Annotated in this window: 59 protein-coding genes and 1 pseudogene (1 of these 60 running past the window's edge); 29 read left to right on the forward strand and 31 right to left on the reverse strand. The window is 70.5% G+C overall.

Annotation, left to right across the window (positions count from 1 at the left end):
* The 9 genes from Q7A36_RS18440 to cynS form a co-directional block, all read left to right on the forward strand.
* Positions 1 to 1024: the final stretch of an FAD-dependent oxidoreductase gene (locus Q7A36_RS18440; RefSeq protein WP_305105204.1), read on the forward strand. The gene continues 1910 nt to the left of window position 1, outside the view; only the last 1024 of its 2934 coding nucleotides appear in the window; its start codon lies beyond the left edge, outside the window; it ends in the stop codon at positions 1022 to 1024.
* Positions 1025 to 1183: 159 nt separating this feature from the next.
* Positions 1184 to 2161, forward strand: coding sequence for a phosphogluconate dehydrogenase (NAD(+)-dependent, decarboxylating) (gene gnd, locus Q7A36_RS18445; protein WP_305105205.1), 978 nt, complete (start codon positions 1184 to 1186; stop codon positions 2159 to 2161).
* Positions 2158 to 2661, forward strand: a complete 504-nt coding sequence (locus Q7A36_RS18450) for a gluconokinase (RefSeq protein WP_305105206.1) — start codon at positions 2158 to 2160, stop codon at positions 2659 to 2661. Before gnd ends, Q7A36_RS18450 begins: the two co-directional genes overlap by 4 nt.
* A gap of 69 nt (positions 2662 to 2730) precedes the next feature.
* On the forward strand, positions 2731 to 3438 hold the full coding sequence (locus Q7A36_RS18455; protein WP_305105207.1) for a ribonuclease activity regulator RraA: 708 nt from the start codon (positions 2731 to 2733) through the stop codon (positions 3436 to 3438).
* A 66-nt stretch (positions 3439 to 3504) separates the two neighbouring features.
* The gene (locus tag Q7A36_RS18460) at positions 3505 to 3936 is read left to right on the forward strand and encodes an acyl-CoA thioesterase (protein WP_305105208.1); all 432 of its coding nucleotides are present in this window, start codon (positions 3505 to 3507) and stop codon (positions 3934 to 3936) included.
* 189 nt (positions 3937 to 4125) lie between these two features.
* Entirely contained in the window at positions 4126 to 5487 is a 1362-nt protein-coding gene (locus Q7A36_RS18465) for a CmpA/NrtA family ABC transporter substrate-binding protein (RefSeq protein ID WP_305105209.1), read from the forward strand.
* A gap of 4 nt (positions 5488 to 5491) precedes the next feature.
* Positions 5492 to 6340, forward strand: a complete 849-nt coding sequence (gene ntrB / locus Q7A36_RS18470) for a nitrate ABC transporter permease (RefSeq protein ID WP_305105210.1) — start codon at positions 5492 to 5494, stop codon at positions 6338 to 6340.
* On the forward strand, positions 6328 to 7203 hold the full coding sequence (locus Q7A36_RS18475) for an ABC transporter ATP-binding protein (RefSeq protein ID WP_305105211.1): 876 nt from the start codon (positions 6328 to 6330) through the stop codon (positions 7201 to 7203). Before ntrB ends, Q7A36_RS18475 begins: the two co-directional genes overlap by 13 nt.
* Before the next feature lie 28 nt (positions 7204 to 7231).
* Positions 7232 to 7714, forward strand: a complete 483-nt coding sequence (gene cynS, locus Q7A36_RS18480) for a cyanase (RefSeq protein WP_305105212.1) — start codon at positions 7232 to 7234, stop codon at positions 7712 to 7714.
* Positions 7715 to 7753: 39 nt separating this feature from the next.
* Here cynS and Q7A36_RS18485 read toward each other — a convergent pair whose 3' ends face one another.
* The 8 genes from Q7A36_RS18485 to Q7A36_RS18520 are packed head-to-tail and all read right to left on the reverse strand — an operon-like array spanning position 7754 to position 13347.
* Entirely contained in the window at positions 7754 to 8281 is a 528-nt protein-coding gene (locus Q7A36_RS18485; protein ID WP_305105213.1) for a HupE/UreJ family protein, read from the reverse strand.
* Positions 8281 to 8928, reverse strand: a complete 648-nt coding sequence (gene ureG / locus Q7A36_RS18490) for an urease accessory protein UreG (protein ID WP_305105214.1) — start codon at positions 8926 to 8928, stop codon at positions 8281 to 8283. The genes Q7A36_RS18485 and ureG overlap by 1 nt, the downstream gene beginning before the upstream one ends.
* A complete protein-coding gene (locus Q7A36_RS18495; RefSeq protein WP_456306813.1) occupies positions 8925 to 9704 on the reverse strand; it encodes an urease accessory protein UreF in 780 nt (259 codons plus the stop codon). The genes ureG and Q7A36_RS18495 overlap by 4 nt, the downstream gene beginning before the upstream one ends.
* A complete protein-coding gene (gene ureE, locus Q7A36_RS18500; RefSeq protein WP_305105215.1) occupies positions 9601 to 10143 on the reverse strand; it encodes an urease accessory protein UreE in 543 nt (180 codons plus the stop codon). Before ureE ends, Q7A36_RS18495 begins: the two co-directional genes overlap by 104 nt.
* Positions 10143 to 11855: an urease subunit alpha gene (gene ureC, locus Q7A36_RS18505; RefSeq protein ID WP_305105216.1), complete on the reverse strand. Its 1713-nt coding sequence runs from the start codon at positions 11853 to 11855 to the stop codon at positions 10143 to 10145. Before ureC ends, ureE begins: the two co-directional genes overlap by 1 nt.
* Entirely contained in the window at positions 11855 to 12160 is a 306-nt protein-coding gene (locus Q7A36_RS18510) for an urease subunit beta (protein ID WP_305105217.1), read from the reverse strand. Before Q7A36_RS18510 ends, ureC begins: the two co-directional genes overlap by 1 nt.
* Entirely contained in the window at positions 12157 to 12459 is a 303-nt protein-coding gene (locus Q7A36_RS18515) for an urease subunit gamma (RefSeq protein WP_305105218.1), read from the reverse strand. Before Q7A36_RS18515 ends, Q7A36_RS18510 begins: the two co-directional genes overlap by 4 nt.
* 42 nt (positions 12460 to 12501) lie before the next feature.
* On the reverse strand, positions 12502 to 13347 hold the full coding sequence (locus tag Q7A36_RS18520) for an urease accessory protein UreD (protein ID WP_305105219.1): 846 nt from the start codon (positions 13345 to 13347) through the stop codon (positions 12502 to 12504).
* Between the two features lie 174 nt (positions 13348 to 13521).
* Between Q7A36_RS18520 and Q7A36_RS18525 the strand changes: the two genes are divergently transcribed.
* From Q7A36_RS18525 to Q7A36_RS18590, 14 genes are all read left to right on the forward strand, one after another.
* Positions 13522 to 14637: an ABC transporter ATP-binding protein gene (locus Q7A36_RS18525; protein ID WP_305105220.1), complete on the forward strand. Its 1116-nt coding sequence runs from the start codon at positions 13522 to 13524 to the stop codon at positions 14635 to 14637.
* Positions 14638 to 14639: 2 nt separating this feature from the next.
* Positions 14640 to 15662: an extracellular solute-binding protein gene (locus Q7A36_RS18530; protein WP_305105221.1), complete on the forward strand. Its 1023-nt coding sequence runs from the start codon at positions 14640 to 14642 to the stop codon at positions 15660 to 15662.
* A complete protein-coding gene (locus Q7A36_RS18535) occupies positions 15659 to 16546 on the forward strand; it encodes an ABC transporter permease (protein ID WP_305105222.1) in 888 nt (295 codons plus the stop codon). Before Q7A36_RS18530 ends, Q7A36_RS18535 begins: the two co-directional genes overlap by 4 nt.
* Before the next feature lie 15 nt (positions 16547 to 16561).
* The gene (locus Q7A36_RS18540) at positions 16562 to 17383 is read left to right on the forward strand and encodes an ABC transporter permease (protein WP_305105223.1); all 822 of its coding nucleotides are present in this window, start codon (positions 16562 to 16564) and stop codon (positions 17381 to 17383) included.
* 4 nt (positions 17384 to 17387) lie between these two features.
* Complete coding sequence (locus Q7A36_RS18545) at positions 17388 to 17894, forward strand: ureidoglycolate lyase (protein ID WP_305105224.1); 507 nt, start codon at positions 17388 to 17390, stop codon at positions 17892 to 17894.
* The gene (locus Q7A36_RS18550) at positions 17884 to 18807 is read left to right on the forward strand and encodes an allantoinase PuuE (RefSeq protein WP_305105225.1); all 924 of its coding nucleotides are present in this window, start codon (positions 17884 to 17886) and stop codon (positions 18805 to 18807) included. Before Q7A36_RS18545 ends, Q7A36_RS18550 begins: the two co-directional genes overlap by 11 nt.
* A gap of 50 nt (positions 18808 to 18857) precedes the next feature.
* The gene (locus Q7A36_RS18555) at positions 18858 to 19496 is read left to right on the forward strand and encodes a histidine phosphatase family protein (protein WP_305105226.1); all 639 of its coding nucleotides are present in this window, start codon (positions 18858 to 18860) and stop codon (positions 19494 to 19496) included.
* A gap of 211 nt (positions 19497 to 19707) precedes the next feature.
* Positions 19708 to 20520 carry a lipid-binding SYLF domain-containing protein gene (locus Q7A36_RS18560; RefSeq protein WP_305105227.1) on the forward strand — a complete coding sequence of 271 codons (813 nt, stop codon included), beginning with the start codon at positions 19708 to 19710 and terminating at the stop codon, positions 20518 to 20520.
* Complete coding sequence (locus tag Q7A36_RS18565) at positions 20520 to 21200, forward strand: lipid-binding SYLF domain-containing protein (protein WP_305105228.1); 681 nt, start codon at positions 20520 to 20522, stop codon at positions 21198 to 21200. Before Q7A36_RS18560 ends, Q7A36_RS18565 begins: the two co-directional genes overlap by 1 nt.
* A gap of 121 nt (positions 21201 to 21321) precedes the next feature.
* Positions 21322 to 21825 (forward strand): YcgN family cysteine cluster protein, encoded by a 504-nt coding sequence (locus Q7A36_RS18570; RefSeq protein WP_305105229.1) that lies wholly within the window; start codon positions 21322 to 21324, stop codon positions 21823 to 21825.
* Positions 21822 to 22760: a dihydrodipicolinate synthase family protein gene (locus Q7A36_RS18575; protein ID WP_305105230.1), complete on the forward strand. Its 939-nt coding sequence runs from the start codon at positions 21822 to 21824 to the stop codon at positions 22758 to 22760. Before Q7A36_RS18570 ends, Q7A36_RS18575 begins: the two co-directional genes overlap by 4 nt.
* The gene (locus tag Q7A36_RS18580) at positions 22757 to 23071 is read left to right on the forward strand and encodes a cupin domain-containing protein (RefSeq protein ID WP_305105231.1); all 315 of its coding nucleotides are present in this window, start codon (positions 22757 to 22759) and stop codon (positions 23069 to 23071) included. Before Q7A36_RS18575 ends, Q7A36_RS18580 begins: the two co-directional genes overlap by 4 nt.
* 177 nt (positions 23072 to 23248) lie before the next feature.
* On the forward strand, positions 23249 to 23980 hold the full coding sequence (locus Q7A36_RS18585) for a M48 family metallopeptidase (protein WP_305105232.1): 732 nt from the start codon (positions 23249 to 23251) through the stop codon (positions 23978 to 23980).
* Between the two features lie 166 nt (positions 23981 to 24146).
* Positions 24147 to 25493, forward strand: coding sequence for a globin-coupled sensor protein (locus Q7A36_RS18590; RefSeq protein WP_305105233.1), 1347 nt, complete (start codon positions 24147 to 24149; stop codon positions 25491 to 25493).
* 143 nt (positions 25494 to 25636) lie between these two features.
* Here the strand turns inward: Q7A36_RS18590 and trpS are convergent, their stop codons facing one another.
* Complete coding sequence (gene trpS / locus Q7A36_RS18595; protein ID WP_305105234.1) at positions 25637 to 26638, reverse strand: tryptophan--tRNA ligase; 1002 nt, start codon at positions 26636 to 26638, stop codon at positions 25637 to 25639.
* Between the two features lie 60 nt (positions 26639 to 26698).
* Positions 26699 to 28252, reverse strand: a complete 1554-nt coding sequence (murJ, locus tag Q7A36_RS18600) for a murein biosynthesis integral membrane protein MurJ (RefSeq protein ID WP_305105235.1) — start codon at positions 28250 to 28252, stop codon at positions 26699 to 26701.
* Between the two features lie 329 nt (positions 28253 to 28581).
* On the opposite strand from murJ, the gene Q7A36_RS18605 reads away from it, so the two are divergent.
* Together Q7A36_RS18605 and Q7A36_RS18610 are read left to right on the forward strand one after the other, a co-directional pair.
* Positions 28582 to 28995, forward strand: a complete 414-nt coding sequence (locus Q7A36_RS18605) for a hypothetical protein (protein WP_305105236.1) — start codon at positions 28582 to 28584, stop codon at positions 28993 to 28995.
* Between the two features lie 151 nt (positions 28996 to 29146).
* Positions 29147 to 30769, forward strand: coding sequence for an ABC-F family ATP-binding cassette domain-containing protein (locus Q7A36_RS18610; protein WP_305105237.1), 1623 nt, complete (start codon positions 29147 to 29149; stop codon positions 30767 to 30769).
* 18 nt (positions 30770 to 30787) lie between these two features.
* Here Q7A36_RS18610 and Q7A36_RS18615 read toward each other — a convergent pair whose 3' ends face one another.
* Together Q7A36_RS18615 and Q7A36_RS18620 are read right to left on the reverse strand one after the other, a co-directional pair.
* Complete coding sequence (locus Q7A36_RS18615) at positions 30788 to 31399, reverse strand: hypothetical protein (RefSeq protein ID WP_305105238.1); 612 nt, start codon at positions 31397 to 31399, stop codon at positions 30788 to 30790.
* Positions 31396 to 31620 (reverse strand): hypothetical protein, encoded by a 225-nt coding sequence (locus tag Q7A36_RS18620; protein WP_305105239.1) that lies wholly within the window; start codon positions 31618 to 31620, stop codon positions 31396 to 31398. Before Q7A36_RS18620 ends, Q7A36_RS18615 begins: the two co-directional genes overlap by 4 nt.
* 155 nt (positions 31621 to 31775) lie before the next feature.
* Between Q7A36_RS18620 and Q7A36_RS18625 the strand changes: the two genes are divergently transcribed.
* On the forward strand, positions 31776 to 32855 hold the full coding sequence (locus Q7A36_RS18625) for a transposase (protein ID WP_305105240.1): 1080 nt from the start codon (positions 31776 to 31778) through the stop codon (positions 32853 to 32855).
* A gap of 212 nt (positions 32856 to 33067) precedes the next feature.
* Here the strand turns inward: Q7A36_RS18625 and Q7A36_RS18630 are convergent, their stop codons facing one another.
* Both Q7A36_RS18630 and Q7A36_RS18635 read right to left on the reverse strand, forming a co-directional pair.
* Positions 33068 to 35248, reverse strand: coding sequence for a carboxypeptidase-like regulatory domain-containing protein (locus tag Q7A36_RS18630; protein ID WP_305105241.1), 2181 nt, complete (start codon positions 35246 to 35248; stop codon positions 33068 to 33070).
* Between the two features lie 103 nt (positions 35249 to 35351).
* The gene (locus Q7A36_RS18635) at positions 35352 to 35747 is read right to left on the reverse strand and encodes a (R)-mandelonitrile lyase (RefSeq protein ID WP_305105242.1); all 396 of its coding nucleotides are present in this window, start codon (positions 35745 to 35747) and stop codon (positions 35352 to 35354) included.
* A 203-nt stretch (positions 35748 to 35950) separates the two neighbouring features.
* Between Q7A36_RS18635 and Q7A36_RS18640 the strand changes: the two genes are divergently transcribed.
* Positions 35951 to 36175, forward strand: coding sequence for a hypothetical protein (locus Q7A36_RS18640; RefSeq protein WP_305105243.1), 225 nt, complete (start codon positions 35951 to 35953; stop codon positions 36173 to 36175).
* A 15-nt stretch (positions 36176 to 36190) separates the two neighbouring features.
* Here Q7A36_RS18640 and Q7A36_RS18645 read toward each other — a convergent pair whose 3' ends face one another.
* Positions 36191 to 36571, reverse strand: coding sequence for a hypothetical protein (locus tag Q7A36_RS18645; RefSeq protein ID WP_305105244.1), 381 nt, complete (start codon positions 36569 to 36571; stop codon positions 36191 to 36193).
* Positions 36572 to 36970: 399 nt separating this feature from the next.
* Here Q7A36_RS18645 and Q7A36_RS18650 point away from each other — a divergent pair, with 399 nt between their 5' ends.
* A complete protein-coding gene (locus Q7A36_RS18650) occupies positions 36971 to 37771 on the forward strand; it encodes an LOG family protein (protein ID WP_305105245.1) in 801 nt (266 codons plus the stop codon).
* 15 nt (positions 37772 to 37786) lie between these two features.
* On the opposite strand, the gene Q7A36_RS18655 is transcribed toward Q7A36_RS18650, so the two are convergent.
* From Q7A36_RS18655 to Q7A36_RS18710, 12 genes and pseudogenes are all read right to left on the reverse strand, one after another.
* Positions 37787 to 38374, reverse strand: a complete 588-nt coding sequence (locus Q7A36_RS18655) for a non-canonical purine NTP pyrophosphatase (RefSeq protein ID WP_305105285.1) — start codon at positions 38372 to 38374, stop codon at positions 37787 to 37789.
* A gap of 188 nt (positions 38375 to 38562) precedes the next feature.
* The gene (gene rph, locus Q7A36_RS18660; RefSeq protein WP_305105246.1) at positions 38563 to 39288 is read right to left on the reverse strand and encodes a ribonuclease PH; all 726 of its coding nucleotides are present in this window, start codon (positions 39286 to 39288) and stop codon (positions 38563 to 38565) included.
* Positions 39289 to 39621: 333 nt separating this feature from the next.
* A complete protein-coding gene (locus tag Q7A36_RS18665) occupies positions 39622 to 40218 on the reverse strand; it encodes a plasmid pRiA4b ORF-3 family protein (protein ID WP_305105247.1) in 597 nt (198 codons plus the stop codon).
* Positions 40215 to 40593 (reverse strand): annotated as a pseudogene (locus tag Q7A36_RS18670) (transposase domain-containing protein); the annotation flags it as partial. The pseudogene Q7A36_RS18670 and the gene Q7A36_RS18665, both read right to left, overlap by 4 nt.
* Positions 40594 to 40932: 339 nt before the next feature.
* On the reverse strand, positions 40933 to 42123 hold the full coding sequence (locus Q7A36_RS18675; RefSeq protein WP_305105248.1) for a glycoside hydrolase 5 family protein: 1191 nt from the start codon (positions 42121 to 42123) through the stop codon (positions 40933 to 40935).
* A gap of 44 nt (positions 42124 to 42167) precedes the next feature.
* A complete protein-coding gene (locus Q7A36_RS18680) occupies positions 42168 to 43529 on the reverse strand; it encodes a lipopolysaccharide biosynthesis protein (protein WP_305105249.1) in 1362 nt (453 codons plus the stop codon).
* Position 43530: 1 nt separating this feature from the next.
* Positions 43531 to 44529 (reverse strand): glycosyltransferase family 2 protein, encoded by a 999-nt coding sequence (locus Q7A36_RS18685; protein ID WP_305105250.1) that lies wholly within the window; start codon positions 44527 to 44529, stop codon positions 43531 to 43533.
* On the reverse strand, positions 44522 to 45328 hold the full coding sequence (locus tag Q7A36_RS18690; RefSeq protein ID WP_305105251.1) for a polysaccharide deacetylase family protein: 807 nt from the start codon (positions 45326 to 45328) through the stop codon (positions 44522 to 44524). The genes Q7A36_RS18685 and Q7A36_RS18690 overlap by 8 nt, the downstream gene beginning before the upstream one ends.
* 323 nt (positions 45329 to 45651) lie before the next feature.
* Positions 45652 to 46221 (reverse strand): serine O-acetyltransferase, encoded by a 570-nt coding sequence (locus tag Q7A36_RS18695; RefSeq protein ID WP_305105252.1) that lies wholly within the window; start codon positions 46219 to 46221, stop codon positions 45652 to 45654.
* Positions 46222 to 46476: 255 nt separating this feature from the next.
* Complete coding sequence (locus tag Q7A36_RS18700) at positions 46477 to 47748, reverse strand: glycosyltransferase family 4 protein (RefSeq protein WP_305105253.1); 1272 nt, start codon at positions 47746 to 47748, stop codon at positions 46477 to 46479.
* 100 nt (positions 47749 to 47848) lie between these two features.
* Complete coding sequence (locus tag Q7A36_RS18705; protein WP_305105254.1) at positions 47849 to 47971, reverse strand: hypothetical protein; 123 nt, start codon at positions 47969 to 47971, stop codon at positions 47849 to 47851.
* Positions 47972 to 48246: 275 nt separating this feature from the next.
* On the reverse strand, positions 48247 to 48486 hold the full coding sequence (locus Q7A36_RS18710; protein ID WP_305105255.1) for a hypothetical protein: 240 nt from the start codon (positions 48484 to 48486) through the stop codon (positions 48247 to 48249).
* 75 nt (positions 48487 to 48561) lie between these two features.
* Here Q7A36_RS18710 and Q7A36_RS18715 point away from each other — a divergent pair, with 75 nt between their 5' ends.
* A complete protein-coding gene (locus tag Q7A36_RS18715; RefSeq protein WP_305105256.1) occupies positions 48562 to 49002 on the forward strand; it encodes a hypothetical protein in 441 nt (146 codons plus the stop codon).
* A gap of 1 nt (position 49003) precedes the next feature.
* Here the strand turns inward: Q7A36_RS18715 and Q7A36_RS18720 are convergent, their stop codons facing one another.
* From Q7A36_RS18720 to Q7A36_RS18735, 4 genes are all read right to left on the reverse strand, one after another.
* Complete coding sequence (locus tag Q7A36_RS18720) at positions 49004 to 51004, reverse strand: hypothetical protein (protein ID WP_305105257.1); 2001 nt, start codon at positions 51002 to 51004, stop codon at positions 49004 to 49006.
* A complete protein-coding gene (locus tag Q7A36_RS18725) occupies positions 51001 to 52182 on the reverse strand; it encodes a glycosyltransferase family 4 protein (protein ID WP_305105258.1) in 1182 nt (393 codons plus the stop codon). The genes Q7A36_RS18720 and Q7A36_RS18725 overlap by 4 nt, the downstream gene beginning before the upstream one ends.
* A complete protein-coding gene (locus tag Q7A36_RS18730; RefSeq protein WP_305105259.1) occupies positions 52179 to 52964 on the reverse strand; it encodes a glycosyltransferase family 2 protein in 786 nt (261 codons plus the stop codon). The genes Q7A36_RS18725 and Q7A36_RS18730 overlap by 4 nt, the downstream gene beginning before the upstream one ends.
* A gap of 115 nt (positions 52965 to 53079) precedes the next feature.
* Positions 53080 to 54345, reverse strand: coding sequence for a polysaccharide biosynthesis/export family protein (locus Q7A36_RS18735; RefSeq protein WP_305105260.1), 1266 nt, complete (start codon positions 54343 to 54345; stop codon positions 53080 to 53082).
* Positions 54346 to 54605: the final 260 nt, after the last annotated feature.

Consider the following 54605-nt stretch of genomic DNA (forward strand, 5'->3'; position numbering starts at 1 on the left):
GCGCGGCGAGGCCGGCATGGCCGCCAGCACCGCCAATGCCGGCAGCCTGCATGTCCAGCTCCTCACCTACGACTTCGACGGGGAGAGCGACCGCGGCCCGGCCATCGACCGCCTGCCGCTTGGCCCACGCAGCATCGCGCTGTGGCGGGAGGTCGCCGCCGAGGCCGGCGAGTCCTTAGGCATCCGCACCGAAGGCGGGCTGATGCTGGCCGAGACCGAGCGCCAGTTCGCCTGGGCCCGCGCCAAGGTGGCGGTGGAGCGGGCCAAAGGGGTGGAGAGCCACCTGCTCGGCGCCAACGAGCTCTACAGCCTCGCCCCCTATCTCGGGCCCGGCTTCCTCGGCGCCTGCTTCGCGCCGGGCGAGGGGCAGATCGACCCGCTGCGCGGCACCCATGCGCTGCGGCGGCTGGCGCTGCGCGCCGGGGCGCGGCTGCAGCAGGGGGTGGAGGTGCAGGCCATCGCGCGCGAGGGCACGGGCTTCGTCGTGCAGACGGCGGGCGGCCCGATCCGGGCGGGCAAGGTCGTCAACTGCGCCGGCGCCTTCGCCGGCCGCGTCGCCCGGATGCTGGGGGTCGAGATCCCGGTGCAGGGCGCGGTGCAGCAGGTGATCGCCACCGAGGCCGCGGGCCCCAGCATGCGCCACCTGGTCGCGCATGCCGGCCGGCACCTCTCGCTCAAGCAGGGGGATGGCGGCCACCTGCTGGTCGGCGGCGGCTGGCCCGGGCGGCTGGATGACCGCGGCTCGCCGCGCAACCTGCGGCGGTCGATCGAGGGCAATCTCTGGGTCGCCGGCCGGGTCGTCCCGGCCCTCGCCGGCCTGCATGCCATCCGCGCCTGGACGGGCCTGGCGGTGGAGGTGGACCGGGCGCCGCTGCTCGGCGGCACGCCGGGCCTGCCGGGCCTCTTCCATGCCGTCACCAGCAACGGCTACACCCTGGCCCCCATCGCCGGCCGGATGACGGCGGATGCGGTGCTGGGGCGGGCGGCGGTGCCGCGGGAATTCGGCCTGGAACGGTTCGGGTAGACGGAAAAGGTTGGGGAGAAGGTATTCTCCCCAAGCCCCTCATCTATTTTTGTGAGTTTCTTTTTGACTCCCAGAAAGGAAGGGTGGGGCTTGGGGAGGGAATACTTTTCCCTCCCCAACCTTGCTTGGCCAAGACAACACGGAGCAGGGGCACAAACAATGCAACTCGGCATGGTCGGCCTGGGCCGCATGGGCGGCAACATCGTCCGGCGGCTGCTGCAGGCGGGGCACCACTGCGTCGCCTTCGACCGCGACGCGGCGGCGCGGGAGGCCCTGGCAGCCGAGGGCGCGCAGGCGGTCGCCGACCTGCCCGCCATGGTCGCGGCGCTCGAGGCGCCGCGCGCCATCTGGATCATGCTGCCCGCGGGTGCGGCGACCGAGGAGGCGATCCAGACCATCGCCGCCCTGCTCTCCCCCGGCGACGTGCTGATCGACGGCGGCAACAGCTTCTGGAAGGACGCCGTCCGCCGCGGCGCCGCGCTGCGGGCGAAGGGGCTGCATTTCCTCGATATCGGCACCTCGGGCGGCGTCTGGGGCCTCAAGCGCGGCTATTCCCTGATGATCGGCGGGGAGGAGGCGGTGGTCCGCCGCCTCGACCCGATCTTCGCCGCCCTCGTCCCCGGCAAGCCGGCCGCGCCGCCCACCCCCGGCTTCGCCGGCGACCCGCGGGCCGAGCAGGGCTATGTCCATGCGGGACCGAACGGCGCGGGCCATTTCGTGAAGATGGTCCATAACGGCATCGAGTACGGGATGATGCAGGCTTTCGCCGAGGGGCTCGACATCCTCAAGCATGCCGACAGTCCGGAACTGCCGGAGGAGCATCGCCTCACGCTCAATCTCGGCGATATCACCGAGACCTGGCGCCGCGGCAGCGTCGTCGCTTCCTGGCTGCTCGACCTGACGGCGCAGGCGCTGGCGCAGGACCCGGAGCTCGAGGATTTCTCCGGCCATGTCTCCGACAGCGGCGAGGGCCGCTGGACCGTGCAGGCGGCGGTGGAGACGGCCGTCTCGGCGCCTGTCCTCTCCGCCGCGCTCTATGCCCGCTTCGCCAGCCGGGACAGCAGGCGCTTCTCCGGCAAGGTCCTCTCCGCCCAGCGCAAGGGCTTCGGCGGGCATCTGGAGCCGAAGAAGAAGTGAGCCACCTTGTTCTCGTGATGGGCGTCTCGGGTGCCGGCAAGAGCACGGTCGGCACCCTGCTCGCCGAGCGCCTGGGCGTCGCCTTCGCCGATGCCGATTCCTTCCACCCCGCGGCCAACATCGCCAAGATGAGCCGCGGCGAGCCGCTGACCGACGAGGACCGCTGGCCCTGGCTGGACGCGATCGGCGCCTGGGTGGATGCGCGGCGGATGGCCGGCGAGGGCGGCATCGTCACCTGCTCCGCCCTCAAGCGCGCCTACCGCGACCGGCTGCGCGCCGGCCGCCCGGCGCTGCGGCTGCTGCATCTCTCGGGCGACCCGAACTTGATCGGGGCACGGCAGGCGGCGCGGCCGGGCCATTTCATGCCGGCAAGCCTGATGGCCAGCCAGTTCGCCACGCTGGAACTGCCGGACGAGGAGGAAGGGGCGATCACCCTCTCCGTCGCGCCGCCGCCGGAGGAGATCGTGGCGCGGGCGCTGCGGCTGCTGGACGCCCGGTAGGCCCCCTGGCCCGCCCGGCGGTCCGGGGGTAAGGCTGGATCCAGGACCAATCCTGGGAAGACGCGCCCGATGCCCCTCGACCCCGCCGCGAAGGCCACGCTGGAGACCATCTCCACCGCCACCATCACCACGCTGCTGCTGAAGAAGGGCCTGCGCAACATCTGGATGCGCGGGCCGCAGCCCTTCACGCCGACGGCCAAGGGCAAGCGGATGGTGGGCCCGGCCTTCACGCTGCGCTTCGTCCCGGCACGCGAGGACCTGGCGACGCCCGAATCCTGGTCCTCGCCCCGCTCCACCCGCGCCGCCATCGAGGACATGCCGGAGGGCGTCATCGCCGTCGCCGATGCCATGGGCGTGACCGATGCCGGCATCTTCGGCGATATCCTCTGCGCCCGGCTGATGAAGCGCGGCGTCACCGCGCTGGTGACGGATGGCTGCGTGCGCGATGTCGCCGGCGTGGTCGGCACCAACATGCCGGTCTGGTGCCGCGGCGGCGCGGCGCCGCCCTCGGTCGCCGGCCTCACCTTCGTCGGCTGGCAGGAGCCGATCGGCTGCGGCGGCGTCGCGGTCTTCCCGGACGACATCATCGTGGTGGACGACGACGGCGCGGTCTGCATCCCAAAGGCCTTCCTCGACGATGTCGTGCAGGGCGGGCAGGAGCAGGAGCGGCTGGAGGCCTGGATCGTCTCCAAGGTCGAGCAGGGCGAGAGGCTGCCCGGCCTCTACCCGCCGAATGCCGAGAACAAGGCGCGCTACGAGGCCGAGAAGGGCCGGTAGCGCGGTCCGATGACCGCAGCGCCGCAGGGCGCGAAGGTCTGAATCGGACCGCCAAAGGAGACTCCCTTGGCACCACCCCCGCCCGCGGCCGCGCGCTTCCCCTTCTGGACCGAGGAGAAGCTGCGCATCGCCGACACCGACCAGAACGGCCACATCAACAACGGCGCCATCGGCGTCTTCTGCGAGGCCGGGCGGGCGGAGGTGATGCACGAGGTCGCTGGCCCGCCCGAGGCGCGGCCGGTGCGCATGGCGGTCGCCCGGGTCGAGATCGACTATCTCAGGGAGATCCACTATCCCGGCCGCGTCCGCATCGGCACCGCCGTCGCGCGGATCGGCCGGACCAGCATCACGGTGGAGCAGGGGCTGTATCTGGACGGCGCCTGCTTCGCCACCTCCCGCGCCGTGATGGTCATGCTGGACCGGGAGACGCGGCAACCCACCGAATTGCCGGAGGCGCTGCTCGCCGGCTTCACGGCGCTGGCACCCCGCGAGGGCTGAGGCTCCTCCCCGCCCCGGAATGCGCCGACGCCCCCGGCGCCGTCTCCGGCTGGCGTGCCTGCCTGCCTGTCAGGCAGGGCTGCGCGGCGCACGCGCATATCCCGTCCGCACCGACCGGTCCCTCACGCCCTCGCCCCTGGCACGCCCATTGCCATCCCGCTTCGCCTTGCCCTGCCGGGAGACGCCACCGTGCCACGCCTCTTCGCCGATCCGCTCGACCCCGATGCACGCCTCGGGGCCTGCGCCTGCGGCCGGGAGCATGGCGGGCCGGCCTGCGACGCGCCGCCGCCGGCCGACGGCACCGGCGCCTTCGGCGAGGCGGCGGAGCAGGCGGTCTTCCGCGCCGTCTTCCCCGATGACGCGACCCGCCGCGGCCTGCTCGCGCGCTTCGGCGCCGCGGCCCTGGCCGGCGCCCTCTCCCAGGTCTTCCCGCTCGGGGCTGCGCGGGAGGCCATGGCCCAGGCGGCCGGCGCGCCGGAGAAGAAGGACCTCAAGATCGGCTTCATCCCCATCACCTGCGCCACGCCGATCATCATGGCGCATCCCATGGGCTTCTATGCGCGCCACGGGCTGAGCGTGGAGGTGATCCGCACCGCCGGCTGGGCGGTGACCCGCGACAAGGCCATCGCCCGCGAATACGACGCCGCCCATATGCTGGCGCCGATGCCGGCGGCGATGTCGCTCGGCATCGGGGTGGCGCAGCCGATCCCCTGGGCGGTGGCGGCAGTCGAGAACATCAACGGCCAGGCCATCACCCTGGCCAACAAGCACAAGGACAGGCGCGACCCGAAGCAGTGGAAGGGCTTCCGCTTCGCCGTGCCCTTCGACTTCTCCATGCACAACTACCTGCTGCGCCACTACCTCGCGGAGAACGGGGTGGACCCGGACCGCGACGTGCAGATCCGCGCGGTGCCGCCGCCCGAGATGGTCGCCAATCTCCGCGCCGACAACATCGACGGCTTCCTCGGCCCCGATCCCTTCAACCAGCGCGCCGTCTTCGATGGCGTCGGCTTCATCCACCTCCTGACGAAGGAGCTGTGGGACGGCCATCCCTGCTGCGCCTTCGCCGTGCCGCGCAGCATGATCGCCGAGGCGCCGAACACCTTCGGCGCGCTGCTGCGGGCGATCGTGGAGGCGACCGCCTATGCCGCGAAGCCCGAGAACCGGCGGGAGGTGGCGACCGCGATCAGCGCGCAGAACTACCTGAACCAGCCGGAGACGGTGGTGGCGCAGGTGCTGACCGGCACCTTCGCCGACGGCCTCGGCCAGGTCCGGCGGGATCCGGCGCGCATCGGCTTCGACCCCTTCCCCTGGCATTCCATGGCGATCTGGATCATGACGCAGATGCGCCGCTGGGGTCAGGTGCAGCGCGACCTCGACTATGCGCAGGTGGCGCAGCAGGTCTTCCTCGCGCTCGATGCCGGCCGCGCCATGCAGGAGCTCGGCCTGCCGGTGCCCGGCAGCACGATGCGGGTCGAGACGATCATGGGCCGGAGCTTCGATCCCGCGGACCCGGCGCCCTGGACCGAGCGCGCGATCCGCGGCGCCTGACGCCATGCAGCGCGCGGTTCCCGCCTGGCAGCAGGCGCTGCTCTCGGTCGTCCTGCTGGCGCTACTCCTGGGCGCCTGGGAGCTCGCCGCCGGCCGCGGCGGCGGGACGGGGGCGGCGGTGGACCCGGAATATGCCGCGCTGCTCGGCCAGGCCGCGGCGCAGGGCGGGCAGACGCCCTTCCCCCGGCCCTCCGAGATCGCCGCCCGGCTCTGGGAGCTGCTGCGCGATCCCTTCTACATCCGCGGCGCCAACGACCAGGGCATCGGCGTGCAGCTGGCCCATAGCCTGCTCCGCGTCGCGGCCGGCTTCGGCCTGGCGGCGCTGGTCGCCATCCCGCTCGGCTTCCTCATCGGCATGTCGCCGCTGCTCTCGGGCGCGCTCAATCCCTTCATCCAGGTGCTGCGGCCGGTGAGCCCGCTCGCCTGGATGCCGCTCGCGCTCTTCACCATCAAGGACAGCGCGATCTCCGCCATCTTCGTCATCTTCATCTGCTCGATCTGGCCGATGCTGCTGAACACCGCCTTCGGCGTGCAGTCGGTGCGGCGGGAATGGCTGAACGTGGCGCGCACGCTGGAGGCGGGCACGCTGAAGACCGCCTTCCGCGTCATCCTGCCGGCGGCGGCGCCCACCATCCTGACCGGAGCGCGGATTTCCATCGGCATCGCCTGGCTGGTGATCGTGGCGGCGGAGATGCTCGTCGGCGGCACGGGCATCGGCTACTGGGTCTGGAACCAGTGGAACAACCTGTCGCTGAGTGACATCGTCATCGCCATCCTGCTGATCGGGATCGTCGGGCTGCTGCTGGACCGGCTGCTCGGCGCCGTCGCGCGGCTGGTGGCATGGCAGGACTGAGCGCCATGCAGCACCCCTATGTCTCGGTCGAGGGCGTGACGCGCGCCTATCCCGGCCATGTCGTCTTCCGCGACCTCTGGTTCGGTGTGAACCGCGGGGAGTTCGTCTGCCTCGTCGGGCATTCCGGCTGCGGCAAGACGACCGTGCTGAACATCCTGGCCGGGCTCGACGCGCCGGATGCCGGCGGCGTCATCGTGGACGGGCAGGAGATCCGCGGTCCCTCGCTCGACCGCGCCGTCATCTTCCAGGGGCATGCGCTGATGCCCTGGATGACGGCGGAGCAGAACGTCGTGTTCGCCCTCTCCTGCCGCCATCCCCGATGGGGCAAGGCGCGGCTGCGGGACGCCGCGCGCGAGGCGCTGGACAAGGTCGGGCTCGGCCAGGCGGCCGACCGCCGGCCCGCCATGCTCTCGGGCGGCATGAAGCAGCGCGTCGGCATCGCCCGCGCGCTGGCGCTCGACCCCAAGATGCTGCTGATGGACGAGCCCTTCAGCGCGCTGGATGCGCTGACGCGCAGCGCGCTGCAGGACGAGGTGGCGCGGCTGGTCGCCGAGGCCAATCAGACCGCCTTCATGATCACCCATGACGTGGACGAGGCGATCCTGCTGGCCGACCGCATCCTGCTGATGACGAACGGGCCCGACGCCAGGATCGCCGAAACCGTGGTGAACACACTGGCAAAACCGCGGAACCGCGCGACCCTGCACAAGCTGCCGGGCTACCACGCCCTGCGCGACCACATCCTGGAATTCCTGCTGACGCGCAGCCGCACGCTCGCCGGCACGCGGCCGCCGGGCTGGGACCCGACATCGCCGCCGGAGGTCCGGCCGGCCGAGGCGCCGCTGCCCGTCGCGGCGCAGTGACGCCAAGCAGAGAGGGAGAGCCGACACGATGACCCGCGCCCAACTGACGGAGAAGATCCTCGACATCAAGCGCGAGAAGGGGTGGACCTGGAAGCAGATCTGCGCCGAGATCGGCGGCGTCTCCGACACGCTGATCGTCGGCGCGCTGCTCGGCCAGATGAAGCTGGTCAAGCCGCTGGCGAAGAAGGCCGCAGCGCTGTTCGGCCTGTCGGAGGTCGAGGAGCGGATGCTGAACGAGGTGCCCTATCGCGGCACGCCCATGCCGCCGACCGACCCGCTGCTCTACCGCTTCTACGAGATGGTGATGGTCAATGGACCCGCCTGGAAGGCGCTGATCGAGGAGGAGTTCGGCGACGGCATCATGTCCGCCATCGACTTCGACTTCCAGTTCGAGCGCATGGCGCACGAGAAAGGCGACCGGGTGAAGATCGAGATGACCGGCAAATTCCTGCCCTACAAGTACTATGGGGCGGAGCAGGGCATCCCGGCTTACGGCTTCAAGGAGGAATAGGCGGATCGGGGCGCGGCACGGGCCGCGCCCCGGTTCGGCTCAGGCCGTGCGGGCGGCAAGGCGCGTGCCGAGGTGCCGCGCGAGAGGCGCCGCCAGCGCCAGGCCGGCCGCATGCAACGCCGCGGTCGCCAGCAGGAAGCCCGCGGCATAGGGCGCGACGCCGCCCAGCATCTCCGTCCCATGCGCATGGCCGTGGAACAGCCCGGCCAGCGCCACCAGCCCCGCCGCGGCCGCGACCGGCACGCGCACCGCGAGCAGCGCGAAAGCCGCGAGCACCACGACGGAGGCGAGGATGCCCGCCTCCACGCCCGGCAGCACGAGGCCCGCGGCGGCAAGGCCGAAGCCCGCCAGCATGGCCGCAAGGAAGGCGCCCGGCAGCGCGAGGCGCGCCGCGCCGCCCAGCAGCCCGGCCCAGAGCCCGACCATGACCATCGCCAGCAGGTGGTCCAGGCCGGAGACCGGATGCAGCAGGCCGGCGAGGAAGCCGGCATGCTCGAGGTGTCCTGGATGGGCGAAGGCGGTCGCGGGCAGCAGCAGCGCCGCGGCGGGAAGGGCGAAGCGGGTCATCAGGCAGCTCTCCTCGGGGCGATTCCGCCCTGTTGCAGGATGAAATCGGCAATCTCGGCCACGCCCTTGTCTTCCTTCAGGTTGGTGAAGATGAAGGGGCGCGCGCCGCGCATCCTGCGGGCATCCCGGTCCATGACCGAGAGGTCGGCGCCGACCAGCGGCGCGAGGTCGATCTTGTTGATCGCCAGCAGGTCGCTGCGGGTGATGCCGGGCCCGCCCTTGCGCGGGATCTTGTCGCCGGCCGAGACGTCGATGACGTAGATGGTCAGGTCCGCGAGTTCCGGGCTGAAGGTCGCGGCCAGGTTGTCGCCGCCGCTCTCGATGAATAGCACCTCGAGTCCGGGGAATCTTTGCGCCATGTCATGGACGGCCGCGAGGTTGATCGACGCGTCCTCGCGGATGGCGGTGTGCGGGCAGCCGCCGGTCTCGACGCCGGCGATGCGGGACGGGTCGAGCGCGCCGGCGCGCGTCAGGAATTCCGCGTCCTCCTTGGTATAGATGTCGTTGGTGATGACCGCGATGTCGTGCGTGTCGCGGAGATGGCGGCAGAGCCGCTCGGTCAGCGCCGTCTTGCCGGACCCGACGGGGCCGCCGATGCCGACGCGGAAGGGGCCTCGCGCGGAACGCGCAGCGGAAGACATGCTCATGATCGGAAGAGCCTCGTGTATTGCGTCTCGTGTCGCATCGAGAGCAGGTCCAGCATGGGGGCGGCGGTGCCGATGGTGTCTAGATCGGCGGCCAGGGCAGCCTCGGCCGCGGCCTCCACCACCGGGTGCAGCGCCGCCGTGGCGATCTGCCCGTCGGTCTGGCCGAGCGGGACGAGACGGACACCGGCCGAGACCAGGTTGGCGGCGAAGGCCGCCAGCCAGCCCTGCAGCGCCGAGCGCAGCGGGATGCCCTGGAACCCCGCCGCGGCGCCGAAGGCGACGGGATGCGCCAGCGCCCGCGGATGGCGCGCGGCAAAGGCGGCGAAGCGCGCATCGGGCCAGGCGGATTGCGTGACGGCGGTGAAAGCCGTGCCCTGCGCCATGGTCTCGAGCGCCGTCTCCGCCGTGCCGCGCCAGGCGGCGGCGAGCAGGGCGGCCTCGTCCAGCGCGGCATCCTCCCCGGCCTCGGCCGCGCGCCAGACGGCGGCGAGCAGCGCGCCATCCACCCGGCCGGCGCCGGCGCGCAGCACGGTCGAGACATAGGCCACCAGATCGGCGCGGTCGGTCACGCGGCCGTCCTCCACCGCCGTCTCCAGCCCGTGGCTGTAGGTATAGGCGCCGACGGGATAGGCGGGCGACAGCCAGGCCAGCAGGCGGTAGAGCGCCGCGCCCTCAGTGATGGTGGTGGCCATCGCCATGGTCGTGGTCGCAGTGGTCGTGATCGTGGTGATGATGGTGGCCGTGCCGGTGCCCCGGCTGGCGGTTGTGCTCGCCATAGGCGCCGCCTTCCGGATTGAAGGGCGCGTCCACCTTGCGCAATTCCGCGCCCAGCCCCTGCAGCATGGCTGCAATGACGTGGTCGTCGCGGATCAGCAGCCGGTCGGGCTGGATCTCCGTCGGCAAATGGCGGTTGCCGAGATGCCAGGCGAGGCGCAGCAGGTGCCCCGGCGTCGCGGCGCGCACCTCCACCAGCGGTTCCGGCGCCGCGCGCACCAGGACGACGCCGCCCTGCTCCAGCAGCAGCCCGTCGCCGTCCCGCAGGGCGGTTGCCTCCTCGAGGTCGAGGAGGAAGGCGAAGCCGCTCTCGGCGACATGGCGTTTGCGGCGGCGGAAGCGGTCGTCGAAGTCGAGGGTGACGCTGTGCTTCGCGGTGCGCTCCACCCAATTGCCCTTGCGCAGGACCTGGGTGGCGCGGGGGAGCGGTTCGTCGGTCATCAGAACAGGAAATACCTCTGCGCCATGGGCAGCACCTTGGCCGGTTCGCAGACCAGCAACTGGCCGTCGGCGCGGACCTCATAGGTCTCGGGATCGACCTCGATCTTCGGCAGGGCGTCGTTGAGGACCATGTCGCGCTTGCCGATCCCCGCCCGCGTGTTCTCCACCGCCAGCAATTGCTTCTGCAGCCCGAGCCGGTCGCCGATGCCGTGGCCGAGCGCGGCCTTGGAGACGAAGGTCACGCTGCTGGCCTGCAGCGCCCGGCCGAAGCCCGCGAACATCGGCCGGTAGTGGATCGGCTGCGGCGTCGGGATGGAGGCATTGGGGTCGCCCATCGGCGCCATGGCGATGGAGCCGCATTTCAGCACCAGGTCCGGCTTCACCCCGAAGAAGGCGGGGGACCAGAGCACGAGGTCGGCGAGCTTGCCCACCTCCACGCTGCCGACATGCGCCGAGATGCCCTGCGCGATGGCCGGGTTGATCGTGTATTTCGCGACGTAGCGGCGGACGCGGTAGTTGTCGTTGTCGCCCGTCTCCTCCGCCAGGCGGCCGCGCTGCTGCTTCATCTTGTGCGCGGTCTGCCAGGTCCGGATGATGACCTCGCCGACCCGGCCCATGGCCTGGCTGTCCGAGGACATCATGCTGATGGCGCCGAAGTCGTGCAGGATGTCCTCGGCGGCGATGGTCTCGCGGCGGATGCGGCTCTCGGCGAAGGCCACGTCCTCGGGGATCCGGGGGTCGAGGTGATGGCAGACCATCAGCATGTCGAGATGCTCGTCCACGGTGTTCACCGTGTAGGGCATGGTCGGGTTGGTGCTGCTCGGCAGGAAGTTCGGCTCGCCGACCACGCGGAGGATGTCCGGGGCGTGGCCGCCGCCCGCCCCTTCCGTGTGGAAGGCCTGGATCGTGCGGCCCTTGATGGCGGCGATGGTGCTCTCGACGAAGCCGCTCTCGTTCAGCGTGTCCGTGTGGATCGCGACCTGCACGTCGAGCGCATCGGCGACGCTCAGGCAGGTGTCGATCGCCTTCGGCGTGGTGCCCCAGTCCTCGTGCAGCTTCAGGCCGCAGGCGCCGGCCAGGATCACTTCCTCGATTCCCGCGGGCAGCGCGACATTGCCCTTGCCGAGGAAGCCGAGATTGACCGGCAGCCCCTCGGCCGCCTGCAGCATGCGGGCCATGTGCCAGGGCCCGGGCGTCACCGTCGTCGCCAGCGTGCCATGCGCGGGCCCGGTGCCGCCGCCGAACATGGTCGTCACACCGGAGGCCAGCGCCTCCTCCACCTGCTGCGGGCAGATGAAGTGGATATGCACGTCGAGCCCGCCGGCCGTAAGGATCCGCCCCTCGCCGGCGATCACCTCCGTCCCCGGGCCGATGACGATGGTGACGCCCGGCTGGGTGTCGGGATTGCCGGCCTTGCCGATGGCGGCGATGCGGCCGTCCCGGATGCCGATATCCGCCTTCACGATCCCCCAGTGATCGAGGATCAGGGCATTGGTGATGACGGTGTCCACGGCGCCGCCGGCGCGGGTCACCTGGGACTGGCCCATCCCATCCCTGATGACCTTACCCCCGCCGAACTTGACCTCCTCGCCGTAGGTACAAAAATCCTTCTCCACCTCGATGATTAGGTCGGTATCCGCCAGGCGCACACGGTCGCCGGTGGTCGGGCCGTACATGCCGGCATAGGCGGCGCGGGAGAGGCGTGCGGGCATCAGACCTGTCCTTCCGTCTCGCCGCGGAAGCCGTGCACGATGCGCGCGCCGGCAAAGGGAATGAGGCGCACGCTGCGCGTCTGCCCCGGCTCGAACCGCACCGCGGTGCCGGCGGCGATGTCGAGCCGCCGGCCCTTGGCCGCCGCGCGGTCGAAGCGGAGTTCCGGGTTGGTCTCGGCGAAGTGGTAGTGGCTGCCGACCTGCACCGGACGGTCGCCCGCATTCGCCACCTCAAGCTCCAGGCTGTCGGCGCCGGCGTTCAGCTCGATCTCCCCGGACGCGGGGAACAGCTCGCCGGGGATCACCGGATCGGCTCGTGCACGGTGACGAGCTTGGTGCCGTCGGGGAAGGTCGCCTCCACCTGGATCTCGTGAATCATCTCAGGGATGCCCTCCATCACCTGGTCCCGCGTCAGCACCGTCGCGCCGTCGCGCATCAGCTCCGCCACGCTGCGGCCGTCCCGCGCGCCCTCCACCACGAAATCGGTGATGAGCGCCACCGCTTCCGGGTGGTTCAGCTTCACGCCGCGTTCCAGCCGCCGGCGCGCCACCTGGGCGGCCATGGCGATCAGCAGCTTGTCCTTCTCGCGGGGCGTCAGGTTCATGGGCGGGCAAACCTCTCTCGCGCGATCATGGTCCGCGGCACCTCAACTCGTCCAGAGCCGCGGCAGCCGCGCTGGCAGGTCGAGTTGCGCCGCGCGCAGCGCGACGATGGCGGCGCCGACCGCCTGCCGCACCGCGGCCGCAGGGCCCAGCCAGCGCGCCAGCAGCAGGCCGGGGCGGGGGATGGTGCAGGCGCCGGGCGCTACCTCCGGCAAGGACCGCAGCAGGTCGCGCCCTGCCTCCGCCTCGCCGCCCGCCAGCAGCAGCGTGCCCAGCGCCTCGGCGCCGGCGAAGCCAAAGGGCGCGGCGAGCAGCGCGGCCAGGTCGCCCTCCAGCGCCAGCGCATCCGCCCAGAGCAGCCCCGACGGCCCGTGCAGCCGCCAGCGGTCGCGCAGCAGGCCCTGCGTCATCCGCTCGCCCCGTGCGGCACGGCCGAAGACCAGCGTCTCGGCGGCCAGCAGCACCGCGCCGGGCGCGAGGTCGGCGCGCATGCGCCGGTCGAGGCGGGCGCCATCGAAGAGGATGGTCTCCTGCGGGATCCATTCCAGCCGCGCGCCCGGCTCCAGCACGATCCGGCTCTCGATCCGCGTCTCCGGGCCGAGGCTGCGGTAGAGCTTCTCCGCCGCGGCGGTGGAGAGCGTGGCCTGCGCCCCCGTCTCCAGCCGCACCGCCTGGCGCAGCGAATCGCCGCCGGCGAGGCCGCCGGCGCAGTTCAGCAGCGCCGCCGTCGGCGGCTCGGCCGGCTCCGGCTTCGGGAAGAGGATGCGCAGCGGCGCTTGCTGGTAGAGATGGCGCAGAACGGTTCCGCGCGGCGACAGGCCGAAGACCAGGTCGAAGGCGCCATCGGCGCGCTGGTGGCGGCCTGGCAGGGTGGGCGTGTCGCGCGGCATCGCGCGGACCATGCCACGCGGCGCGCGATGGCGGAACCACCCCGTCGCCTGCCCCAACCGCGGGCAGGGTGGCGCGGAAATGGCCATGCCGCGCGCGGGTCGCGGGCGGCACCCGGCACCCTTCCGTGCATGGCATGGGGGTTGCGTAATCCCGCATGCAATCCGGAGACGCAAGTGCTGCACCGCCCGCCCCCCGATGCCGAGGCCGCGCTGCGCGGCCACACGCTCGACGTGCTCGGCCTCGGCGTGCGCTATGGCGCCTTCACCGCGCTCGACGACGTGGACCTCTCCGTCCGCGCCGGGGAGGTGCTGGCGCTGCTCGGCCCCTCCGGCTGCGGCAAGACCACCCTGCTGCGCAGCGTCGCGGGCTTCGTGCGGCAGAACAGCGGCCAAGTGCTGATCGACGGTACCTCCATCGACGACCTGCCGCCCAACCGGCGGCGCGTCGGCATCGTCTTCCAGAACTACGCGCTCTTCCCGCATATGAGCGTCGCCGAGAATGTCGCCTACGGGCTGAAGGCGCGCGGCGAGGCCCGGGCGCGCATCGCCCCGCGCGTCACCGAACTGCTGGAGATGGTGCAGCTCGGCCCGATGCGGGACCGGCTGCCGCGGCAGCTCTCGGGCGGGCAGCAGCAGCGCGTGGCCCTCGCCCGGGCGCTGGCGATCGAGCCCAGCATCCTGCTGCTGGACGAGCCCTTCGCCGCCCTCGACCGCTCGCTCCGCCTCGACATGCAGATCGAGATCAAGCGGCTGCAGCGGCAATTGGGTCTCACCGCCATCCTCGTCACCCATGACCAGGACGAGGCGATGAGCGTCGCCGACCGAATCGCCGTCATGCGGCGCGGCCGGATCGAGCAGCTCGGCACGCCGGTGGACGTCTATGAGCGGCCGGAGACGCTCTTCGTCGCGGGCTTCATCGGCACCACCAACCGGCTGCCCTGCACGGTGGAGGGCACGGCGGATGGCATGGCCACGGTCCGCCTGCCCGACGGCACGGCGCTGGCGGTGCCCGCCGAGGCCCCGCCCGGCCCGGCGCTGCTGACGGTGCGACCGGAACAGCTCGTGCTGCGGGACGAGGCGGGGCCGGACGCCTTCCCGGTCGAACTCGGCCTCGCCCTGCCGCTCGGCGGCCAGACCATCCGGGAGGCGAGGCTCCCCGACGGCACGCCGCTCCGCCTGACCGAGCCGCGGCTCGGCGCCATCCGCGACCTCGGCGGGCGCGCCTTCTGCGCCCTCGCGCCCGGGGCGCGCCCTGCCCTCTTCCCCAAGCCCCCGTCCGAGGAGGACTGAGCATGTCCCTGCCCATCAGCCGCCGCGCCCTGCTGGCCGGCGCCGCCGCCTTGGCCATGCCCGCGGTCGCGCGCGCCCAGAAGGGCGGCAGCGTCACCGCCGCCATCTATCCCGGCGCCTGGGAGGATGCCTTCCGCGACCTGGTCGCGCCGGCGCTGCTGAAGGCGCACGGGATCGAGCTCGAGATGCAGGCGCTCTTCGCGGTGGATCAGGTGGCCAAGTTCGCCGCCAGCCGCGGCGCGCCGCCCTTCGACTGCTTCGTCCTCGACCCCGGCCCGCGCGCGACGGCGGCCGAGCGCGGCATGTTCGAGAAGTTCGATGCCTCGAAGCTGTCGAACCGCGCCGCCATCCCGGCCATGCTGATCGACGACTGGGGCATCGGCTGCAATGCGCAGGTGGTGGGCATCGCCTACAACCCGAAGAAGCTGCCCAAGCCCAAGGGCTATGCCGACCTGTTCAAGGAGCCCTGGGTCTCGCGCCTCGGCATCACCGGCTTCGGCACGACCTTCGGCACCGTCAGCCTGATCGAGATCGCCAAGGTCTTCGGCGGCAGCGAGACGAATGTGGAGCCGGCGCTGGTCGAGCTGAAGAAGGTCCTCCCCAAGATCGCCGCCGTCAGCACGCCCGCCGCCCTGCCCGGCCTGCTGCAGCAGGGCCAGTGCGACATCACCTATACCAATACCCAGACGGTGACGACGCTGAAGGACCGCGGCGTCGACATCGAATTCGCGGTGCCGGAGACGGGCGCGACCACCTTCCTCACCACACTCCACATCGCCAAGGGCTGCGAGAACATGGACGCGGCCTACAAGTACATCGACACGGTGGTCAGCAAGGGCGTGCAGGACGCGCTGCAGAAGCCGCCCTACAATTTCATCCCGGTGAACAAGGAGGTCGCGCTCGGCAAGGACCTGCCGATGAAGAGCCTGGACGAGATGTCGACATTCGTCACGCATGACTGGAGCAAGATCAATCCGCTCCGGGCGCAGTGGATCGAGCGCTTCAACCGCGAGATGGCGAAGTGAGCAGCGCGGCGGCCCTGCCGGCGCCCCGCGCCCGCGGGGCCGCCGCGCCCGTCCTGTCGCCCTGGGGTCTGGCCGCGCCGCTCGGCCTCGCCTATGCCGCCTTCTTCGTCGCGCCGCTCGTCATGCTCATCGCCGTCTCCTTCTACGCCGACGAGCGGATGACGCGCCTCGGCCTCGACCAGTGGCGGCGCTTCCTCTTCGATGCCTTCCACTGGAAGGTCATTGCCGACACGCTGCTGCTCGGCCTCAAGGCGGTCATCGCCACGGTCCTGCTCGGCTTCCCGCTCGCGTTGGTCTACCGCGCGGCCTCGCCGGCCTGGCAGCGCGTGCTGCTCTTCGTCGTGGTCATGCCGCTGCTGACCAGCGTCGTCGTCCGCACCTTCGCCTGGATCGTCATCCTGGGGCGGGAGGGGGTGGTGAACCAGCTCGTCCTCGGCCTCGGCCTCGCGGCCGAGCCGCTGCGGCTGTTGCAGACCGAGCTGGGTCTGGTGATCTCGCTGACGCAGATCGAAATGCCCCTGCTGCTGCTGCCGCTGCTCTCCGTCATGTCGCGGATCGACCCGAACCTGATGGATGCCAGCGCCTCGCTCGGCGCCTCGCCATGGCGGACGCTGGTCCGGGTGATCCTGCCGCTGGCGGCGCCCGGCCTCGCCGCCGGCTGCCTGCTGGTCTTCGCCTCGGCCACCACCGCCTTCATCAGCCAGTCCGTCATCGGCGGCGGGCGGCTGGTCTACCTGCCCGCCATGATCTGGCAGCAGGCCATGATCGCGGCGCATTGGCCCTTCGCCGCCACCATTGCCATCGCGCTGCTGCTCTCGGTCTCGGCGGTGCTGGCGGTGATCGCCATGGCCGGGCGGGTCGCGGCCGGCCGCGCGGGACCTTGATGGGGGGACGGGTGCATGGGGAGGCGGCACAGCCTCGGGGAGCTCTCCTATGCCCTGGTCATCGGCGGCCTCGCCGTGCTGGCGCTGGTCGTCCTGGTCGGGCCGATCCTGATCGTGCTGGCGACCAGCTTCACCGACAGCCGTTCCATCCGCTTCCCGCCCCAGGGCTTTTCCACGCGCTGGTACGAACTGCTGCTGGACGGGGTGCGGTCGCGGCAGATCCACCGCGCGGCGGGCAATACGCTGCACGTGGCCCTCATCGCCGCCGGCGCGGCCACGCTGCTCGGCACCGCCGCCGCCTTCGGCCTCTCGCGCGTCGCGGGCCGGGGCGGGCGGCTGGCGGATGCCTTCTTCATGTCGCCGCTGGTGCTGCCCGGGCTCGCCTTCGGCCTCGCCGCGCTGATGTATTTCACCCTGCTCGGCTTCCGGCCCTCGCTCGAGCTCATCATCGCCGGCCATATGGTCGTGGTGACGCCCTTCGTGCTGCGGACCGTCGGCGCCTCCCTCTCCCAGCTCGACCCCGCCTTGCTAGACGCCTCCCGCAGCCTCGGCGCCGGCCCCGTCCATACCTTCCGCCGGGTGGTCCTGCCGCTGATCGCGCCGGGGATCGCCGCCGGCGCCTTCCTCGCCTTCATGGCCTCGGTGGACAATGTCCCGGTCTCCCTCTTCCTCTCCTCGGCGCGGACGGACATGCTGCCGATCCGGATGTGGGGCATGATGGAGAGCACGCTCGACGTCCGGGTGGCCGCCGTCTCCGGCACGCTGATCCTGGTCGCCTTCCTGCTCATGCTGGTGATGGAGCGGCTCACCGGCCTCACGCGCCGCATGCGGGGCTGACCGAATGTTCCTGAAAGCCGAACCCCTGACCTCCGCCGCCTTCCTGCCCTATGGCGAGGTCATCGAATGCCCCCGCATCCCGGGCCGCACCTATTTCGAGGATGCGCTGGCCAACCTGCGGCCGAAGGCCCGGCCCAGCATCTCGCTGACGGTCAAGCAGCCGCTCACCGCCCTGCCGCTGCGCTCCACGACCATGGAGCGGCACGAGTTCTCCTCCCAATCCTTCATCCCGCAGGAGGGCGGGCGCTGGTTGGCCATCGTCGCGCCGCATGCGGCGGAGGCCCGCGGCGGAGCCGCAAACACGCCAATGCCGGACATGGCGCGCGCCCGCGCCTTCCTCGCCCGGCCGGACCAGGGCGTCACCTATGGCGCCAATGTCTGGCACCACCCCTTCACCGTGCTGGACCGGGAGGCACGCTTCGTCATCGTCATGTGGAAGGACGGCACCAAGGGCGACGAGGAATTCGTCGAGGTGCCCGAATTCTCGGTGGAGATCCCCGATGCCCTATGAGGTGACCCGCGACTTCCGCGGCTATGGCCCCAACCCGCCCGACCCGCACTGGCCGGGCGGCGCGCGCCTCGCGGTCAACTTCGTCATCAACTACGAGGAGGGCTCCGAGCCCTCCTTCGCGCTCGGCGACGGGGTGACCGAGAGCGGCCTGACCGAGGCGCATGGGCTGAACCAGGTGAAGTCCGGCCGCGACCTCGCCGCCGAGGGCATGTTCGAATACGGCTCCCGCGTCGGCTTCTGGCGGCTGCACCGGCTGTTCGCCGAGCGCGGCCTGCCGCTGACCATCTTCGGCTGCGCCCTGGCGCTCGAGCAGAACCCGGAGGCCTGCGCGGCGATCCGCGAGGCCGGCTACGACATCTGCTCGCATGGCTGGCGCTGGGTGAAGCATTTCGAGTTGCCGGAGGCCGAGGAGCGCGAGCACATCGCCCGCGCGGTGACGAGCATCGAGAAGACGATCGGCACGAAGCCGGAAGGCTGGTACTGCCGCTACGGCCCGAGCGAGAACACCCGCCGGCTCGTCGTCGAGCATGGCGGCTTCCTCTACGACAGCGACTACTACGGGGACGAGCTGCCCTTCTGGCTGACCGTGGACGGCAGGCCGCAGCTCGTCGTGCCCTATTCCCTGGTGAACAACGACGGGAAGTATGCGGGCTGGATGGGCACCAGCGACCAATGGTTCAGCTTCGTCCGCGACGCCTTCGACATGCTCTATGCCGAAGGCGGCAGGGCGCCGAAGATGATGTCGGTCGGGCTGCACATGCGGCTCATCGGCCATCCCGCCCGCGCGGTCGGGCTGCAGCGGCTGCTGGACCACATGATGCACCGCAAGGGCGTCTGGATCGCCCGGCGGGCCGACATCGCGCGCCACTGGATCGCCACCCATCCCTATCCCGGCCGCGGGCTGAACGAGTAGGCGGCCGCCGCCGGTGTGACGCCTCGGGGGCGGGCTGCTACACCGCCCCCGTGTCCGATCCCACCCGCCTCTTCCTCATCCGCCATGCGCTGGTCGAGCCCTCGGCCCGCACCGTCTTTTACGGCAGCATGGACGTCGCGCTCTGCGACATCACCCTGCAGCAGGAGGCCGCGCTCTACCGCTGGCTGGCCTTCCACCTGCCGCGCCCCGCGCATTGGGTGGTGACCAACCTGGCCCGCACCCGCGCCACCGCCGCCGCCATCTTCGCCGCCGGCTACCCGGAGCAGGACCTGACGGTCGAGCCCGACCTCGCCGAGCAGCATCTCGGGGCGTGGCAGGGCATCCCGCATGAGGCGCTGGTCGAGCGCCTGCGCCACCCGCCCCACCCCTTCTGGCCGCATGCGGCGGAGGAGGAGCCGCCGGGCGGCGAGAGCTTCGCCCAGGTGCAGGCCCGGGTCGGCGTCGCGCTGGAGCGGATCGTGGAACGTCACCCCGGCCAGGACGTGGTGATCGTTGCGCATGGCGGCTCGATCCGCGCCTCGCTGGCGCATGCGCTGGGGCTGACGGGGCACCAGGCGCTGGCCTTCTCCATCCGCAACCTCGGCCTGACGCGGCTGGAGAAAGTCGGGCCGGACTGGCGCGTGGCGGCAGTGAACGAGGAGCCCTGGACCCCGCCGGACTGGGAGTGATCCCGGCCGGGATTGCGCGCCGGGTCGGTGTGGCGGCGTCCTGCGGATGGGCCATGATGCTGGCCGGCACGACACGCGGGTTTGATGGCTGCCGCTTCCGCTCGCGCGGCCCGGGGCGGGATTTGCCGCCGCGGCGGTGACCTCGCCCTTGGACAGCCCCGGTCGCCACCGGTAGTCTCCCGCCGGTCCGGGGGTTTGGCAGGGGGTTTTCATGCGGCGTCTCATGATGCGGCGGTTCGCGATCCTGGGGGTCGCGCTCGCCGCCCTGGCCGGCTGCACCGGCGCGCCCGGCGCCGGGGAGGAGCAGGCGCTGGTCGATCGCTCCACCCTGGCCGTGCAGGAGATCCTGGGCGAAGGCAACGACCGGCTGAACGCCCAGCGCCTGCTGCGCCGCGCCCGCGCCGCCATCATCTGCCCGCGCATCTTCCGCGCCGGCTTCTTCTTCGGCGGGGAGGGCGGCGGCTGCGTCCTGGTTGGCCGCGATGCCGCGGGCTCCTGGTCCTCGCCGGCCTTCTACACCCTGGGATCCGGCAGCTTCGGCCTGCAGGCCGGCATCCAGGACCTGCAGGTGCTGATGCTGGTGATGAACCAGAAGGCGCTGGACGCGGTGCTGGACAGCCAGTTGAAGCTCGGCGCCGATGCCTCGGTGGCGGTGGCGAGCTTCGGCGGCTCGGTGGAGGGGGCGACGACGGCGGCGGTGGGCGGCGACATCGTCGCCTTCGCCCGCGCCCGCGGCCTCTTCGCCGGGCTGACGCTGGAGGGCTCACTGCTCTCGGCCCGCAGCGAGTGGAACCGGGCCTATTACCGGCAGGAGGTCGGGCCGCGCGAGATAGTGGTGTCGATGCGGGCGCACAACCCGGGCGCCGACCCGCTGCGGGCGGCGATGATGCGCTTCGGCAGCGCTGGCGGGACCGTGGCGGCCGCGCCGGTGCCCGCGGCGGCCGATCCGGGTCCGGGCCTCGTGCCGGGCCAGACGCTCGGCAGCGGGCCGGTGCAGCGCTCCACCCTGCCGCCGCTCCGCTGATGCGCGCGCTGCTCGCCCTCCTGCTGCTGCTCGCCGCCCTGCCGGCGCGGGCGGACGACCGGACGGAGGCGCAGGCCCTGGTGGACCGCAGCACCCTGACCGTGCAGGAGATGCTGACCACCGGCGATGCGGCCGCCATCGAGGATGCCCGCCGCTTCCTCCGCCGCGCCCGCGCCGCGGTGGTCTGCCCGCGCATCTTCCGCGCCGGCTTCATCCTGGGCGGGGAAGGCGGCGCCTGCGTCATGGTGGCGCGCGACGGGGCGGGGTCCTGGTCCTCGCCGGCCTTCTACGGCATGGCCTCCGGCAGCCTCGGCCTGCAGATCGGCGTGCAGGACATGCAGGTGATGATGCTGGTGATGTCCGACCATGCGCTGACGGCGCTGATGGACAGCCAGTTCAAGCTGGGCGCGGATGCCTCCCTCGCGGTGGCGACGGTCGGCGCGGGGGTGGAGGGCGCGACGGCCGGCGCGGGCGCCGACATCGTCGCCTTCGCCCGGGCGCGGGGCCTCTTCGCCGGCATCGCGCTGGAAGGCTCGCTGCTGAGCGCGCGGAGCGAGCTGAACCGGGCCTATTACGGGCAGGAGGTCTCGGCCCGGCAGATCGTGGTGGCGATGCAGGCGCACAACCCGGGCGCCGATCCGCTGCGGGCGGCGCTGATGCGGTTCGGGGCGGCGCAGTAGCCCCGGGGACCTCCTTCGACAGGGTCGAAGGTGGGGCCGGGCGTGCAGACTGCGCCAATTGCGACGCAGTCCTGCCCTTCCCCCCGTTCCTCCCACGCTTTCGGGCCGCTAGGGTGCCCGCGTGCCCCCCGAACAGCCCTTCTGGAAGACCAAGCCGCTCGAGGCCATGACCCGCAAGGAGTGGGAGAGCCTCTGCGACGGCTGCGGCCGCTGCTGCCTGCACAAGCTCCGCGACGAGGACACCAACGAGCTCGCCTTCACCAACGTCGCCTGCCGGCTGCTGACCATCCAGACCTGCCGCTGCGCCGACTATCCGAACCGGCAGAAATGGGTGCCGGACTGCGTGAAGCTGACGCCGAAGCAGTTGCGGCGGATCGACTGGCTGCCGCCGACCTGCGCCTATCGCCTGGTGGCGGAGGGCAAGGACCTAGCCTGGTGGCACCCGCTGGTCTCCGGCGACCCGGAGACGGTGCACCAAGCCGGCGTCTCCGTCCGCGGCAAGGCGGTGCGGGAGCGCGATGCCGGCCATTTCGAGGATCATATCGTCCGCTGGCCGGGCCAGACCCCGCGCGGCAAGCGGGCGCAGCCCCCAGCGAAGCCCGAGGATGGAGACGACGAGACATGAAGGATGCCCTCTTCGGCGGCGTGAACGCTGCCGTGCTGACCGCCATGAAACCCGACCTCTCGCCCGATCCGGAGCGGATGGCGGCGCATGCCAAGTGGCTGCTGGCGCATGGCTGCAACGGCCTCGGCGTCCTCGGCACGACCGGCGAGGCCAATAGCTTCGGCCTGCAGGAGCGGAAGGCGATCCTGGAGGGGCTGATCGCCCGCGGCGTCCCCGCCGCCGCCATGATGCCCGGCACCGGCACCGCGAACCTGACGGATACGGTGGACCTGACCCTGCACGCCCGGGCGCAGGGCTGCCGCGGCGTCCTCCTCCTGCCGCCCTTCTACTACAAGAACCCGAGCGACGACGGGCTCTTCGCCTACTTCGCCGAGGTCATCAACCGTGTCGGCGGTGGCATCGCCCTCTACCTCTACAACTTCCCGCAGCAATCGGCGGTGCCCTTCAGCCTCCCGCTCATCGAGCGGCTGCTCAAGGCCTTCCCCGGCGCCATCAAGGGGGTGAAGGACAGCAGCGGCGACTATGCCAACATGAAGGCCATGGTGGACGCCTTCGCCGCCGAGGGGTTCGAGGTTTATTCGGGCTCCGACGAGTACCTGCAGCGCATCCTGGCCGAGGGCGGCGCCGGCTGCATCACCGCGGCCTCCAACGGCAACAGCCATTGGGGCGGGATCGTCTATGCCAGGCGCACGGGGCCGGAGGCGGATGCCGCCCAGGCGGTGCTGACCGCGACCCGCCGCGCCGCAACCTCCGTGCCGCTGATCCCGGGCCTGCGCGAGATCATCGCCCGCAGCACCGGCGACGACGGCTGGCGCACCATCCGCCCGCCGCACCTCAAGTTGACCCCGGCGCAGGCGGAGGCGGTCTGGGCCGCCTGGGGCGCCGCCGGCGCGCTGCCGCTGCCCGGCCTCGCCCCGGCGAGGGCCGCGGCATGAGCGAGCCGCTGCGCTGCCGGGAGCCGGCGGTCGCCACCACCCAGGTCGACGATGCCCATGTCCGGGTGACGCGCTGGGACTTCAATCCCGGCGCGGAGACCGGCTGGCACCGGCATGGCTGGCTCTACGTCGTGGTGCCGGTCACCGACGGCACCCTGCTGGTCGAACTGCCGGGCGGCGAGACCATGACCGCCGAGCTCAACGCCGGGGTCGCCTATACCCGGCTCGCCGGGGTGGAGCACAACGTGGTCAATGGCGGCACCGCCCCGCTCTCCTTCGTGGAGACCGAGGTGAAGGCTTGGCCGGGCTGATCCGGCGAGGGTCTATGCCCGGACCTTCAACTTTCTGGCGAATTCCCGGGCAGATCCTGCCCTGCCCCAGCGCGGATTGCCCGGGGCGGCAACGCTCGCGTCTCCGCCATCCGCCCGTTCCGCAACGGTGCGTGTCAAGGCGTTGAACCACACCCCCCGCCGCCGCATGGTGGGGCCATGCAGCAGACCGAAGCGGAGACCGTCGCCCTGCCGGGGGCCGCGTCCGGCGGCGTCATGCCGGAGACCCTGGCCTGCCCGGTGCGCTGGCGCCGCTCCAGTCGCGCCCGCCGCGTCAGCCTGCGGATCGATGCCAGGGCCGGGGAGGTGGTGGTGACCCTGCCGCCCCGCGCCCATCGCCGCGCCGGCATGGCGCTGCTGACCACCCATGCCGCCTGGGTGCGGGAGCGTTTGGCGGCCCTCGCCCCGCATATCCCCTTCGCCCCGGGCTCCGAGCTGCCGCTCGGCGGCCTCCGGCATGTCATCCGGCACGATCCGGGCGCCGCGCCGGGGGTGGTGCTGGCGGCCGGCGCGGTGCTGGTGGGCGGCCCGGAGGCACGGCTGCCGGCGCAGATCGGCGCCTTCCTCAAGGCCGAGGCGCAGCGGCGCATCCGCGTGCTGGCGGCGGGGCATGCCGCGCTGCTCGGCGTCTCGCCCAAGGCCATCCGGCTGAAGGACACCCGCAGCCGCTGGGGCTCCTGCGCGCCGGACGGCACCCTCGCCTTCTCCTGGCGGCTGGTCATGGCCCCGGACTGGGTGCTTGACTACGTGGTGGCGCATGAGGTCGCGCATCTGAAGGAGCTGAACCACAGCCCGCGCTTCTGGGCGCTGGTGGAGCGGCTGACGCCGCACCGCGACGCGGCGGTGGAGTGGCTGCGGGTGAACGGGCCGGCGCTGCTCAGGGTGGGGTAGGACGCAGCGGCCCATATCCGCCGGCGGCCGGCAGCGGCTCCCCTGCCTCCGTCATAGCCGGTTCCGCTGCAATGAGGCACCGGGCTGGGATGCTATCAACTCAGGAGCAGCAGATTTCGGCTACTAAGCGTCGACGGCCGGGATCGGTCTTCTGAGGAACAGGCTTATGGTCGACAGCTTGAGTCAGGCGCAGATGAACCGCTTCGAGGCCTTCGGCCTGTCGAACGCGGATTGGGAGCTGTTGCGCACGCAAGCAGGGGATTACGCACGGCAAAAGCTGCCTGGCCTCCTCGCGGGCCTGCATCCTCGCTTCGGGAAATGGCCGGAGATCCAGCGGGCTCTCATGGACCCCGAGGTGCATCGGGTCCGCGTGGCGCATTGGCAGCGGGTCGCCGGCGGCGAGGTCGGCACCGGCTTCATGGACTCCGCGCGGGCGCTCGCCACGGCGATGTACCGGCGCGGCGTCCCGGCCTATGCCGTCACGCTCTGCCACTCCATCGTGCTCAATGGCGTGATCGCCGATCTCGGGCTCGACCGCCCGGCCCAGCGCTTCGCCGGCAAGGGGGCGAATGACCAGCGGGATCTCCGGGTCGCCCTGCAGAAGGCTGCCTGGTTCGACCTGGAAGTGCTGCTCGAGACCTATGCCGAGGCCGAGCAGGCCAGCCGCGCCGCCATCACGGAAAAGCTGGCCGGCGGCTTCAAGACGAAGGTGCAGAGCGTGGTCGCCGATATGGGACGCTCCACCGAGGACCTGGCCCGGACCTCCGCGGAGATCGCCGCGGCCGCGAAGCATGGGGCGGAGCGGGCCAATCAGGCCGCCGCTGCAGTGGGCGATGCCAATGCCGAAGTGCAGACCATGGCGGCCGCGGCCGAGCAACTCTCCGCCTCCATCGGCGAGATCACCCGCCGGGTCGAGCAGTCGACCGGCATGACCGAGCGCGCCGTGGGCGATGCGCAGCGCACCGACCAGGTCGTGCAGGCGCTGGCCGAGGGCGCGGCGCGGATCGGCGACGTGGTCCGGCTGATCAGCGCGATCGCGGGCCAGACCAACCTGCTGGCGCTGAACGCGACCATCGAGGCCGCCCGCGCGGGCGAGGCGGGCAAGGGCTTCGCCGTGGTGGCGAGCGAGGTGAAGAACCTGGCGAGCCAGACGGCGAAGGCGACCGAGGAGATCAGCCAGCAGATCACCCAGACCCAGGCGGCGACCCAGCGCGCGGTCGAGTCCATCCGCGGCATCGGCCAGGTCATCGGCGAGATCAGCCAGGCGACCGGCGCCATCGCGGCCGCGGTGCAGGAACAGGGCACCGCCACGAACGAGATCGCCCGCAGCGCCGCCAAGGCGGCGGCGAACAACGGCCATGTCGAGCGGCTGATGCAGGAGGTCCGCACCGATGCGGATGCGAGTGCGGCGGGCGCGGACAAGCTCAGCGGCGCCGCCCAGACCATGTCCAGCAATTCCGCCACGCTGCGGCAGGCGATCGACAGCTTCCTCGGCGAGATGCGGGCCGCCTGAGCCCGGGCCTGCCGCCGGAATGACAGTGGATTGCGTTTGCGCCCCTACGCAATCCACTGCCGACCCGCATCGGGGCGCGGGGCCGGGCGGGCGCGCCTCCGGCGATCCGCCTCGGCTCCCCTGCCCCGCTTTCGGGCCGCCGATCAGCGCGGCAGGAAGCCCACCACCCGCTCCGCCTCGGCGACGATCGGCTCGGCGATGGCCGCCGCCCGGTCCGCACCCTGGCGCAGCAGCGCATCCAGCGCCGCCGGATCGTCCAGCAGCCGCGCCATCTCCGCCTGGATGGGCGAGAGGTGGTCGACGAGGGCCTCCACCAGCACCTCCTTGAAACTCCCGAACCCCTTGCCGCCATGCTCGCGCAGCACGTTCTCCGGCAGGGTGCCGGTGACGGCGGCGAGAATCCCGACGAGGTTGCGCGCCTCCGGCCGGGCCTCGAGGCCCGAGACATGCTCCGGCAGCGGCTCCGGATCCGTCTTGGCGCGGCGGATCTTCAGCGCGACGGCGTCGCGGTCGTCCGTCAGGTTGATGCGCGACTGGTCGGAGGGATCCGACTTCGACATCTTCTTCGTGCCGTCGCGCAGCGACATGACGCGCGCGGCGACGCCCTGGATCAGCGGCTCGATCCGCGGGAAGAAGCCGGGCACGCCGTAGTCGTGGTTGAACTTCTCGGCGATGTCATTGGCCAGTTCCAGGTGCTGCTTCTGGTCGTCGCCGACCGGCACCAGCACCGCCTTGTAGGCCAGGATGTCGGCCGCCATCAGGTTCGGATAGACATAGAGGCCGGCCGAGGCCGCCTCCCGGTCCTTGCCGGCCTTGTCCTTGAACTGCGTCATCCGGTTCAGCCAGCCGAGGCGGGCGACGCAGTTGAAGATCCAGGCCAGCCGCGCATGCGCGTTCACATGGCTCTGCAGGAAGAGGATGCACTTCGCGGGGTCGAGGCCGCAGGCGATGAGCGCCGCCGCCATCTCCCGCGTCTGGCGGGCGAGTTCCTTCGGGTCCTGCCAGACGGTGATGGCGTGCAGGTCCACCACGCAATAGATCGCGTCATGCGTGTCCTGCAGCGGGACCCAGTTGCGGATCGCGCCGAGGTAGTTGCCGAGGGTGGGAACGCCGGAGGGCTGGATGCCCGAGAAGACGCGCTGCATGGGGGTGGAGACCATCCGCGGTGTGAAGGGCTGCGGTGATTGCCCGTGCGGGGCGGCAGGTCAAGCGGCAGCCGCCGCCTTCCGCCGCCGGCGCAGCATCCCGCGCACCTCCCTGAGGTCCACCGCCCCCAGCAGTTGCGCCGCGGCGAAGTAGACCGCGATCCCGGACCCGACGAGCAGGCCCAGCGCCAGGAAGCGCAGCAGGCCGGGCGCCGGGAACAGCACCCCCTCCAGCGTCCAGATCGAGGCACCCATCAGCGCCGCCGCCAGCAGCAGGCGCGGGATGCGCCGGCGCAGCCGCCGGTCGAGGATCATCTGCCCGCGCCGGTTCAGCAGCCAGCCCAGCATCCCGGCATTGAACCAGGCGGAGATCGCGGTCGCCAGCGCCACGCCGACATGCAGCAGCCACTGCGTGAGCACCAGGTTCAGCGCCAGGTTCAGCCCGACCGCGGCCAGCCCCACCTTCACGGGCGTCGCCGTGTCGCCGCGGGCGAAAAAGCCGGGGGCATAGACCTTCACCAGCACATAGGCCGGCAGGCCGATGGCATAGGCGGCCAGCGCCGCCGCCGTCGCGTTCGCCTCCGCCAAGCCGAAGGCGCCGCGCTGGAACAGCACCTGCATGATCGGCTCCGCCGCCGCCGCCTGCCCCGCCGCCGCCGGCAGGCAGAGCAGCAGGGACATCTCCATCGCCCGGTTCATGGTGCGATGCGCCGAGAGGCTCTCCCCCGACCGCACCTGGCGCGAGAGGAGCGGCAGCATGGCCGTCCCGACAGCCGCGCCGATGACGCCGAGCGGCAATTGCCCGACCCGGTCGGCATAATAGAGGTAGGAGACGGCACCGGCCGGCAGGAAGCTGGCGATGATGACATCGACCGCGAGGTTGAGCTGGGTGACGCCGGCGCCGATGATCCCCGGGACCATGCGCCGCAGCACCTGCCGCACCTCCGGCGCCAGCGAGGGCAGGCGCAGGAAGTGCAGCGCCATCCCCGCCCGCGCCGAGGCCCAGAGGACGAGGCCGAGCTGCACCGCGCCCGAGGCGGTGACGCCCCAGGCGAGCGCATGCGCCGGCGTCGCCACATAGGGGGTGAGGACCAGCAGCGCGGCCATGGAGAGCAGGTTGAAGAAGACCGGCGCCGCCGCGGCGGCGGCGAAGCGGTCCAGCCCGTTCAGCACCCCGGAGACGAGGGCCGTCAGGCAGATCAGCAGCAGATAGGGGAAGGTGATCCGCGTCAGCTCGACCGCGAGTTGGAACTTCGCGGGATCGTCGGCGAAGCCCGGCGCCAGCACCGTCATCAGCCAGGGCATGGTCAGGATGCCGGCGACCACCAGCAGGGAGAGCCAGAGCGTCATGAGCGAGGCCATGCGCTCGGCGAGTTGCCGGGCGATCCTCGGGCCCTCGACCGCCAGCGTCCCGGCGAAGGCCGGCACGAAGGCGGCGTTGAAGGCGCCCTCCCCGAACAGCCGGCGGAACAGGTTCGGCAACTTGAGCGCGACGAAGAAGGCATCCGCCATCGGCCCGGCGCCGAGGCTGGCCGCGATCAGCATGTCGCGCGCGAAGCCTAAGGTCCGGCTGGCCATGGTCCAGCCGCCGACGGTGAGGACGCCCTTGAGCATGGGGCGGGGGTCTAGCCCGGAACGGGTGTGGGGGCCATGGGGCGGTGTGGGTGACCCGGTCCGGCCAGGTCGCGGCAGGGCTCCCCTCCCCCACCGACATCCCGGCCCGTCCCGCCGCCGGTGACCTGCCGCGGCGCGGCCGGCGGGCGGCCCCGACAAGGATCGCAAGAGTCGGACAGCAGGGCCGGGGCCGGGTTTGCAGGCTCCGGCCGCCCTGCTATCGGCAGGTCCGGCGCCGGCGAGGCCGGGGCCGTAACGGTCTTCAGCCCGTGACGTTGCGGCCGGCACGCGGCCCGACATCCCGTCGCCCTGCCGGACGGAGTGCCCCCTTGCGGCGAGAACGTCGCCTTCTCCTGACCATGCTGTGCCTGACCGCCGGCGGCTGCTCGCAATGGGACCCGCGGCCCGGCCCCATCCGCGCCATGGCGCCGCGGCCCAACCCGCCGGCGGCGCGCGCCGTCGCGTCGCGCCCGGCGCCGGAGAAGACCCCCGACCTGCAGCAGCGCCTGCGGCAGAACCGCTGGCTGGCCCGGTTCTGGAGCGAGCTGACGCCTGCCCAGCGGCGGCGCGTGGAGGGGCGGATGGCCACCGAGGGGTCGGCGGACCGCGCGGAGGCCGGCGAGCGCTGGGACGTCATGGGGCTGGAGGATCGCGCCAGGCTGGTCTTCGGCGACGGGGCGGCGCAGCGGTCCCCGTCCCCGCTGGCGACGGACCGGCCGGGGGAGCGCACCGCCGGCGGCTGACGCCGCCCGGGGCGGGCCACGGCACGGCCGCTGGCCGCGAGATCGTCCCGTCATCCGGACCGGCGGCGCCGCATCGCGCGCCGGGGGCCATGATCCCGCAAGCCGGCCATGTCATAAGCCCGCCGCAACCGCCCCGGACCCCCGCCCGCCCATGATCCGCCTGGACAATGTCAGCAAGCAGAACGGCCAGCGCCTGGTCTTCGTCGAGGCCTCGGCCGCCCTGCAGAAGGGGGAGAAGGCCGGGCTCGTCGGCCCCAACGGCGCCGGCAAGACCACGCTCTTCCGCATGATCACCGGGCAGGAGGAGCCGGACGAGGGCCAGGTCCTGGTGGACCGCGGGGTCACGATCGGCTTCTTCAGCCAGGATGTGGGCGAGATGGAAGGCCGCAGCGCGGTGGCCGAGGTGATGGACGGCGCCGGCGATGTCAGCACCGTCGCGGCCGAGCTCGCCGAGCTGGAAGCGGCTCTGGCCGACCCCGACCGGGCCGACGAGCTGGACAGCCTGGTGGAGCGCTTCGGCGAGGTGCAGGCCCGCTTCGAGGAGCTCGGCGGCTATGCGCTGGACGGGAAGGCGCGGGAGGTCCTCGACGGCCTCGGCTTCAGCCAGGAAATGATGGAGGGCGATGTCGGCCGCCTCTCCGGCGGGTGGAAGATGCGCGTGGCGCTGGCCCGCATCCTGCTGATGCGCCCCGACGTCATGCTGCTGGACGAGCCGAGCAACCACCTCGACCTCGAGAGCCTGATCTGGCTGGAGCAGTTCCTCGCGGGTTATGACGGCGCGCTGCTGATGACCTCCCACGACCGGGAGTTCATGAACCGCGTGGTCAACCGTATCCTCGAGATCGATGGCGGCACCCTGACCGCCTATGCCGGCGACTACGAGTTCTACGAGCAGCAGCGGGCGCTGGCCGAGAAGCAGCAGCAGGCGCAGTTCGAGCGGCAGCAGGCCATGCTCGCCAAGGAGATCAACTTCATCGAGCGCTTCAAGGCCCGCGCCTCCCATGCGGCCCAAGTGCAGAGCCGGGTGAAGAAGCTCGAGAAGATCGACCGGGTCGAGCCGCCGAAGCGCCGCCAGACGATCATGTTCGACTTCCCAGCAGCGCCGCGCTCGGGCGATGACGTGGCGAACCTCCGCGGCGTCTCGAAGCGCTACGGCAGCAAGGTGATCTATGATGGCCTCGACCTGCTGGTGCGGCGGCGGGAGCGCTGCGCCGTGCTCGGCGTCAACGGCGCCGGCAAGTCCACGCTGCTGAAGCTCGTCGCCGGCACGACCGAGCCGGATGCCGGCAGCGTCACCCTCGGCGGCAGCGTGAGGATGGGCTATTTCGCGCAGCACGCCATGGAGCTGCTGGATGGCGAGCGCACCGTCTTCGAGACGCTGGAGGACGCCTTCCCGCGCGCCAACCAGGGCTCGCTCCGGGCGCTCGCGGGCTGCTTCGGCTTCTCAGGCGACGAGGTGGAGAAGCGCTGCCGCGTGCTCTCGGGCGGGGAGAAGGCACGGCTGGTCATGGCGCTGATGCTCTACGACCCGCCGAATTTCCTGGTGCTGGACGAGCCGACCAACCACCTCGACATGGCGACGAAGGAGATGCTGATCGCGGCGCTCTCGAACTACGAGGGCACCATGCTCTTCGTCTCGCACGATCGGCATTTCCTGGCCGCGCTGTCGAACCGCGTGCTGGAGCTGACGCCGGAGGGCATCCACCAGTATGGCGGCGGCTACACGGAATACGTGGCGCGGACCGGGCAGGAGGCGCCGGGGCTGCACGCCTGATGAGACAGCGGCGGCCGCCTACGCGCCGTCTTCCTCCCGGCCGGGTTGCGGCGCCTTCAGTCGCTGCCGCAGCAGGCGCCGCGCGGCATCGTCCTGCGAGGGCCGGCGCGGGCGCTCCACATTGCGTTCCCTGTCCGCCGCGCGGTCGAGGATGTGGTCGGCCGACTGGATCCGTCCCGCCGCTTCCAGCTCCTGCAGCAGATCCCCGGTCGACAGCGCCGTCACACGCTCCGGCAGCGTCCGCACGAAGCGGCGCGACCGGATGTCGTTGTCCTCGTAGAGCAGCAGCGCCTCGATCCCGGGGTCCTCGCTGACCGCCGCATTCAGGACTTCCAGCGCCGCCTGCTCGCCACGCCCACGTGACCGCGCGCGCGGATTGGCCGCGCGCAGCACCTGGAATTCCGCGAAGACCGCGGTCACCGCGATCTCGACCAGGTCCCGGTGGCGGCGCGCCCAGTGCACGATCTCCTCGGCGCCGGTCTTCGCCAGATCCTCGGTCACTTCCAGATAGACTATGTCCGGGATCACGACGTGCAGCCCCGGGAGGGTCAGGCAGTCCAGCGCCTCCGCCGCCGCCAGGGTGATCAGCGGCGACGCGTCGGTGACCAGCAGGCCGAGCCGCCGGCTCATCCCCGCCCGGCTGTCAGGGCCGCCCGGATGACGGCGCGGGCGCGCTGCCGCGCGGCGAGGTTCGGTCCATCCATCGGCGCGATGGGCGGCCGCAGGCCGAGCGCGCCCAGGCCACCCAGCACGTCGCGGTAGCTGTCAAAGCCACGCTCGCGCAGCGCATGCCAACTGATCTCACCCGCCGCATAGCGGCGCAGGATCGCGTCCTCTTCGTCCCGGGTCATGGCGCGGCATTGTGCCGGCTACGCATGCCCGACACAACCAACTCCCGGGATCCAAGGGCCTTAAGCCCTTGGCGGGGGAGCTTGAGGGGGCTTTGCCCCATAGGCGCGAATCTAAGGTCTTGGAGCGACGCGGGGGCGTGTGATTCATCGGTTTGATGCGCACGCTCTCGCCCTCTGGCTGCGATTGGTCCTCGGTTGTTGCAACGACTGCCGCGGTCGTTGACCTGGAGGCGACGGCGCGGTCGAGCGGCGCGCTGCGGCGGGCCCGCAAGATCCGCCGGGCGGAGGAGTTGCTGCGCCTGGCGCTACTGTACGGGCCGGGCGGGCTGTCCCTCAGCGGGGCGGCGGCAGCCGGCGATGCCGGGATTGCCTGCCTGAGCGACAAGGCGGTGCTGGGCCGGTTGCGCCGCTGCGGCGATTGGCTGGCGCTGATCCTGGCGCGGCTGCTGGCGGCGCGCCGCGGCCTGCCCGCGGCCGCGGCGGAGGGCGCCGGCGTGCACCTGGCGCTGGTGGACAGCACGGTGATCTGCCGGCCTGGCAGCACGGGCAGCGACTGGCGGCTGCAGGCGCGCTACGACCCGGCGCGCGGGCGCTTCGTCGATCTCTCGCTCGGCCCGGGGCAGCAGGCCGAGCGGGTGGATCGCACCGCGTTCGAGGCGGGTACGACAACGGTGGTCGACCGCGGCTATGGCCGGGCGCGCGACATCCGCGCGGCCATCACCGCCGGCAGCGACATCGTCAGCCGGATCGGCTGGCGCTCGCTCGCCCTGCTGGACCTGGCGGGCCAGCGCTTCGACCTGATGGCGCACCTGCCGCAAGGCCAGGCGCCGGTTGAGCACCCTGTGCGGCTGCGCGACCTCGACCGGCCGCTGCGGCTCGTCATCGCCCGCATCCCGCCCGAGAAGCAGGCCGAGCCGCAGCGCCGCCTCGCGCGCCGGGCCAGCCGCAAGGGCCAGACCACGCAGCCCGGCACCGCCATCGCGGCCGGCTACCTGATGCTGCTGACCTCGCTGCCGGCCACCACCACGCCCGAGCAGGTGGTCACGCTCTACCGCAGCCGCTGGCAGGTCGAACTCGGCTTCAAGCGGCTCAAAACTCTCGGCAGGCTCGACGCGCTGCCAGCCAGTGACCCGGACCTCGCCCGAAGCTGGCTGCTCGCCCACCTCATCGCCGCCGTGCTGACCGAGGACATCGCCACCGCGATCCTCGCCTTTCCCCCCTCAGCCGCCGCCTGACAAGACGCGCCCGACCACCTCGCTCTGGCGCGCCTGGGCGCTCGCCCGCCGTATCCTGCTCGCCGCCATCCTCCCCAGGCCGCGCTACCGCACCCCACACGACCGCAGACGATGGCACCGCTACCTCCAAGACACCCCGCGCCGACGACCAGCACAGGCCAAACACCTCAGAGCCGCCTAATCTTCGCGCCTATGGGGCGAAGCCCCCTCAATCACCGCGCCAGCGGATCCGGCCGCATCTGCACCTTGAACACCCGCGGCCGCTCGCCCTTGCCCGTCTCGCTGTGGAAGGGCGCCCGCGTGCCGGTCGTCGTCCAGACCGCACGGCCTTTCCAGCCGCCCTCCGGGTCGTCGATCCGCCCATCGACGTTCTTGGTGAAGAAGCCTAGGGGATAGGGCACGCGAAGCTGGTGCAGCTTGCCGTCCACCAGCACCGTCAGGCTCTCGCTGCCATTGGTGCTGGCGATCGGCACGTCGCGGCCGAGGCCGAGCGTGTTGAAGCGGTCCACCCACACGTAATAGGCATGGTCGGCGCTGCCGGCGGGATCGACGCCGGCGAATTGCGGCCCGGGGAAGCGATAGAGCGTCCAACCCTCGAAGCACTGCTCGCCGGTCGTGGCCTTCGGCCCGGTCAGCGGCGCCTGGCACTTGCTGCGGTCGAAGCTGGCGAGGTGGCCGCTGGCCAGCGTCGTCCAGACCACGCCCTTGCCGTCCACATCGATGCCACGCGGGGAGAAGCCGCCCGGCGGCGGCCGGAAGAGCTCCGTCAGGCCGGTATTGGTCGGGTCAGGCCCGGGGATGAAGCGGATGAGGTATCCCGGCTGGTCCATGCGGGAGAAGCCGGTATCCATCGACTGCCCCCAGATGGAGCCGTCGGTCGGGCTCGGCTGCACGCCGTAGAAGCCGGCGATGACGCGCTTCTGCTTCGCCGGGTCGAGCGGCTTGTCGGCCTCCACATACTCGCCGCGCTTCCCCCAGCCCGGGACGTCCACCACCATCGGCGCCCAGCCCTGGGACGCCTTGGCGTCGCGCGTCTCCAGGTATTTGCGGGTGTTCAGCCAGCCCACCGAATTGCCGGCCGGGCCGCCCCAGCTCGTCCACAGCGTGTTGTCGGCGTCGTAGCCAAAATAGAGATGGTGCGTGCCGAAGCAGGTGTCGATCAGGTCGAATTTCTGCGTCTTCGGGTCATAGACCGACAGGTGCCGGTTGGACGCGTTGATCGGCGCGACCCTGGCCGAGGGATGGTCGCCGCCCGCCTTGCACCAGGCGGGCTGGTCGGTCGCCGCGCGGATGCGGGCGGCGAACCAGACCAGGCCCTTGTCGTCGAGGATCAGGTTGTGGTTGCTGGTATGACCATCCCAGATCGGCTCCTCGCCCCAGAAGGGCGAAGGCCCGCGCGGCTCGTCCAGCAGGCTCGGCGTGCCGGGGCGGAAGGGGTGCCTGATCTTCCAGGCGCGGTGCGTCCTCGGGTCGAGCACCGGCACGTCGTCCGTCGATTCCTCCGGCGAGCCGTAGATCAGCCCGTTCGGGAAGAGCGTCGGGTTGCGCTTGTCGGTCGAGATGGCGTCGTGCAGGTAGGTATGCGGCTCCGCCCAGTCCCAGAGCGTGACGACCATGTTCCGCTCCAGCCCCTCCGGCCGGCGCGGCCTGTCGGCCGGCAGCTCGCCGCGGGCGATGCGGTCGGTCCAGTCGGCATAGAGCGAGAGGCCCTTCTCCGGCCCGAGGCGGGTGATGGCGACCGCCATGTTGCCCATGGCCTGGCCGGACTGGATGCGCCGCGCCCAGAGCTCGGTCGAATCGTGGAAGGTGCCGAGCTCCTTCCTGGGATGCCGGATGTTCTGGCTGCCGAGCGCGTGGCAGGATTGGCAGGACTGCTTGACGGTGTCGATCCAGGCGTATTGCGCCTTCATGAAGTCGGGGATGCCGTTCCCGCCGCGGCCGTCGCCGGTGCCGGGGAACTGGTCGGCCGCCGGGATGCGCAGCATCGAGTACCAGTACATGCCGGGATAGAGTTCGGCCGCCGCGGCGGGCGTCGGCGCGGGCATGGCCGTCAGGTTCAGCGCCTGGCCGGGCGCGCCGTCCACCCGCGGGCTGTCCACCAGCCCGTAGCCGCGGACCCAGACCTTGTACTTCGCCTGCGGCAAATCGGGAATCAGGTAGCGGCCCTGGTCGTCGGTGACGACGAGCTTGGCGTATTTCGTCGGCAGGTCGGTGGTCTCGGCGATGACCCAGACGCCGGCCTCGGGCCCGTTCGGGCCGGTGACGGTGCCGGCGATCTCGCCCGGGCGGGCCTCGACGGCGGTGGTCTGCGCGCGGGCGCCGGGCGCGGCGGCGGCGAGCAGCGCGGCCAGAGCGGCCGCCGGCAGACGTGCACTGCGGTATGCCTTGGACATTCCGGGACCTCCGCTGCCGCCTTCGACGGGGCGGCATTCCTTGACGCCCCGTAGCAGGGCGCGCCGCGCCGTCCCTGTCAATCCGCGGCGACAGCCCGCCGGCTCAGCCGCCGTACTGCGCGTCGGTCACCTGTTCCATCCACTCCACCGCCTTGCCGTCGAGCTTCTCCTGGATGGCGACGTGGCTCATCGCCGTGGCGGGCGCGGCGCCGTGCCAGTGCTTCTCGCCCGGCGGGAACCAGACCACGTCGCCCGGCCGGATCTCCTCGACCGGCCCGCCCCAGCGCTGCGCCCGGCCGCAGCCGGCGGTGACGACCAGGGTCTGGCCGAGCGGATGGGTATGCCAGGCGGTGCGGGCGCCGGGCTCGAAGGTGACCAGGGCGCCAGCGACCCGGGCCGGATCGGGCGGGCTGAACAGCGGGTCGATGCGGACCGTCCCGGTGAACCACTCCCCGGGCCCTCGGCCGGAGGGCTGCGACCCCACGCGCGTGATCTCCATGGTCCTGCTCCTTCAGGTACGGGCCTGCCGGGCCGCAACGCCCGGGCGCGGCGGGATGCCGCATCCCCCCGCACGCCAGGACCGGCGGAAGGTCCGAGGCCGCCGGCACGGCACCGCCGCAACGGGAAAGGGGATGGCACAGGCGCGGTTCCGGCCCGGGACCGGCCGGCCTATGCTGGCCTTCGCCCGAGAAGGAGTCCGTCATGTCCGACGTGATCGCGCCGCTGGTCCGTGACCTGGTGACCTGGGTGGCGGCGGAGCCCCGCCCCTACCGGGAGGTGATCGAGGCCTGGCGCACCTCCTGCCCGCGCCTGACGGTGTGGGAGGATGCGGTGGATGGCGGCTTCGTCGAGTTGCGGCCCGGCGGGCCGGAGGGGCTGCAGGTCGGCGCGACAGCGCGCGGGCTGGCCCTGATCGGCCGGCACTGACGCCCCGGCCGCCGATCAGCCCACCAGGAAGGCCGCGAGGCGCGCGCCGAAGAGCCCGTCGAAGGCCGGGTCGCGCGCGGCGCCATGGCCGGTCGGCGCCGGCGGCCGGTCGATGACCAGCGCCTCGGCGCCGCACTGCGCCATGCCGGCCGCGAAGGCCGCGGCCCGCGCCGCCGGGTCCGGGTCGTAGGGATCGCCGGCGAAGAGCACGAGGCCGCCGCGCCGCACCGCGCCGGGCGCCGCCGCCGCGCAGGCGCCGTGGAAGGCCGCGAGCGCCTCCGCCCGCCGCTCCGGCCGCGGGCCATGGGCGGCCGGCGCCAGCAGCAGCACGGCATCGGCCAGCGCCGCATGGCGCAGCGCGACCAGCGCGATGAAGGCGCCGCGGCTCTCGCCCACCACCGCGATTGCCCGATAGCCCTCGGCCCTCGGCCCGCAGCCGTGCCGTGCCGGCCGCCAGCACCTCGGCACCGCCCTCCAGCGGGTCGAGGCCGGGGGTGAAGCCGCTGGCCTGCGCCATCCGGTCGAGCCGCCAGAGGTCCCAGCCCCGGGCGAGCAGCCGGTCGAGGAAGGGCGGCGGCTCCGGCGGCGGGCCGTCCTGGTAGTGCTGATGCGCCCAGACCAGCGCGCCCGCGGCCCGGCCGGGCCCGCGCATCGCTGCCGCCCCGGGGCGCATCATCCGCCCGCCCTCGGCCCGCGCGAGCGCGGGCAACAGCAGGGCCGGCAGCAGCCGGCGGGGCAGGCGGAACGCGCGGGGCATGCCGGATGCTACACCCGTCCAGGCCAAAGGATGGAAGCATGGACCGGAACGCGGCGCAGAAGGCCTCCCCCAGCTACCGGCTGGCGGTGGAGGATCCCGATTTCCTCATGCACGACGAGATGCGCGCACTGCGCTTCGCCATGGAATACGAGAAGGCCGAGCTGGTGCTGCGCAACTGGGGCGTGCGCAGCACCGTCGTCGTCTTCGGCAGCGCCCGCATCCCCTCGCCCGAGGCCGCGGTGCCCGGCACGCCGCGCGCCCATCTCGCGCCCTGGTACGCGAAGGCGCGGGAGTTCGCCCGCATCGTCTCGCTGCGCGGCGGCGCGCTGGCGACCGAGGGCCGGCTGCGGGACAACGTCGTCGCCACCGGCGGCGGCCCTGGCATCATGGAGGCCGCCAACCGCGGCGCCGCCGATGTCGGCGCGCCCAGCATCGGCTTCAACATCTCCCTGCCGCACGAGCAGGAGCCGAACGCCTACAGCACGCCGGCGCTGACCTTCCGCTTCCACTACTTCGCCATGCGCAAGATGCACCTGGCGATGCGGGCCAATGCGCTGGCGGTCTTCCCCGGCGGCTTCGGCACCTTCGACGAGATGTTCGAGATCCTGACCCTGCTGCAGACGCGCAAGGCGCCGCCGGTCGGGGTGGTGCTGTTCGGCCGCGACTACTGGGAGGAGGTGGTGAATTTCGAGGCGCTGGCCCGCCACGGGCTGGTCGACTCGCACGACCTCTCGCTCTTCGGACTGGTGGACGAGCCGGAGGAGGGCTGGCGGTGGCTGCTCGCGCATGGGCTCGAGGCGCATACGCCGGCGGCCGAGGCGGCCTCCGAGGAGGGTTGAGGAGGCCGGGCGCCATCAACCCGGCGGCGGCAGGCAGGCCGCGGCAAGCTGCGCGAAGGCCCGGGCGCGGTGGCTGATGCGGTGCTTCAGCGCGGGGTCCATCTCGCCGAAGGTCTCGGCATGGCCGTCCGGGATGAACATCGGGTCGTAGCCGAAGCCGCGCCCGCCGCGCGGCGGGTGGACCCAGCTGCCCTGGACCTTGCCCTCAAAGCCCTCGGTATGGCCGTCCGGCCAGGCGAGGAGGAGGGCGCAGGTGAACCAGGCGCAGCGGTCCGCATGCGGCGCCGCCAGCGCCGCGACCTTCGCCATCGCCATGGCATAGTCGCGGCCGCCGCCCGGCATCTCGGCCCAGTCGGCGGTGCGCACGCCAGGATCGCCGCCGAGCGAGGCGACCGAGAAGCCGCTGTCATCGGCCAGCGCCGGCAGCCCGGCGGCGCGCGCCGCGGCCAGCGCCTTGATGGCGGCATTGCCGAGGAAGCTGTCCTCGGTCTCGGCCGGCTCGGGCAGGCCGAGCTCCTTCACCGAGACCACCTGCAGGCCGTGCGGGGCGAGCAGCGCCGCGACCTCCCGCAGCTTGCCGGCATTGTGGCTGGCCAGCACCAGCCGGCCCGGTTCGAGCCGTCGAGGGGGCGCGGCCCGCGCCGGCCGATCCGGACCCTCGCGGCCTTCTCCGGGATCCCCGCGAAGCGGCGCTTCGCGGGGTGGGGCGCCGCTCCGGTCATCGGGCGGCATGGCTGGGGCCGGCCGATTCAGACCTCCGCGGCCTGCGCCGCTCCGGTCATCGGACGGCATCAGCCGATGCCCACGGCGGCGCGCTGGTGGCGGAAGAGCTGCCCGGTGCCGTGGCGGGCGAGCCCGAGCAGGGAGAGGAGCTGCGCCTCGGAGAAGGGCTCGCCCTCCGCCGTGCCCTGCACCTCCACCAGGCCACCCTTGCCGGTGAGGACGAAATTGGCATCCGCCTGCGCCTTGCTGTCCTCGTCATAGTCGAGGTCGAGCACCGCCTCCCCCTGCCACAGCCCGCAGGAGACGGCGGCTACCTGGTCCTTCAGCGGCATGGTGGCGATGACGTTCTTCGAGAGGCAGTGGCGGAAGGCCAAGTGCAGCGCCACCCAGGCGCCGGTGATGCTGGCGCAGCGGGTGCCGCCATCCGCGGTCAGCACGTCGCAGTCGAGGGTGATGGACATCTCGCCCATCGCCTTCAGGTCGGTCACGGCGCGGAGCGAGCGGCCGATCAGCCGCTGGATCTCCTGCGTGCGGCCGGACTGTTTTCCGCGGGCCGCTTCGCGATCCCCGCGCGTGTGGGTGGCGCGGGGGAGCATGCCGTATTCGGCGGTAACCCAGCCCTGGCCGCTGCCGCGCAGGAAGGGCGGCACGCGGGCCTCGACCGAGGCGGTGCAGAGCACCTCCGTGTTGCCCATGCGGATGCGGCAGGAGCCCTCGGCATGCCGGGCGACATGGGGCTCAAGGACGACGTGGCGCAGGGCGTCGGAGGTGCGGCCGGAAGGACGGGTGGTCATGGCGGCGGGGTATCACCGCGGCGCCGGGCGGGGAAGGGCACAGATTCCGGGCGGCCCGGGTCGGCGAAGGCGTCGGAACGCTGTCGGGGGACTATCCGGAATTTCGCGTGGGACCGCGATGATCAGGCGGTGGTGAAGCGGTCCTCGAAGAGGTTGGCGAACTGCACCTTGGCGGCGGTCCATTCCTCAAGGGGATCGTCCACTCCTTCATGGTCCGGTTCAAGAGTATCCCTATGGCCAAGGCCGCGGACGCCGAGGTCAGGGGCGGGCGGCGTTCGCCGTCACGGGTCGGGGCTGAAGTCCTCGGCGGCGCCCATCCTGGACGTGCCGTGGTCAGCCTGCTGGCTTGCGCCGGGTGGCTGGCTTGCGTGACCAGGCCTTGGCGAAATCTTCGACGGCTTTTGCGTGCTCATCGAAGTCGATGGCGGCGGGATCGAAGGGTGTGCCGACCCACTGGACCATCTCGGCATGGCTCTCGTGCTTCGGGTCGCCGATCGCCTCGAGGAACTCGGCATAGCCCGGGGGTCCGCCAACGTCCTCGGGCGGGCAGCGGCCTGTGGCGTCGATCAGGAACGGGTAGAGCAGGCCGGGGATGGCATCCGTGATGCGCTCGACCTTGACCGTGTGTTCCCAGCCATCGCCGAAGTCGTAGAGGTACTTCAGCGTCTTCGCGCCGGTGTCCTCGATGACGTCGAGGAGGCGCGTCTTGCGGGCATCGAGCGGGCCGTCTCCCCAGTCCGGGTCGGGCACGCCCCAGCCCACGCCGCGGGCGCGGATCTCGTAGAGATGGCTGTTGGTCCAGCCCATGGCGGCCTGGAGCACCAGGTGCAGGCGATCGAGCCGGATGGTCAGCGGCACCTCGACACGGCGCGCCACTGCGGGCTTGACGTCGTCGAGGGTGATCTTGAGCCGGGCGATGCTGCTGGTCATGCCGCCGCCTTTCCCTCCCTCGCCCGGGCCCAGTTCCAGGGCAGCAACTCGTGCAGGCGCGAGGCGGGGTGGTCGGCGATGCGGGCCAGGACATCGGCCAGCCAGGCGCGCGGATCGACGTCGTTCAGCTTGGCGGTGTAAATCAGCGAGACCATGGCCGCGGCGCGGCCGCCGCCGCGATCGCTGCCGGCGAACAGCCATGACGTCCTGCCGAGGGCGATACCGCGCAGCGCCCGTTCGGCAGCATTGTTCGTGCGGCAGATGCGGCCATCGGCGAGGGTTGGAAGCACTGCTTCCAACGGCGAAGGCTTCCCAGCGCACCAGCATGTAGTCCATAGCCTCGGCGACCGGCGCATGCCGGGACAGCTTGCCCAGGATCCGCAGCTTCTCCTCATCCCGCCAGCGGCGTCGCCGCTCAGCCCCGGTGATGACCTCCATCCCGCATCCTGCCCTCCGTCCTTACCGGCGCTCGAAAGAACGCCGGTAAAATCGGAAGACAGATCCAGCGCAGGTCTGGCAGGCGGCCTCCACCGGATGGGTGCGCCGCGATCGCCGGGACAGACTTCCCCTATTGCGCACCGATGTTCTGCCATGCGTGCTGCCATCTATGCCCCGGTGAGACCGTCGGAGGCGTTTCTCGCTCGTCCGAAGGCGGCGACCTTCCCATTCCACTGGTGGGTCGGCGCTCCCAGCCAGGAAACCCCCTTGACGCAGTTACTTCGCGTCGGCCCCTTGATGTCGCTCGGTGGCCGCCTTGCGCAGCACATCCCAGGTCGACCCGCCGTCGTTGTGGATGTCGAATTGGTCGTGTTCGTCCTTGGGATATCCCCCGTGGTCCTGGCGCGACACCAGGCGCCATATCAGCCAACCGGCGCAGCCAGGGGTGTCGCGGATCGTGCGCAGCCAGTTCGCGTATACCTGCGCCTGGTCGGGATGGCTGCGGGCATAGCCGAACTCCTCCAGCAGCACTGGCTTGTTTTGCTGCTGGCCGAGCGCGCAGAAATCCCGAATGCGGTCGTCAAACTGCGCAGGCGTGAGCCGGTAATAGAGTGGGTAGCCGTGCCACACGGCAAAGTCGAGATGCGGGTCGGCGACATCTGAAAGCCGGTTCACAACATTCGCTTGGCCGGATGTTATAAGTTGATTCGGGGCAATCGAACGCACATAGGCCGCCATGTCGGAGATCCAGCTCTCCTGCAGCCGCTCGGGTTTCGCCTCCGGCTCGTTCATCAGGTTCCAGGCCATGATCGTCGGCTCATCCCGGTATGCAAGGCCGGTGTGAGGGTTGACATGCTCCACGATTTCCCTGACCCAGCGGCGGTAATCCGCCCGGGTTCGCGGATCCTCGAAGAAGAAACGATGCTTGTCGTCGCTGCCGTACCAAGCCCGCATCTGCTGCGCGCCGCCGGTAAAGGCCCAGAAGTCCAGGAAGGCGACGATCAAGCGAAGATTCCGCTTCTTCGCCTCGGCAACGAGCATATCGAATCTGCCGATCCCGTTCTCCCCCCAATTGATGGCCATACCGCCGCGCGTCGGGTCCCAATAGAGCATATAGCGCCCGTTCACCCCGAGATTGCTTGTCTCGCTCTTGCTCTGGAAATCCCAGATCGTCGGCACCGTCCCATCGATGGAGCCAATCACCGGCTGCAGGAAGGTTCGCACCGTGTTTGCGCCGAGCGCGACCGCATCGTCGAGCATGCGGAGCACCTCCTGGTCAGAGCCGTAGGTCAGATAATGATTGTTCACGCCGGCGACCCGGAACGGCTTGCCGTCGAGCACGAATTGCGTGCCGTCCACCCCGACGAATCCCGCCCTCGGCGACCGCGGCACGACGTCCGGCGCCGCTGCTCTGCCTGGCAGGAGCGCCAGGCAGAGCAGCAGGATCGAGGCGAGGATCGACCGCATTCCAACAATCTCCTGGCGCCGGGCCGTGGACTCTGCGGCCACGGTCACGGCCGAGCCTCCTTTGCCGCGCCAGGCCGGTTGCTGACCTCGGGGGCCGCACGCAGCCCAGCCGTGTAACCCATCGCCGCCCCCTTCATCCCCAGCGGAAACCGCGCCGTTGCCAGTAGCGGCGGCAGCATGGCCAGCGCCTGCGCCGAGATCGACAGCAGCCAGCCCAGGGTGAATCCCTCCAGCCCCGCCAAGGATCCACCAAGGCAGGCGGCCGCGATCTCGAAGCTGCTCCAGGCGGCGTAGCGGACCGATGCGCGACGCATCGTTCCCCGCAGCCGCATCAGCGCCAGGTAGTGCGCCCGCACGGACAGGCTGACGATCCCGAAGCCCAGAAGTCGCAGGCTGGCGCCGGCGATGTCCGGGTAGGCTGGGTTGAAGAAGGCCAGGATGTCGCGCGAGGCCAGGAACAACACCAGGCCGGCGAGAAGGGAAAATCCCGTTGCCAGGATAAGCGAAAATCCGAGCCGCCCGGCGCCGCCATCCGCGTCCTGGTTACCGATACGGTAGAGCACCACGGTGAGCGCCGCCGGAAACATCGAGGCGGCGTGAACCACGGCCCAGGCCGGAAAGAAGGCAGCGTTGACGGTCGGGGAAAAGAGCACCGCCACCAGAAAAGGGAAGAGGATAGCTGGTGCCTGCGCCGCAAGATTGAGCGCATGGTGGTCCGCCACTCGAGCGATTCGCGGCGGCAATAGCAGCATGTCGGGAGGCCCGGGAACGAAGACGCCGCGGCGGACCGCAATGCTGCCGGCCAGCAGCAGCGAAAGGGCCGCCCCCAGCGTCCAGACGAGCAGGATGGCCATGCCGCCCTGCCCGGGCCAAAGCAGCGCCATGCCGGCGAGAAGCAGCAGTTTGACGAGGGAGAAGCTGACATTCCGGAGGAGTTGGATGTCGCTTCGCAGCAGCCCGATCAATGCGTGATCGCCGACCAGCGCAACGCCGGTGAGAGCGCAACCCACCGCGAAGAGCGGGATCTGCATGCTCCCGCCGTCGCCGGCGCGGCCGAGAACGGGCCAGGCCGCAGTGAGGAGAGCATAGGCGAGACCGAGCGCGCCGGAGACCACGAGCGATGTCAGCAGCGCCGCCGGGATCAGGCCCCGATCGGCCCGGTCCTGGCGCGGGGGCTCACCGATCAGCAGCGTGCCCAGCCCGACCTCACCGAGCAGACCGATCAAACCCATCATCGAGATCAGGGCGGACGCAATGCCCACCGTCTCCGGCGGGAAGGACCGCGCTGCAACCCACCAGAAGGCGAAGCCCAGCACCGCGGTGCAGACATTCCCGATGGTCACTGCACCGGAGTTGAGCAGCAGGGGTAGGTTCACCCGCAGGGCCCTTCGCGCCGCCGGCAGCATATCAGCCCTCCGCCGTGCGTGTCGCAGCGGCTCCTGCCGCCTCGGCCGGCCGCTCCGACCTGCTCCACAGGTGTCGGCCACGGATGAATCCCGCGCCGGCGCAGGCGAGACCGAGGATGATCATGCCGGCGCGCGCCGCCGCGTTCCGGTCCAGCCGCGTGAGCGCGCGGACGAGATCGCGGCCCACCGCGCGGCTGAGCACGCCGAGCACGTAGCCGCGCTCCGTCGCCAGATTGCCGTGACGCGCCGAGAGCGCCGCCACGCGCGCCTTGGACAGGCCCTCGGCGTGAGTCCGGCGGCAGAAATAGCGCACCGTCATCCGCTCGGCGCTCACCTTGTGCCAGATCCGCGTGGAAGCGTCGCTCATGAACCGCCCATCCGGAAAGGCCGCCCGGGCGCGGATGCAAAGTTCCGTTTCCTCGCAACTCAACAAAACCGTATTCGCCCCGGTGCGGCCCAATTGGTGGCTGAAGCCGCCAATGCGATCGAACACCTCGCGGTGGAACATCATGGCACCGCCCTGCAGATTACGAACCTCCCCGCCGCCGAGCGCCTCGGCGCCGGGAAAGCTGCAGCCGACCGTCCAGAGGAATTCGGGGGGGAACCAGGCCGGTGGCGTGCCCAGCCATTGCGGCGCCACCGGGTTGGTGGCGCCAAGCACGCCCGGCTCGGCGCAGCGTCGTTCCAGGCGCTCAATCCAGTCCTCCGCCGCGACCGCATCGTCATCGAAGAAGACCAGGAGGTCGCCCCCTGCCAGCGCGATGCCGGTGTTCCGTCCGCCCGAGAGGCCGCGCTGCTGCTCGTTGGCGACGACCCTGAGATCCGGGAAAGCCTCGGCGGCCCTCGTCAGCAGTTCCGGGTTGTGGTCGACGACAAGGAGGATCTCCTCCGGCACCCGCGTCTGGCGTCGCAGGGAGGCGATCGCCTCGCCTATGGCATCCCAGCGATCCAGTGTGTAGGCGCAGATGATGACGGAGATGCTACGCCGGCTCTCAGGCATGGTTGTACCCCAGGACATGGTGACGCAGACGGGCCCAGGCGGCCGATCGGAGGCGATCGCGCAGGACGGCCATGGACGTCGGTCGCGTGCCGAGGAGTGCGTCCAGCGCTACCGTCTGCGTCTGCTCGCAGGCGATGTGACGCGACAGCGCGAAAGGATTCTCGTCCGGGCGGCTGGTGCGGTAGCCGACGGCGCAAGCCGAGCCGAAGCCGGCCTCTCGTACCGCGCGGCGGACGCCCGGAGAATGATAGCCGAAGGGATAGGCGAAGCTGTCCACGGCAATGCCCAGTTTGTCCTCCAGCGTGCGCTTCGAAACCACGATCTCGCGTGCGGCCTCGATCCTTGGCAGCGCGTCGAGCGCGGGGTGGCTTGCCGTATGGGCGCCGATCTCGATGCCGTGCTGCGCCAGCTCGGCCAGTTGCCCCCAGTTGAGCATGGGCAGGTGCCCGGCGCCGATGCCCTGCAGCCAGGCGCTCGTCCGGCCGACATAGCCGGTCGTGACATAGAGCGTCGCACGCATGCCGTACCGGGCGAGCGCCGGCATCGCGTGCTCGTGGAAGTCGGCGAAGCCATCGTCAAATGTCAGGACGACCGGGCGCGCGGGCGGGTTCTCCAAACGCCCGGCACGGAGCCGCATCAGCTCGCCGATGGTGAGCGCGGTGCAGCCCCGCTCGCGCATATGCCGCAATTGCTGCTCGAAACCGCGCGGCGTCACGGAGAAGCGCCGGAACCGGCGCGGTGCCCGCTCCGAGACGCTGTGGTACATGAGGATGGGAGTGTCCGTGGTCATGCGGCGCATGCCTGGCCGCCCCGGCGCGGGGCCGCAAAAATGCCGCGGACGCGCCGCAGCGGCGGCCGTCGCGGCGGATGCAGTGACTGCGTGGCGGGCCTGACGCTCAGTACGAGCGAGGCACGCGCGAGGGCCGGCTTCGACATCGGCCCGATCAGGTGGACGGTCCCGGGCCGCAGGAGCAAAAAGAAATCGCTCGTGGCAGCAATCCCATTCGAATTCAACCGAGTAATGTCCGCAGCGTCTTGGCTTGAGAGTGCCGCGGTTTTCATTGAGGCCGCTCTTCCGCAGGGGTTCCGGTCACCGGCATTCGGCTTCAACTTTCACGTCCTCTACGCAGACAGATAATCGGCCGATCCTTTATAGCTTACAATCTGTGCCGGATTGCCCACCATAACTGCCTTTTGAGGAACATCCCGTGTAATCAGGGAATTCGCCGCAATCACCGCGTCGTCTCCCACTTCCAGTTTACCGGCCAGTATGGCGTTCGCGCCCAAATAGACGCGGTCGCCCAGTACGGGGACGCCACGCCGCTCTCCACGCCCGGAAATTCCCAGAGTGACACCTTGGGAAATATTGCACATTTTCCCGATGATCACGTCTGGATGCAAAATTATATTGCCGAAGTGACCGATGTAGAAGCCGGGCCCTATGGTCGCACGGTAAGGTATTTCAATACCAGTACTTATTTCAACTACCTTCTGCCAAATCACACAAAGCACAAGCAAAGCCCCCTTTATGGTTGGCGGAAGTCGGCTGGCATAAAGAGAATGAGCGATCCTATATTGCAGCAGCGCCCATAAGCCTTGATTCAGGACGATCAATGCCAAGCGTGAAATGTTTGGACAGTAGCGACGATACCGATCAACATCCTCGAGGTATTCTCTCATCCAAACGCGCATTCGAAATTCCTCTGAGCCTCGAAGACTCCGAATGAGCCCCACGGTTGATTGGAAGCTGCACTCGATGGTGGGCTTTTCAGTTCGCAGTCCGTCCCGCCTGATGGTTCTGGTCGATACCGAGGCGAGTGCGCATTGCGTTGCGCGATCAGGACCGTCCCAATCGTGACGCCTCGTATCGAGTCGGGTGGCGGTCGGTAGGAGCCGACGCCACGCGCCGCGCCATCCGAATGCGGCATCGCCACCGCGGCGATGGCATCAGGAGCGCTCTGCCGGAAGGGCATGGACCGCTCCTTCGCTGTTGCGGCGCTGGCTGGCATCCTTGGCCAGGAGGTCGCGGTAGATCGCCTCGATACGGGCAACGACGGAAGCGGCCTTCAGGGTCTCGATCCGCTCCAGGCACCCGGCGGCGAGTTGCGCTCGCAGCCCGGGATCATTGAGAAGGCGCTGCATCCCGGCCGCCAGCGCCTCGGCATCGCCGGGCGGCACCAGCAAGCCGTTCCGCCCGCCCTCGACCAAGTCCGGCATGCCGCCGATATCGGTGACGATCATGGGCTTGCCGAAGGCCATGGCCTCCATCACCACGGTTGCGCAGGGTTCGGGCCAGACCGAGGGCGCGAGGCCGAACATGCAGCGGCGCCAAGCTTCCAATACCGCGGCGTGCGGCCAACTGCTGAACACCCGTACGCCCGGCGGCAGGTCGCGCAGCTCTTCGGCATAGCTCCGGCCAATCAGGACCAGAGGCGGTGCGTCCTGCAAGCGGCGATAGGCCTGCAGCAGCACAGGCACGCCCTTCTGGTAATTCAGGTCGCCGACAAAGAGCATGTAAGGCGCGTCCGGCAACAGCTCCGGCAATGCAGGGGGGATCGCCGGGGGCGCACCGAGGTCGTCGGGAATGAAATTCGGCACCACCTCGCAGTGCCCTTCCAGCCCATTCAGCGCAGCGACGGCGCAACTGACGGCGAGAAAGCGGTCGACGCCGCTGCGCACCAAAGGGCTTGAGGCGCGGGTGGCGAGAGCCGTCACCGTGCCCTTGGCGGTGCCGTAATGGGCACGGGCGCAGGTGAGGCATTTCCCGAGCGCCGGCCCGCTACAGGGACGTCCCTGCCGCATCAGGTTCTTTCTGGCGCAGACGAGACTGTAATCATGCAGCGTCTGCACGAGGCGGGCCGGGAAGAGGGGCCGGAGCGGCAGGTAGGAATGAACTATCCAGTTGTGCGCGTGCACGATGTCCGGACGTTGCCGCCGCATCACGCGCGCAAGACCGGCCAACAGTTCCGGGTCGGGGAAGGGGGGCGCGAGGCGCCGGTCGCTCTCGGTGAAAAGGCTTCCCACGCGCTGGAGCGTGCCGCGCAGCCTCAGAACCCGGACATCGCCGTCCATCTCCTCGACGGCGGCGGCCGGGTGCCGGAGCGTGGCGACCGAAACCTCGTGACCCCGGCGTGCAAGGGCCGCGCCCAGGTTCCGGACGTGCCGCTCCTCACCGCCGATAACGGGCGGGTAGAACTGAGTCAGTTGGAGAATGCGCATGATGCCCCACTCGGTTCCGTCGAGGCCTGGATAGCGGCGTCGCGCGCTGCGGCTGCCACGGCCTGACAGGCGCGGCGAATGGATCCGGCAGAAGATGGAGTCACGGCGCTGCTACCTGATGGTCGCAATCGGCCACCATGTCGGCTTCGCGCAGCATGGCGGTCTCGATCCGCCCTCCGAGGAAGTAACAGCCGCGTCGTGAGACCTCGGCCGGTATCGTCACGCGCAATCCACGACCCCGTGCCGCGCGCATAGGTTTCCTGCGAAAAGATCCTTTGCTCGACATCGATCAGGACCGGCTGGCCGGCAACGACCGGCAATCCACGCGCCGCATAGAGGCAATCCGGATTCGTGCAGCGCCAGGCTCGGTCGCCGGCCTCCGGCGCTTCCTGGCAGCGCGGGCAGCAACTGACTGCCGCCAACTCGCGCCGGTCGATCACGCCAGTTCGCGCGGAATGGCTTGGCATGTGAGCGTCCTGCATCCGCATCCGTGGTTCCTCAAGCTTCAGGTTCCATCCAGACTTTCCGGTAGACGCGGCTACGGTTGCTGCTCTTGAAGAGCCGGGCCTCGATGCGGAGCGCCCTGCCCGCTGGCGAGTGAAAGTCGTAGGTTCGCGTGAGGCTCTCGCCCGGAGCGAGGTCGAGCGCCTGCCAAAGCACGACGGGCAGGCCGTCACGGAGAACCTCGACCTCGTATCGGATCGGCATGTCCTCGCCATTCCGGATGCCGATGGTCACTCTCCCGGACCCTGCCTCCCCGATGGGTACCATCCAGAATTCAGTGACCCTGAATTCTCGGAAACTGCGGGAGTCATGGACCGCGAGGGCAAAGGCGGATCCGGTCACGAGAAGCGCCAGGACAAGAAGGCAGCATGGCCCGACGCGGATGGTGACGGTCGCGCCGCTCCATGGCAGGCGCTGAACCTGCTCGGCCGCACCGCGGATCATGGCAACACTCGCGGCGCACACGACGCCGCCAGCGAACCAGCCGACCCACCCCATAGGCCCGAGCTTCCCCAGCGCAGCCAGCAGGAAGCCTCCCGGCACAGCCCAGACAATGCTCAAGATCGCAGCGAGCGAGTGCCATTCGAATCCCGACCGCCGGGGCAGACGGATGGCGTGCAGGAAGGCGTGTCCTGGCCAGTACAGGGCCAGGGGAAGGCAGACAGCTGCTCGAACCGCTACATCCTCGCTGTAGGCGACGGCGCCGATCGCACCGACCGCCCAAAGGCAGGCGAGGGCGAGGCTGACTGACCTAGCCGCCATCGCGCAGTCTCTGAACAGCGAAGATCCCCATGAAGCCATTGTCGAAGACGCGGTCGACGCCGCGCATCCGGCTGAATTTCAGCAATGTGGCGGGATCGACGAAGCCATGTGATGCAAACAGGTCCTCCATGTCATCGTAATAGTGACCGAGAGTGGGCCGCGCCGTGGTGAGGCGGTAATCAACGAGCAGATAGTCCACCTGCCCGCGCCGCAGAATCTCACGCTCACCCCGAGTGATTTGCGACGAGAGAAAAAGATAGGAGGTATCAATGCCGTCGTAGAGCCCGGTCACGACCTGCTGCCGACCATAGGTTGCAAGTAGCAGTCGGTTCACCCGATCAGCCGCGAAGCGGTTGCCCTCGCCGAGCCATTCCCTGCTCCAGAGAGCTGTCTCGATGCCCATCGGCTCGACCGAACCGGAATCCGCCGCGACGGCATAGGGCGAGCGAATGGCACTGACGCCCCAGCCGGCGACGATGCCGCCGACAAAAATGACCGTCAGTGCCAGACCGGTCCCGAGTGCCGACCACCAGCGGTGGCGTCCGGCCGTCCAGAGATGGACGATGCTCACCGCTACGACCAGGGCGACACCAAGGAAGACGAAAGACCCCATGCGATTGCCGATTTCCCAGCCCGCGGAGGTCAGGCGGAAACCGACCGAGACCGGTAGCCCGAGGGTCACCAGCGCCAGCAGCACCATCCAGGGATTGGTCCACCGCAGCCGCAGGCACTGCCGGAAGGCGCTCCAGCCATCAGCGGGCCGGGCTGCGATCGCGAGGGCGCGCAAGAACCCGGTCGACAGTGTCACGGCGACGAGCAGCAATGACAGGATGCTCGTGACCCTCAACCAGATCGGGGTCACCTGTCCGCCAGGCAAGACGAAGAGCTGCTTGGTCATGGGCCCGCCGTTGATGAAGCGGGTCAACTCGGCCGCGCCTTTTTCAAGGATAGGGCCAAGGTAGTTCTCGCTCGGGTTGCCCAGCGCCCATGCCCAGAAGCCCGGCAGCAAGACCGTCAACATTGCAATGCTCAAGATGCCCCATCGCCGCACGGCCCGCGCGGCGCACGGCCAGACCATAAGAGCGAGCAGCAGCATGAAGATCGCCGCGAAATACGCCGACATGTGATGGGTCACCGCCAGTGCCGCGAAGAGCGGAACCACGATGCCGAGCGCCACCCCGATCCGCGGCGCGAGCGGATCGTGCAGCATCGTGCTTGCGAGCAATGCGCAGGCGAAGAGAACGATCGCCAAACTCTCGTACGCGTACTGCGCATTGAAGAAGACGAAGCCGGAATTTCCCATGTAGACAAGGCAGGCGATGGCCGCGAGCCGCGCGGAACCGCTGATCCGCTCGTAGAACATGAAGAGGACCGTGACGAAGACAAGGCGCAAGACCGCCAGCAGCAGAGTGCCGCAGGCAAAGACCGACAGGCCGGTCATTTCGACCATGGCCGTGGTGACCAGTTCCAGCCCCGGATAAAGCGGGCTGATCGGCAGTAAAGGGTTGGGCAGGAAGAGCCGACGGGTCTCGAGGATATCGAGTGCCGTCATCCAGTGCAGAAATTCATCGAAATGCACGAAGGCGGTCGGCGCATAGAGCAGCTTCAGCGCGAAGCAGGCGGCGGCGAGCAGCAGCAGCAACAGGATCCGCTCGGCGCGTGCAACCGTGTGCCAGGCAACGCGCATGGCAATCGGCAGGTAGAGCGCGGCGAAGCTCGACCACAGCAGGGGAGACGCCCAGGGGGCGCCGTGATATCCGGCATGATGGGCGACAGCCACCGCCAGCAGGCAGACGGCGGTGGTGAGGCTGAGCGCTGCGATCCACCACGGGCTCGGCGATACGGTAACGGCCGCTTCTTGCGGGAGGGTGCCGGGGCCGATCGGCTCGAGCAGTCGACGGAGCAGGCCCGGGCGTGCCATCCCGGCGCCGAGGCCCGCATCGGCGAACCGGGACCGGGTCATGTCCTGCCGATGCGCGATCAAAGTCATCGGCCCTTGGTCGCGCTGCGATAGACGGCCAAGAGGCGATCGGCGCAGTCCTGCCAATCCGGCAGCGGTGCGGCGCGGCCTGCGCGGTTGTCGGTGAGCGCCGCCAAGACAGCCTGGGCGATCTCGGTGCTGCCGGCCGCCGGTCGCACTGTCGCGACCATGCCCTCCTCTGCCATCTCCATAAATCCGGTGGAGTCGGTGACGAGGACGGGGAGGCCGAGGGCGAGCGCCTCGAGCACGGCGACAGGATGCGCCTCGTACTCGCTCAGCAGCACGACAAGCGCGGCGCTGCCAAGCAAGGCCGCGAGCCTTTCGCGCTCTGCCGGCGGCACGCCTCCGATCTCGACCCGGTCCGCGATCCCGAGCCGGTCCGCGAGTTCCGTCAGCGCCTGCTGATAGGGCCCTTCGCCCAGCACGCGGAGCCGCGCACCGGGCCGCTGTGCCAGGATGTCCGGCATTGCCTCGATGGCGCGATGGTGGCCCTTGTAGCGCTCCAGCCGGCCGATCGAGACGATCAGCGGGCGCTCGGGATCCGCAGCCGCGGGCGCCTTGGCGGCGGGCAGTTGCGCGCCATTGGACACCACGCTCACCGCATCGCGGGGAAAGCGCATCCGCGCGCTGAACAGATCGGCCTCGAAGCGCGACACGGCGATCCGCCGGGTGGCACGCCGCACCAGACCGCCGAGCAGCGCCCACTGCAGCCCGCGCAACCGATTTCGCAGAGAGGAGGAATGGCCGCCGCTGTGGAAGGTGATGACGAAAGGCAGGCGCCGGCGCAGCGCGGCCAGCATGGCGAGCGGTGGGACCAGCGTGTGGCAGCCCTGAACATGCAGCAGGTCACAGTCGGCGCGCATCACCTCGCGCCAGATGCCGGGCGCCCAATAGTAATCCCGGCCACGCGGCCAGGCCGGCACGCGCCGGATAAGCATCCCGTCCGCTGCCTCGACCGGTGGGCGCGCCCGCGTCCGGTCGGCCGTCAGCACGGTGACGGCATGGCCGGCCGCGGCGAGGCGCCGCCCAACCTCGCGGACATGGGTTTCGATACCGCCCATGTCCGGCAGGTAGCGCGCCGCGACCATCAGGATCCGCAGCGGCCTGTCCTCGCCCGGCTCGATTGGCGTTCCGGCGGGTGCTGGGGCAGGCGGGGCCGGCGCCAGCGGCGCGGCGAGGGTCGTCACCAGGCATAGCCCTCCCTGGCGACCGGCCGCACTCTCTCGCGGACAATGGTCTTGAGGACGCGCCAGCCATCCGGAAGCGCGCGGAGATTGCTCTTTCCGTGCAGCCGTGGCGCCTCAAAGCTCGGCACCTCGATCACCTTGAGCCGGTGCCGAAGGGCCTGCAGGTTCAGGTAGGTCTCGACCTCGAAGCCGTCGCATGTCGGCTCAAGCAGTTCGGCATGGCGGCGCCAGAAGCCGAAATAGCCGTAGCAAAGATCGCTGAACGTCCCGCCGTAGAGCAGCCGGACCGCCTGGGTCAGGCCCCAATTGCCGAGGCGTCGGATGGCGGACATGTCGTCGGTCCCGCCCCCTTGAATGAAGCGCGATCCCTTGACGAAATCGCCGCCCGCAAGCAGCGCGCCGACCATCAGCACGATCTCGCGCGGGTGCATCGAACAATCGGCATCGAGTGCGATGATGATGTCGCCACGGGCGGCACGAAAGCCGGCGCGCAGCGCGGCACCCTTGCCGCGCCGCTCCGCCTGGACGATCTGCACGCCCTCTCGCACGGCGCGTGCGGTCTCGACCGTGCCGTCGGTCGAGTGGCCGTCGACAATGACCACTTCCTCGAGCCAGTTCGGCAGAAGCGGCAACAGGACCCGCAGATTCTGCGCCTCGTTCAGTGTCGGGAGCACCACGGAAACCCGCGGCATCGCGGGCAGACCATGAATGACAGGAGCAGGATTGCCACCGGGGAGGAGGCGCGACGAGACGTCGATAGCATGGTCTAGCGGGTGTACCACGGGCCATTCTCCTTCTTGGTTCAATCGCTCCGGCAAGATGCGCACCGTCCTGGTCGGAACTGCAGCCGCGATCACCCGAAAGCGCAGGTGCCACCCGTCACGGATGCAGCAAGGATCAACGTTGGACTTTGGACGACCCTTCTCCGGACAGGGACCGCGCGCTCAACAGGCTGCGCTCGCCCAGATCGGCGAGGCGATCCCGAGGCGACAAGGTGATGACCCGGACGAGATCGCCCGGGCGAAGGGGCATGGTCGGCTCGGCAGAGAGCGTCTCGGAGCCTTCCGACGTCTGGCGCACGACCTCGAAGCGGAGCTCCGTCTCAGCCGCAGGGCCGCTCAGCATGGGCCGCAGGAAAGCCACGATGCCCGATCCTGCGGCGAGCAATGGCGTGAGCTCATCGGCCTCGCGCTGCAATGCGGCGAGTTCCTGCTCGATCCCGCCGATGATGTCCGAGCGGAGGCGCGCCTGCTCGAGTTGCACAAGACTGAGCCGGTGCTCCGCATCGGCCAGTGCGGCGCGCGTGCCGGCCTCACGGTCCATGGCGTCACTCAGCTCGCTTTGGGTCTGGGCGAGCAGGAGCTTATGGATCGATCCCGTATCGAACAAGCGCTGCATACCCTCGAGCCGGCTTCGACGCTGCTCGACATTGGCTCGCATCGGCTCGATCCGGCTGCGTGCGACTTCGACCGCACGCTCCGCCGTGGTGACGGCGATCGCCACTGACTTCTCGCGCTCCTGCCGCGCGGCGACGAAGGGGGCGCGCTCGACCCGCGCCTCTTCCACCAGGGACTGCGCCTCGGCACGGCCGGCGAATTGCACGAGCTGATCGGGCAGCGCAGGCGAGTCGTTGCTGAGCTCGGCCCTCAGCACGGCGGACTTCGCCAGCACGCGGCGAATGCGCATTGCAGCGGAGGACGTCTTGCCGCTTTCGCGCAGCGCTTCGATGCCGGCCCAACGGTCGACATCCGGCGGACGCAGTCCACCCGCGAGCGACATGGCATGAAACGGCGTGAGACCGGGTTCGAACTTGTAGGTTCCGGGCTGACGGACCGGGCCGAGGACGAAGATGGGCCTGCGCTCGACCAGATCGACATTCACCGAGCCGCGACGTCCGATGATCCGTTCGTAGGCGGCCGCCAGGATCGCGGCGAGTTCGCCCGTGCTTCGGTCGGCAGCAACGAAACTGCCGAGCAGCGGTACGGAAACCCGCCAGTCCGAGCGAATGGTCAGTTCGCCCGACAGGCCCTGCTGCAGGTAGAAATTCAGCTCGGGCCTGGTTTGGCGCTGTTGATTGGCCCAACGGTCCTCGGCATCGGCGAGGCGCTCGTAGAACGTGATCCTGAGCTTGTCGCCAACGGCGAGCTTCACTTCATCCGGCACGGCGGAATGTGCCGGTGACGGCCGGACGGATTGCTGGGCGACGGAGTTGGGGCTCGCTGCCTGCCCCACATCTTGAGCGCCAGCGGCACCCGAAAGCAGAAGCAGGGAGAACGGCGCAGACACCAACGTTCCCAGGAGGCGCCTGCCTCGCTTGGAGTCATGAGAGATGTCCACTTTCGATCGCACTCCAGTTTGAGCAAATTAAGCAGGAAAGTACTTTCTTCCCGGAGATTGCATTTTTACTATTGGTCTATTTTGAT

The organism is Paracraurococcus lichenis (genome assembly GCF_030657435.1).
GTDB lineage: Bacteria > Pseudomonadota > Alphaproteobacteria > Acetobacterales > Acetobacteraceae > Paracraurococcus > Paracraurococcus lichenis.

What these genes read in the sequence shown, in the direction of transcription:
- Q7A36_RS18495 (WP_456306813.1), bottom strand. Translation starts at nt 9,704, where the DNA reads ATGGCGAGCACAACCGCCAGCCGGGGCACCGGCACGGCCACCATCATC.
- Q7A36_RS18485 (WP_305105213.1), bottom strand. Translation starts at nt 8,281, where the DNA reads ATGACCCGCTTCGCCCTTCCCGCCGCGGCGCTGCTGCTGCCCGCGACC.
- Q7A36_RS18515 (WP_305105218.1), bottom strand. Translation starts at nt 12,459, where the DNA reads ATGAACCTGACGCCCCGCGAGAAGGACAAGCTGCTGATCGCCATGGCC.
- ureC (WP_305105216.1), bottom strand. Translation starts at nt 11,855, where the DNA reads ATGCCCGCACGCCTCTCCCGCGCCGCCTATGCCGGCATGTACGGCCCG.
- Q7A36_RS18520 (WP_305105219.1), bottom strand. Translation starts at nt 13,347, where the DNA reads ATGCCGCGCGACACGCCCACCCTGCCAGGCCGCCACCAGCGCGCCGAT.
- ntrB (WP_305105210.1), top strand. Translation starts at nt 5,492, where the DNA reads ATGCAGCGCGCGGTTCCCGCCTGGCAGCAGGCGCTGCTCTCGGTCGTC.
- murJ (WP_305105235.1), bottom strand. Translation starts at nt 28,252, where the DNA reads ATGCTCAAGGGCGTCCTCACCGTCGGCGGCTGGACCATGGCCAGCCGG.
- Q7A36_RS18455 (WP_305105207.1), top strand. Translation starts at nt 2,731, where the DNA reads ATGCCCCTCGACCCCGCCGCGAAGGCCACGCTGGAGACCATCTCCACC.
- Q7A36_RS18665 (WP_305105247.1), bottom strand. Translation starts at nt 40,218, where the DNA reads ATGACCAGCAGCATCGCCCGGCTCAAGATCACCCTCGACGACGTCAAG.
- cynS (WP_305105212.1), top strand. Translation starts at nt 7,232, where the DNA reads ATGACCCGCGCCCAACTGACGGAGAAGATCCTCGACATCAAGCGCGAG.
- Q7A36_RS18590 (WP_305105233.1), top strand. Translation starts at nt 24,147, where the DNA reads ATGGTCGACAGCTTGAGTCAGGCGCAGATGAACCGCTTCGAGGCCTTC.
- gnd (WP_305105205.1), top strand. Translation starts at nt 1,184, where the DNA reads ATGCAACTCGGCATGGTCGGCCTGGGCCGCATGGGCGGCAACATCGTC.
- Q7A36_RS18690 (WP_305105251.1), bottom strand. Translation starts at nt 45,328, where the DNA reads ATGCGCCGCATGACCACGGACACTCCCATCCTCATGTACCACAGCGTC.
- Q7A36_RS18550 (WP_305105225.1), top strand. Translation starts at nt 17,884, where the DNA reads ATGCCCTATGAGGTGACCCGCGACTTCCGCGGCTATGGCCCCAACCCG.
- Q7A36_RS18580 (WP_305105231.1), top strand. Translation starts at nt 22,757, where the DNA reads ATGAGCGAGCCGCTGCGCTGCCGGGAGCCGGCGGTCGCCACCACCCAG.
- Q7A36_RS18685 (WP_305105250.1), bottom strand. Translation starts at nt 44,529, where the DNA reads ATGCCTGAGAGCCGGCGTAGCATCTCCGTCATCATCTGCGCCTACACA.
- ureG (WP_305105214.1), bottom strand. Translation starts at nt 8,928, where the DNA reads ATGAGCATGTCTTCCGCTGCGCGTTCCGCGCGAGGCCCCTTCCGCGTC.
- Q7A36_RS18585 (WP_305105232.1), top strand. Translation starts at nt 23,249, where the DNA reads ATGCAGCAGACCGAAGCGGAGACCGTCGCCCTGCCGGGGGCCGCGTCC.
- Q7A36_RS18615 (WP_305105238.1), bottom strand. Translation starts at nt 31,399, where the DNA reads ATGAGCCGGCGGCTCGGCCTGCTGGTCACCGACGCGTCGCCGCTGATC.
- Q7A36_RS18700 (WP_305105253.1), bottom strand. Translation starts at nt 47,748, where the DNA reads ATGCGCATTCTCCAACTGACTCAGTTCTACCCGCCCGTTATCGGCGGT.
- Q7A36_RS18640 (WP_305105243.1), top strand. Translation starts at nt 35,951, where the DNA reads ATGTCCGACGTGATCGCGCCGCTGGTCCGTGACCTGGTGACCTGGGTG.
- Q7A36_RS18560 (WP_305105227.1), top strand. Translation starts at nt 19,708, where the DNA reads ATGCGGCGTCTCATGATGCGGCGGTTCGCGATCCTGGGGGTCGCGCTC.
- Q7A36_RS18695 (WP_305105252.1), bottom strand. Translation starts at nt 46,221, where the DNA reads ATGCGCGTTTGGATGAGAGAATACCTCGAGGATGTTGATCGGTATCGT.
- Q7A36_RS18635 (WP_305105242.1), bottom strand. Translation starts at nt 35,747, where the DNA reads ATGGAGATCACGCGCGTGGGGTCGCAGCCCTCCGGCCGAGGGCCCGGG.
- Q7A36_RS18675 (WP_305105248.1), bottom strand. Translation starts at nt 42,123, where the DNA reads ATGCGGTCGATCCTCGCCTCGATCCTGCTGCTCTGCCTGGCGCTCCTG.
- trpS (WP_305105234.1), bottom strand. Translation starts at nt 26,638, where the DNA reads ATGCAGCGCGTCTTCTCGGGCATCCAGCCCTCCGGCGTTCCCACCCTC.
- Q7A36_RS18610 (WP_305105237.1), top strand. Translation starts at nt 29,147, where the DNA reads ATGATCCGCCTGGACAATGTCAGCAAGCAGAACGGCCAGCGCCTGGTC.
- Q7A36_RS18715 (WP_305105256.1), top strand. Translation starts at nt 48,562, where the DNA reads ATGGACCGCGAGGGCAAAGGCGGATCCGGTCACGAGAAGCGCCAGGAC.
- rph (WP_305105246.1), bottom strand. Translation starts at nt 39,288, where the DNA reads ATGACCACCCGTCCTTCCGGCCGCACCTCCGACGCCCTGCGCCACGTC.
- Q7A36_RS18575 (WP_305105230.1), top strand. Translation starts at nt 21,822, where the DNA reads ATGAAGGATGCCCTCTTCGGCGGCGTGAACGCTGCCGTGCTGACCGCC.
- Q7A36_RS18540 (WP_305105223.1), top strand. Translation starts at nt 16,562, where the DNA reads ATGGGGAGGCGGCACAGCCTCGGGGAGCTCTCCTATGCCCTGGTCATC.
- Q7A36_RS18680 (WP_305105249.1), bottom strand. Translation starts at nt 43,529, where the DNA reads ATGCTGCCGGCGGCGCGAAGGGCCCTGCGGGTGAACCTACCCCTGCTG.
- Q7A36_RS18565 (WP_305105228.1), top strand. Translation starts at nt 20,520, where the DNA reads ATGCGCGCGCTGCTCGCCCTCCTGCTGCTGCTCGCCGCCCTGCCGGCG.
- Q7A36_RS18720 (WP_305105257.1), bottom strand. Translation starts at nt 51,004, where the DNA reads ATGACTTTGATCGCGCATCGGCAGGACATGACCCGGTCCCGGTTCGCC.
- Q7A36_RS18630 (WP_305105241.1), bottom strand. Translation starts at nt 35,248, where the DNA reads ATGTCCAAGGCATACCGCAGTGCACGTCTGCCGGCGGCCGCTCTGGCC.
- ureE (WP_305105215.1), bottom strand. Translation starts at nt 10,143, where the DNA reads ATGACCGACGAACCGCTCCCCCGCGCCACCCAGGTCCTGCGCAAGGGC.
- Q7A36_RS18625 (WP_305105240.1), top strand. Translation starts at nt 31,776, where the DNA reads ATGCGCACGCTCTCGCCCTCTGGCTGCGATTGGTCCTCGGTTGTTGCA.
- Q7A36_RS18620 (WP_305105239.1), bottom strand. Translation starts at nt 31,620, where the DNA reads ATGACCCGGGACGAAGAGGACGCGATCCTGCGCCGCTATGCGGCGGGT.
- Q7A36_RS18650 (WP_305105245.1), top strand. Translation starts at nt 36,971, where the DNA reads ATGGACCGGAACGCGGCGCAGAAGGCCTCCCCCAGCTACCGGCTGGCG.
- Q7A36_RS18545 (WP_305105224.1), top strand. Translation starts at nt 17,388, where the DNA reads ATGTTCCTGAAAGCCGAACCCCTGACCTCCGCCGCCTTCCTGCCCTAT.
- Q7A36_RS18475 (WP_305105211.1), top strand. Translation starts at nt 6,328, where the DNA reads ATGGCAGGACTGAGCGCCATGCAGCACCCCTATGTCTCGGTCGAGGGC.
- Q7A36_RS18530 (WP_305105221.1), top strand. Translation starts at nt 14,640, where the DNA reads ATGTCCCTGCCCATCAGCCGCCGCGCCCTGCTGGCCGGCGCCGCCGCC.